The following is a 57,671-nucleotide window of genomic DNA, read 5'->3' as shown; positions in this document are numbered from 1 at the left end:
ATCCCCTGCGATTACATTGTGCTGGCCATGGGTGCCCGCCCCAACGCATGGGATACCGCCGCCCTGGAGGCTGCCGGTGTACAGGTCGAGCGCATCGGTGACTGCGCCGAGAAGGCTGCGGATATCAGCAACGCCATCCGCACCGGTTACGACACCGCCTGCAAAATCTGATTTAACTGCAAAAAAGGATTCGGAGTGAGTTGCTCCGAATCCTTTTTTAATAGTTGTGGCTGTTTGTCGTAAAATGTGGTAAAATCTATGTAAAGTCCGTCATTTTCTTTCCAGAAATCAGGTGTTCCTATGTATCTGCAAAAATATTCCTGCCCCATGGGGCAGCTGCTGTTGGCAGCCGACGACTCTGCCTTGGTTCAGCTCCGTTTTGATGCGGAAAAGCAGCTCGGTTCCCTGCCCAAGGACATTGCTTTTGTTGAAACCCCTGTTTTGCAGGCGACAAAGCGCTGGCTGAACATCTATTTTTCGGGGCAGGAGCCTGACTTTATGCCGCCGCTGCGGCCGACAGGCACAGACTTTCAGCAAAAAGTCTGGCAGCTTTTGCGGCAGATTCCTTACGGGGAGACCACGACCTATGGCGAAATCGCCCGTACCCTGGCGGCGCAGCAAGGTCAAAGCCGCATGTCTGCCCAGGCGGTCGGCGGTGCCGTGGGGCGCAATCCCATTGCCATTTTGATTCCATGCCACCGCGTTATCGGTGCCTCCGGCAAGCTGACGGGGTATGCGGGCGGGCTGGACAAAAAACGCTTCCTTCTCAGCAACGAACACATAGATTTGCACGCCTTTTTCGGCTAACGCACAAACGCCTTTCTGATTGCCGCCATTTCTCACGATTTGGCGGTATTTTTTCGTTCCCCAAAGTACTCGTCGGCCAGCTTTACCACCGTTCCGCTCAGCAAGAACAGTGCGATCAGGTTGGGGATGCTCATTAAACCGTTAAAGGTCTCGGCAATACTCCACAAAACCCCCAGGTCCATCGTTGCGCCCAAGATGGCCACAAAGGAATACACCACAAAAAATGGCTTTACGATTTTGTCGGTCTTAAACAAAAACGATGCAAAGCGGGACCCGTACAGTCCCCAGCCGATTATCGTCGAAAACGCAAAGCAGCACAGCGCCACCGCCGTAAACAGCGAGGCCCAGCCACCGTAGGTGGACGTAAACCCGGATATGGTCAGCTCGGCACCTGCATCCGTGCCGTAGTTTACGGGGACGCCGCTGCACAGGATGACCATGGCGGTCAGTGTGCAGATGACGATGGTATCGGCAAACACCTCAAAGATACCGAACATGCCCTGCTTGACAGGCTTCCGGGTATCGGCGCAGGCATGGGCGATCGAGCCGGTGCCAAGACCCGCCTCATTGGAAAAAATGCCGCGGGACACACCCTTTTTCATGCTCAGGAACAAACTGCCGATCGCACCGCCCGTAAAGGCAGCCGGGTTGAAGGCACCCGCAAAAATTTCCTCAATGACAAAAGGCAGGCGCGGCAAATTCAGCACAACCACACCGATGGCAAGAACAATATAGAACAGCGCCATAAAAGGTACCAGCTTCTCGCTGACGCTGCCGATGCGTTGGATGCCGCCCAACAACACCATGGCTACCAACATGGCACAGAGAATACCGATAACAAGGTTCAAGGTAGGCAGAATATTTTCTGCAACAACATGAAATTGCAGCAGGGCTGTATCAATCGCAGTAGTGATCGTATTTACCTGCGTTGCATTGCCCGTGCCAAACACCGTCAACACACCAAATAACGAATACAGCACTGCCAAAAGCTGCCACTTCTTGCCCAGTCCGTTTTTCATGTAGTACATAGGGCCGCCGACCCACTCGCCCGCATCGCTGCGCTCGCGGTAATACACCGCCAACGTGACCTCGGCAAACTTGGTGCACATGCCCAGCAACGCCGAGCACCACATCCAAAACACCGCCCCGGGGCCGCCGATGGCAATTGCGCCTGCCACCCCGGCTATGTTGCCGGTGCCCACCGTGCCCGCCAACGCAGTGCAAACCGCCTGAAACGGCGTCATGGTACCGTCCGAAGCGTCCTTGCGCTTAAAAATTCGTCCCAGCGTTGTTTTAATGGCGTAAGGAAATTTTCGAATCTGCAAAAAGTTTGTGCGCACACTCAGCAGCAGACCCACGCCCAAGATACAGACCATGGCCGGCAAGCCCCAGATAAAGTCATTCACAACCTGATTGATTTGTGTGATCATTTCAATCATACACTCACATCCCTCAATGGAAATTTTTTACAATACTTTATAAGTATACTGGAATCCGGCAGGCGGGTCAAGTACAGCAACCGGATTTACCGCCGCAAGTTTGTGGCAGAATTTACATCTTTTCTGCAATGCGCAGACAAACTCGCTCGTTTTTATGGACAAAGCGATTCAAAAAGGAGCGAACTATGAAAATCCTGCTTACCTCCGATACATGGACCCCTACTGTGAATGGTGTTGTCACCTCCGCCACCACCTTGAAGCGGGAATTGGAATCCCGCGGGCATGAGGTTCGGGTGCTTACGCTTTCGCAGAACTCCCACACCTATACGGAACGCGATGTTACCTACTTAGGCTCCCTCGATGCAGGGCGCGTTTACCCCGGCGCCCGTCTGCGCAGCCCTGCTCTGCACGGGGCGCTGCACGAGCTTGCGCGGTGGTCACCGGATGTTGTTCATTCCCAATGCGAATTCAGCACCTTCTCCCCTGCCCGGTATCTGGCAAAGGCAGCCGGGGCGCCGCTGATCCACACCTACCACACGGTGTATGAGGATTACACCCATTACTTTTCCCCCAGCCGCTGCATGGGACGCAGGGTGGCGGCGCTTTTTACCCGCAGCATCTGCAACCGTTGCGACGCCGTAATTGCCCCCACGCCCAAAATACGCAGCCTGCTTTTGGGGTACGGCGTGCAATGCCCTGTGCAAATTCTTCCCACCGGGCTGGAGCTGACACGCTTTGCCGTGCCGCGTGATGATGCCCTGCGGCACAGGCTGCACCTGCCCGACGACAAAAAGGTTTTGCTGTATCTGGGCAGACTCGCCAAAGAAAAAGACATATCTACGCTTATATCGGCTATGCCCGATTTGCCGGATGCGGTGCTTTTGGTGGTGGGGGACGGTCCCGAACGCGCAGCACTGGCACAGCTGGCACAGCATTTGCAGCTGGCAGACCGCGTCTTTTTTACGGGGATGGTTTCCCCCGCCGATGTACCCCGCTATTATGCCTTGGCGGATGCTTTTGTCAGTGCCTCCGCCAGTGAAGCGCAGGGGTTGACCTATCTGGAGGCACTGGCCGCAGGGCTTCCGCTGCTCTGCCGCGACGACCCATGCCTGAAAAATCTGGTGCAGCAGGGGCAAAACGGCTATGTCTGGCAGAATCCCGCACAGCTTGTCCGGCTCAGTCATACGCTTTTGTACCGCGACGATCCCGATGTGATGCGAAAAAATGCGGCAGCTTCGGTTCGTCCGTATTCTGCCGCCGCCTTTGCTGCGGCAGCAGAGCAACTTTACCGACATGAGATCCTGCGAAAGGCGCAGCAGTGCCGAATTTTGCAGCGGGAGGTTGTGTTATGGTAAAAAAATGGTATCAAGCGGCATCACTTGCCGGGCTTTTTCTGTGCGCTGTGTTGGCATTGCTTTTTTGGCACGCCGGGGTTTTTGCTTCACGCGAGGCGCTGACCGATTATCTGGCACAGTTCGGCTGGGGCGCACCGCTCGTTTTTGTGGTATTTCAAGCCGTGCAGGTCGTACTGCCCATCTTGCCGGGCGGGCTGGGATGTCTTGCGGGTGTGATTTTCTTTGGCGCGTGGCGGGGATTCTGGTTCAATTATGTCGGGATCTGCCTGGGTTCGCTGGCAGCCTTTGCCATTGCCCGTTCCTGCGGACGTCCGCTCTTGGAGAGCCTGTTTCCCCCAAGGCTGATTGAAAAATACGACAGCAAGCTCGGTTCCGGCAGCCGCTTTGCACGTTGGTTCGCATTTTTTATATTCATTCCGGTGGCACCGGACGATTATCTCTGCTTTTTGGCGGGTACTACCTCCATGCGTTGGCAGCTGTATACCGCCATCATTTTGCTGTGCAAGCCGGCTTCCATCGCCCTATACAGCATGGGGTTGACTGCCGTGGCACAAAACATTTTTGGGCTATGGAGGTAACTATGCGGGTACATATTTATACGGGTTCCCTGCGCCTGGTCAACAAAAGCGGCGTCGGGCAGGCAGCCAACCACCAACACGCCGCCCTGCAAAGCGCCGGGGTAGAGGTGGTTTCCTGCTGGAAGCCCCGTGCCGATGCCGTACATATCAACACCGTTTTGCCCTGCTCCGTCCTGGCAGCCCTGCGCGCCCGGGCAAGGGGCGAAAAAGTCGTTTGGTATGGACACTCGACCGAGCTGGATTTCCGGCATTCCTTTGTCGGCTCTGATGTACTGGCACCGCTGTTTCGCCGCTGGCTTTGCTTTTGCTACAATCTGGCAGATTTGGTTGTAACGCCTACGCCCTACTCTGCCGAAATTTTGCGAAGCTACGGTCTGCATCCGCCGGTAAAGGTTTTGTCGAACGGCGTTGACACACAGTTTTTTGCGCCCAGCCCTGCACGGCGCGCGGCATTTCGGCAGCGCTATGCCATCGCTGACGCCGACAAGGTGGTGATCAGTGTGGGACACTTTATGCAGCGCAAGGGAATCCTGGATTTTCTGGCGCTAGCACGCAAATTCCCGCAGGTGCAATTTTTATGGTTCGGGTATACCGATCCCCTGCTCGTGCCGCGTCATATCCGCAGAGCGATGCAAAAAGCACCTGCCAACGTTCGGTTTCCCGGCTTTCTGACACAAGCGCAGCTGCGCGATGCCTACTGCGGCGCGGATGCTTTTCTGTTTTGCAGCCACGAGGAAACGGAGGGCATAGTCGTTTTGGAAGCGCTTGCCTGCGGCACCCCCACTTTGGTGCGGGACATCCCCGTGTATCGCGGCTGGCTGCAGGACGGTGTGAACGTGCATAAGGCCGCTGACACCGCCGCCCTTGGCTGCAAGCTGGCGGCACTGCTGCAAAATCGTCTGCCCGACACGGTGGAGGCCGGGCGCAAAACCGCACTGCAAAGGGATTTGACCGTCATCGGCAGTGAGTTGGTAAAACTATACGCCCTATAAAAAGCAAACCCCGGCTCGGACATCCGAGCCGGGGTTGCTTTTTATCCTTCGTAGAAACCGCAGTTGTTGCGGCCGCTGTTTTTTACCTTATACAAGGCTTTATCGGCGTCCTTGAAAATACTGTCGCCGGGATTCTCTCGGTCAGAGAAAGCTACGCCGACACTTAAAGAAACCGCCGGCAGCCCGTCTGTAGGGTTAGACAGGCTCTCGTTTACCTGTGCGATTTTTTCCCGCACGACCTCCTTCAAATCACTGCCGACATCCACCATGACGATGGCAAATTCATCACCGCCGATGCGGCAGATATAGTCGATGCTGCGAAATTCCCTTTGCAGATTATCGGCGACCTTGACCAAGATTTTATCGCCGACGCTGTGCCCATAGGTATCATTCACCTGCTTAAATACATCGACGTCCACCATGATCATGGCAAAGGAAGTATCTCCCTGCTCATAAATGCTCAGAATTTTATCAAACGCACCGCGGTTCAGTGCATCTGTCAGGGCATCGTGCTCAGCCTCATGGCGTATCAGCTTTTGCGCCACCAGATTTTCCTGATACACCTTATTATAGGTAGTGGCCAGCTCCTGCAGTTCCCTGGCGCCCACCACGGGGAAGATTTCCCCCTTGACGATGCTTTTTCCATACATTTTCAGCGGTGCTATGACCAATTTCCAAAGAATTATGCAGATCAAAAGCACCAGCACGATTAGCACGGCTACGCCGGTTTCAAATTTAAGATACACATCCCGAAACACTGTCTGTGCGTGGTTCTGGTTGTTGCGGGTCTGCTGGCCCAGCGCCTGCTTGGCACCGACAATATAATTGTCCTCGTTCGTGCGCAGAATTTTGTATGCATGTCCGCTCAAAATTTCCAGGGCACGCTCCTGCTTTTGTTCCTGCTCCAGTGCCGCATCCTCGGCCGTAAGTGCAATACCGCGGATTTCTTCCGGCCAAAGGGCCTCGTCCGCAAAGCTGACCTCTGCCATCAGGCGCATGATGTAAAATTCCTGTTCGCGCAGCTTTTCCTCGTAGGCAACAGCGGACTCTAACGGTTTTATGGCTGTTGTACCGCCAAATTCCTGCTGCAGGTAATCGCAGGCTTTTTCATAGCGCTGCGTTTCACGGATTTCCTTCAAATAGAAATCCATGTGGATATACTGCCCCGTCTGCACATACTGGGACACCTGCTTTTCCAGATAGTCAGAGCCTGCCTGCATCTGCTGTAAGGCGCTTTCGCACTGGATAAACCGTTCCATTTCGTTCTGCAGGTTCTGAAACTGCCGTGTGCACTCCGAGGATATAAGGGCCAGCATACCTCCGATTCCCACGGTTATCAGAAAAATCACTATGCTGACGGTGCGGATGCTGATTTTCTTCAAAACGTCCTCCCGTTATTGCCAAAAGATTTTATTTCTCAGCAAAACTTTTGTTTGTTATGTATAATATTATAGATTCACCCGCAGAAAAAAGCAAGGAAAACTCCTGTTTATTTTCCTTATTTCACAATAGTCTCGATGCTGCGACATTCTTTTTTGTCGCAAAAAAGCAGGGCCTCCGCAAAAACGGAGACCCTGCATAAAATCAGCCCTTTACAGCTCGGCCACAGCCTCAATTTCACACAAAACGCCCTTGGGCAGGTCCTTTACGGCACAGCAGCTGCGCGCCGGTTTGCTGACAAAATATCCGGCGTATACTTGGTTGAACGCTGCAAAGTCAGCGATGTCGGCCAAAAAGCAGGTGGTCTTTACGACCTTATCGATCCCGGTTCCCCCGGCCACCAACACAGCGGCCACATTTTTGCAGCTTTGATGCGCCTGCGCCTCAATGCCCTGCGGGATCGAACCGTCAGCCGGGTTGATCGGAATCTGGCCGGAGCAGTAGACAAAATCTCCGCAAATCATACCCTGAGAATACGGCCCGATAGCCGCCGGAGCGTTGGGTGTAGCAATAACCTTCATGGTAAAACCTCTTTTTTGTTAGTGTGTAGCTTTATCATACCGTATCTGAAAATGAATTTCAATACCAGATCGACTGAATTCTATCCCGCCTATCAAAGCTTTTATTCGGTACGAAATTTCCGTCCTTTGGCCGATAAGCCAAAATCAGATACTTAAGCGAGATGTCACGGCATCGCCGCAATCGTCCAGCAGGTTTTTGCCTGCCACAACGCAAACAGCGTTATCGGCAGCGATTTCATCCAGCACGCCGCACAGTTCCAGCAGATCCTTATGGGTCGTGTGTACCAGTTGGCTGTAATAGCGGCAGACATCTGCGTGGGTTGTGCCCTTAAAATAGCGGGTTTCCGCCACCAGCATCGCCATGCGGGTGTTCAGCAGCGGGTCCAGTGTGGAAACACTTCCCAAAATATAGCCGGTCAAATCGCCGCCCGCCGCGCAGAAGTCACGGATATACTGCGCTGCACCGTTCATAATTTTCAGCGAGCGCCCGGGCTGCGGGTCGCGGTAGGTATAGAAGGCAACATCACCGTCGTTGCGGGCGATCAGGCCGCAGCCGTAGGCTCCGCCCTGCACGCGGATCTCGCCCCACAGGTAAGTAAAGGTCAAAATGTTGACCAGAACCGGGTAACAACCGCTGAACTTCCCGCCGCTTCGCTTGAAATTGGTACCCTTGACGGCAAAGCTGACCGACGCCGGAATGGTCAGCCCCTCCTGCCTTGCACCCCACGGCGCATAGACCGCCCATTTCGGCGCAGGGCAGCCCTGCGGCAGCGCCAGGATATCCAACCACTCATTTTTCACATTGTCCGAGCAGGAAACCGTCATACGGCTTTCCGCAAAAATGCGCGCTGCCAGCATCTGCATCGTTTGCAGCACGGTGTCCAGCGCTGTATCCTCGGCAGCGGCTTGCTCCTTCAGCCAAACGGCCATCTCTCGTCCGCAGAGATACTCTTTTGCCGCACCCCGCGCAGAATTGTACGCTCCTACACGAATCTCGGCGTACTCCTCGCCGTTGTCGGCCAGGCTCATCTGGGCGTTCAGCGCCGCTTGGCTCAAGCGGTCACGCAGCAGCTTGCGGTCAGAAAACTCTGTATCCCGCAAAATTTCTGCCAGCAGTTCATTCGCTTGCTCACCTTGCTCCGGCAGACACGCCATGCGCGCCACCAGCTGCACACGGCAGTGTTCGACATCCTCACCGGACAGGGTGTTGACCTGAAAGTTGATTCTGCCGATTTTTTGCTTGATCAGCATCTGCAGCTCCTCGCTGCCGTGCTGTTTTGTCCCGGCAATACCCAGCAGCATACTCATGGCGGTCAGCACCGACAGTTCCTTTTCGGACAGATCGTTTGCCTCAAAGTAGACATTCTGATACACAAGGCTGTCACCCGTTTTATGGCGCAGCACCGTTACATCACCATGCTTTGTCACGGCAATGGGCAAATCCTGCGGTTCCGGTTTCAGGTCGGAAAGCTGCAGCATCGGTATAGTCCTGACTGCCTCCTCGCTGTCGGGAGTCTGCTGCCAGCGGGCCAGTTCCTCCGCCTGTTTCTGCAGTTCGGCGCGCTTTTCGGGCGTCCATGCGGCGGTTTCTGCTGTCAAACGGTCTGCCTCGGCCTTGGCCTTTTCGGCCCCCACCGTATGCGAGGGCACCAACACAGCGGTCACGCTGTGGCTCTCGTCCAGGAACAGTTCACGGATGAGGTCTGCAAACAGATCCGTATTCAGATCGGCCGCCAGTTTTTCCAGCGGCTTGTCCACCAGCAGCGGCCGGGCGGGGTCGCCGCCGTACAGCCAGCTGTCCAGCATGGTCAGCGCCTCAATTAAGCTGCGCGGCATTCCGCTGCCATCGCGGTCACGCTGAGAAAACGCAAAGTGGTTGTAGCAGGCTTCCAGACGGTTAGCATCCAGCCCTTCGTCGGCAATCTTTTGCAGAGCAGCGCGGATCGTACTGCGAATTTCCGGCAGCTTCTCGGCGTCGGTGTTGCAAACCTCCCACGACACCCACGACTGCTGTATGTCACTGCGCACGTTGACGTTGACATCCTGCCCCAACCCCGCGTCGAGAATCGCGCGTTTCAAGGGGGCCTCGTTGTCCCCGGTCAGGTAGTCCGCCAGCACTGACGCCGCAAAATAGCGGTCGGTGTCGGCATAGCTGCCCAAAAGTGTGGCGCAGCATACCATCGTGCGCCCCTCCAGCGGTTCATCCTCGCCCACCTCATAGGGCACCTCCCGCTGCACTGCCGCAACAGGCTGCTGCATGGGGATGGTAAAATCCGCCGTAATGCGGTCATACTCTTTCAGGAAGCTGTCGATTTTGGAAAGTGCCGCGTCCATATCCACGCTGCCCACCAGCGAGATGCGCGCGTTGGACGGGTGGTAAAACTTTTTGTGATTTGCCAGAAATTGCTCGTAGGTCAAATCGGGGATACACGACGGGTCGCCGCCGGATTCGTACCGATAGCAGGTATTCGGGAACAACAGTTCATTGACGGCGCTTTCCATCACGGTATCGGGCGAGCTGTACGCGCCCTTCATCTCGTTAAATACGACGCCCTGATAAATCGGGGTCTCCCCCAACTCATAGCGCCAGCCCTCCTGCCGGAAAATTTCCGGCTTATGGTAAATGGCAGGGTGCAGTACGGCATCCAGATAGACATCCATCAGGTTCAAGAAATCGCGGTCGTTGCGGCTGGAAACAGGGTAGACCGTCTTGTCGGGGTAGGTCATGGCGTTCAGGAAGGTCTGCACCGAGGATTTCAGCAGATTGACAAACGGCTCCTTGACAGGATATTTATCCGACCCGCACAACACGGAATGTTCCAGGATATGAAATACGCCCGTGGAGTCCTGCGGGATCGTCTTAAACGCAATGGAAAAGGTTTTGTTTTCATCGGCGCGATCCAGCCAGCAGAGCTGCGCACCGCTTTTTTCGTGTTCCAGTTCCCAGAGCTTTGCTGCCAGTTCCGGCAGCTCGCGAACGCGTTTCACGGCAAAGCCGTGCAGGTTTGCACATGGTTGCATAGTGTTCTCCTATCATACTTCCATCATCAGATGGATGATTTCCTTATCGGTCTGCTCCATGCCGATGCGGGCCAGGCGGCCGACGGTGTCAATGGTTTTTTCCACGCCCTTTTTGACGATGCCGTCCCCGCCAAAAAACTCGTTTCCGTTTTCGTACATGGTCAGCCCCAAAATGCCCGCGTCCACGGCAGCGGCAATTTTGGCGGCACAGCTGGCCTTGGCACCGTCGCAGATGATGCCGGAGGTCACAGCCACAGCGTTGACCACCGTGTGGGCGATCTGTTCAAACCCGCCGCCTTTTAAGTAGGCGATGCCTGCCCCCGCACCCACACCGGCACTGACAGCGCCGCAATAGGCGGAAAGCCGCCCGATGCCCGTTTTCAGATGGATGGTCACCAGGTTGGACACACAGAGCGCCCGCAGCAGTTCTTCATGGGAGTTTTCGTTTTCACGCGCATAGACGATGACCGGCACACTGGCGGTAATGCCCTGGTTTCCGCTGCCGGAGTTGATGACCACGGGCAGTTCGCAGCCGTTCATGCGGGCGTCGCTGCCCGCTGCCGCCCAGGCGCGCATCTTGTAGTCGATGCTGTCCTCGTGGTTTTTCAGCAGCGTCTTTCCGATGTTTGCGCCGTAATTGCCGCGCAGCCCCTCGGCTGCTATGGCCATATTACATTCAATCTGCCGTTCCAGCGTCGGTTTTACGGCATCCAGCTCTACATGGTCAGCGAATTCCACAATGCCCTCAACGGACAGGCAGCGGCGGTCGGTCAAGCCGTTCTCCTGCGTTTCGGCGGTTTTTTCCAGCAGGGTCTCCCCGTTGCGATGTATGCTGACAATGTTTGTGTGGTAGTCGGCAATGCGCACATAGGCATTGTTCTCCCCTTGCCACGCCGTGACGGCAATGTCAAAAATATGGCCGTTTTCAGCGCAGTGCACATCGATCGGCGTCTTTTGCAGGTATTGCGCCGTCTCCGCGACTTCTTTCGGGGTCACTTGGGAGATGACCGCCAGCTCGGCGGCAGCATCGCCCGCCACAGCGCCCACGGCGGCAGCCGCGGCGATGCCGCGCAGTCCGCCGGTGTGAGGAATGATTACGCTTTTCACGTTTTTAATAATATTTCCGCTGACCTCCACCAGCATACGGTCGGGCAGACAGCCCAAAACATCCCGTGCCTTAGCGGCCGCGTAGGCAATGGCAATCGGTTCGGTGCAGCCCATCGCAGGGCGCAGCTCCTCCTGCAAAATTTGAATATAGCGCGCAAAACAGTCCTGATTGCTTTCCATTTCCCGTTCCTCCGCCATTATTTGTTGTGTGCCAGATACTCTACCATGCTGTACGCCGCCACGTTGCCCTCGCCCGCCGCCTTGACATACTGGTAGGGCCGCCCCGTGCAGTCCCCTGCTGCGAAACAGCCGGGCAGGTTGGTCGCCATGCGACGATCCGTTTCTATGTGTCCGTTGGCGATAGCCAGCCCCGGCAAAAGTGTCGCGGGGGAGATGCTCTCCCGCAGACAGAACAGCCCGTCCACCGCAAGTTCGTCACCGTTTTTCAGAACGATTCCGCACAGGCGGTCGTTTTCGGCTTTCAGGTTCACAATGCGCTCCTGCAAGACTTCCACGTTGGCAGCGTCAATGCCGGCCCCCTTATATAAAGGTAGGCAGTAGACCTTTTCTGCCAGTTCCGCCAGATAGGCGACCTCATGCTCAAAGCGCTTGGCACCGCACAGGACAGCAATGGTCTTGCCGCGGTACAACGCCCCGTCGCAGGTGGCACAGTAGCTTACGCCCTTGCCCAGCAGATCAGCTTCCCCCGGCAGGGTGCCCACGGCAACCACACCGGTCGCCAGCAGCACAGTCTTTGCCTCGTAAAAATCCGCGCCCGCCATCAGCGCATAGCTGCCGTCCATCGGGATGACGGAGTTGACCATACGGTCAGTGACGGCAATGCCCAGTTCACCGCACTGGCGGCGAAATATCTCGTTCATCTGCGCACCGGTGACCATCGGCAAGCCGGGGTAGTTGGCGATACGCTCGGCTTTTTGTACCTTATCGCTGAGCTGCTCGCTGCCGATCCAGATAAAATTCTTGCCGTTGGCGTGCAGAGTCAGCGCGGCAGACACACCTGCCGGCCCCGTTCCGATAATGGCTGCATCATACATTCTGAGTATCCTCCTGCAAATCGTATCTTATGGTATAATAATGCCACACTTTGGCGGGAAAGTCCACCTTATTTTAGGAAAATCGCCCATCAAAAAGCCGTCTCTTGCAGAAATTCTCGTTTTCCTGTATAATAGAAACCAGCAAAGGAGGTCTTATCATGTCCGAAATCACAAAGCGCGCTTTGGAGGCATCACTCAAAAATCTGCTGCTGCAAAAGCCGCTGAATAAGATCACCATCAACGATATTGCCGAGGACTGCGGCATCAACCGTATGACCTTCTACTACCATTTCAAGGACATCTACGACCTTGTCGAATGGTCGTGTGAGGAGGACGCCGCCCGCGCCCTGGCAGGCAAAAAGACCTACGAAACATGGCAGCAGGGTCTTTTGCAGATTTTTGAAGCCGTGCAAAATAACAAGCCCTTTATCCTGAACGTCTACCGCTGTGTCAGCCGTGAGCAGGTAGAAAATTATCTGTACCGCCTGACCTATGACCTGCTGGAGGGTGTGGTCGAGGAACAGGCACAGGGCATGTCCGTGCGCCCTGAGGACAAGGCCTATATTGCCACGCTGTACAAGTATATGTTTGTGGGGCTGATGCTGGACTGGATCAAATCCGACATGAAGGAATCCCCGCAAAAGATGGTAAATCAGCTCGAGCAGGTCATCCACGGCAGCATCAACGCCGCCTTGCAGCGCCTGCGCACCGATAAGCCGTAAACTGTTTTTATCAAACAGCCCCCAATGATAAAATTTTATACAACTCAACGCCCCGTGATAAGGATTTTATCACGGGGCGTTTTCTGCTGATTGTGACCGGGCATACTATATGGTATCCTTTAGACATCGAAAGAAACACAAGGCCACACCGCACAATTCTAAGTGCCGATACGGCGAGCGAGGTGCGGCAGATGCTAAGCCAAAAGCGCAGGCAATACTTTGTGTATTGGCGAGCATTTTGGCAACGCAGATGCCGTGCCGCAGCCGCCGGAGTGGTGCTTAAGCCGTAAGGCGGGAATTGTAAGGTGTTGCCTAAGGCAACACTTGAAAGGAGAACCATTATGTATTATTCCAGCGGTAACTATGAAGCCTTTGCCCGTCCCAAAAAGCCCGAAGGCGTGGACAATAAATCAGCTTACATCGTCGGCAGTGGTCTGGCTGCCCTGACCGCCGCCTGCTATCTGGTGCGCGACGGCCAGATGAAGGGCGAGCACGTCCACATTCTGGAAAAGGGGTCCCTGCCGGGCGGTGCCTGTGACGGCTACAAGTTTGAAAACCTCGGCTACGTTATGCGCGGCGGTCGTGAGATGGACAACCATTTCGAGGTTATGTGGGATTTGTTCCGCTCCATCCCTTCCATTGAGACCGAGGGCGTAAGCGTTCTGGATGAGTATTACTGGCTCAACAAGGAGGACCCCAACTACTCCCTCTGCCGTGCCACGGTCAACCGCGGCGAGGACGCCCACACCGATGGCAAGTTTGACATTTCCGACAAGGGCGCCATGGAGATCATGAAACTGTTCTTCACCCCCAACGAGGAGCTGCAGGACAAGCGCATCACCGACTTTTTTGACGATGAAGTGCTGAAATCCAACTTCTGGATGTACTGGCGCACGATGTTTGCCTTTGAGAACTGGCACAGCGCCCTGGAAATGAAGCTGTATATCCAGCGCTATATCCACCACATCGGCGGTCTGCCTGACTTCACCGCGCTGCGCTTTACCAAATACAACCAGTACGAGTCGATGATCCTGCCCATGGTCAAGTATCTGGAAAGCCACAACGTCCAGTTCCACTACGGCGTGCAGGTCACGAATGTCGAATTCGACTGCACCGACCCCCAGCACAAGCTGGCGCACCGCATTGACGTCGTCGCCGACGGCAAGAAGGACTGCATCGACCTGACCGAGAACGACCTTGTCTTTATCACCAACGGCGGCTGTGTCGAAAACTCCTCCATGGGCAGCCAGAACACCCCTGCCGCGTACAACACCGAGCTGAAAGAAGGCGGCGGCTGGGATATGTGGCGCAAGATTGCCGCACAGGACCCTTCCTTCGGTCACCCGGACAAGTTCTGCCACGACCCTGAGCAGACCAACTGGATGAGCGCCACCGTCGAAACGCTGGATCAGCGCATCATCCCCTATATCAAGAACATCTGCAAGCGCGACCCGTTCACCGGTCACGTTGTCACCGGCGGCATTGTCACCGTCAAGGATTCCAGCTGGCTGATGAGCTGGACCATCAACCGCCAGCCGCAGTTCCGCGACCAGCCCAAGGATCACTGCCTGGTGTGGGTGTACTCTCTGTTCACCGACAAGCCCGGCGACTTCATCAAGAAGCCCATGCGCGAATGCACCGGCAAGGAAATCTGCATGGAGTGGCTGTACCACATCGGCGTACCCGTTGACCAGATCGAGGATATGGCGGAGCACAGCGCCAACACCGTGCCCGTTATGATGCCGTATATCGACGCCTTCTTTATGCCGCGCGCCTACGGCGACCGCCCCGATGTTGTGCCTGCCGGCAGTGTGAACTTTGCCTTCCTCGGTCAGTTTGCCGAGACCCCGCGCGACACGATCTTCACCACCGAGTATTCCATGCGCACCGGCATGGAGGCCGTCTACACCCTGCTGAACGTTGACCGCGGCGTACCCGAGGTCTGGGGCAGCGTGTTTGATGTGCGCGACCTGCTGAACGCCACCGTTAAGCTGCGCGACGGCAAAAAAGCTACCGATATGGAAATGAATATGGTGGAACGCCTTGCCGTTAAGAAAGCCCTTAGCAAAATCAAGGATACCGATATTGAAAAGCTGCTGAAAGCCTATAAGGTTATCTAAAAGTCGTTTTTCTGCTGTACGGGAGCTGCCCTTTGGGGCGGCTCCCGTTTTTTGTCTTGCAACAAATCGGCAACAATTCGTGTTATAATAAGAAAAAGGAGGGATCTTTTCATGAAAAGCATTTTTCGCAAATTTGTATGTATCGGGGTGTCTCTGCTGCTTTTGGCGGGCTGTACCCCTGCGGCAAGTTCATCGCCGTCCGCATCAGGGGCAGCCCAGGCGCCGCCTGTGACAGAATCTGCCGCACCCGCGCCCACACAATCTCCAACTGTAACGGAAACACCCGTTCCCTCCCCCAGCAGCGACGACTTGACCGCCGACAGCGAACCTGTGGAAGATTTTGCTCTGCGCTTTGCCACGTTTTTTCAGCAGCCCGCAGAGGACAGCACCCATCTGCCCACCGCGTACTATCTGCCCTATTACCTCCTGCTGCAAACCTATCTCTCCCATCCGGAAGGCACTTACGCCGAGAAGGATTACTTTCTCCAAATTCCCGAGGCGGATCTTCGGAAAACCGCACAGGATGTCTTGGGGCTGGAAAATCTTGATCTATCGCAGCTTACCGAATGGCCGTTTGGAGAGCCTTCGGACGGCTGCTACCCCTTTTCGCTGGAAACCGAACTACCTTATCTGGACGCCAAACCGGCAGGTGTAACGTACACTGACGGGGGAACCTGCGTTCAGGTGGATTTTACTATGAACGACAACCGGTACGAGGATTCCTCCCACGAGGTACGCACGATGCATTACTGTTTCCGCGTCATAGACGGCGGAAACAGCTACCAATTTATTTGTTCCTATTAAACAAAACCGCCTCCGAATTTTTCCGGAGGCGGTTTTGTAATATACGATTCTCTTTAGGCAATCAGATTAAAGCCCATAATAACCAGCCCCAGCACGACCAGCACCACGCCCGTTGCGCGGTTCAGCGTGGCAGGCTTTGCCTTGTTGGCAAATACGGCGGCGATGCGTGCCCACAGCAGCGTGAACACGACGCACAGCACAAAAACCGGCCAATCCGGCGCACCGCCTATGGCAAAGTGCGAGGCTGCGCCCGTCAATGCCGTAAAGGTCATAATAAATACGCTGGTACCCACGGCGGTTTTCAGCTCATAGCCCAGAACACCGGTCAGGATCAGCAGCATCATCATACCGCCGCCCGCGCCCACAAAGCCGCAGATAAAGCCGATAAGCATGCCGCAAAAAAACGACTGTACGGCGCGCTTTTTGGCAGAAACATTTTGCATAGCCTCCTTGGTGGTCATGACAGGGCGCACAATAAACTTGACGCCCAGCAGGAAGGTCATAAACACCGAAAAGCTGCCCATGGTTGCCGACGGCAGCAGGCTGGCAATGTAGCTGCCCACTACGGTAAAGGTCAGCACACTGGCCATCATGATCAAGCCGTTTCTGATGTCCAGGTTTTTATTTTTATGGTAGGTGTAGGCAGAAACTGCGCTGGCCAGCACGTCGGAGGAAAGCGCAATGCCCACCGCCATATACGGGTCCATATGCAAAAAGGTGATAAGCATCGGGCTGATGACCGCCGCCGCACTCATGCCCGCAAAGCCTGTGCCGAGGCCGGCCCCCATACCGGCAAAAAAGGTGACCAACAGGGTAATGATAAACTGCATTTAACCGTTCTCCTTCATGATTTCGTCAAGATTTCTTTCGATGCTGCGCAGTGTTTCAGAAAATGCCTCACGGCTTTGCGCATCGATGCCGCCAAACAATGCAGCCTGAAAATCCGCCTGCCTTTGCCGCCCGCGAGCGATAACAGCTTGCGCCTTTTCGGTACAGGCAAGCTCTGTCTTACGGCGGTCGCCCTGCACAGGCAGACGAACAAGATATCCTTCATCGACCAGACGGTTCACATTGACCGACACAAGGTTTGCCTTGATATGCCGCACCTCCACCACATCGCGGGCTGTCTTATAGCGGGGGTTGTTGGCCAGAAACAGCAGGATATCCAGCGCTGTCTGCGGCAAACCCAATTCGCTGCACAACGGCTTGCAAAAGGCGTTGTAGGCAAGAGATGTTTTCTGCAGGACTTCTATACCGGCGTACATCTGCATTCTTCCTTTCATTTTTAGACAGTTCAATTTTGAAGTATATAGTAACACGTTTTCCCGCTCCTGTCAAGCGCGGGACAAAAAAAAGGTGCTCTGTGCCGAAATCGGCAGGAGCACCCTTTTCATCACATTATTTTTTGAATACGCCTTCCACCCTGCTGCGCAGTGCCACGACCCGCGCCCGCGGCAAAAAGTAGTTTACCGCAAACGCCGCGATCACACCGATACCCGTATCAAAAATACGGTTCAGCGCATAACTGACATAGGTGTCAATGGGGGTGCTGAACAGCACAATACACAGCACCACGCCGCCCGGCTGCACCCCGCCCGGCCAAAAATACTGGCACAGCAAAATCAGCACCACAATGGCCCCGCCCAGCAGCATGGCCAGGTACACCGTATGTCCGCCCTGTGGGAACCATTGCAGATACAACCAAAATACCGCAATGGACAGCAGTCCGCCGATCATCGTACCCCACAGGCGGTTGCCGCCGTTTTGGATGGACTCCTGCTTATCAGCCCCCATACCAAAGATAACGCCGATGCAGGCAAAGGCCGGATTACGATCCAGCAGGCAGTACACCATGGCCACCAGCATGGCGGTAACGGCGGTTTTTATCGTGCGCCACCCCACATGAAGTCGAAAATTCGGATGCTGTAACGGATGCATGGTACCGTTCCCCTCTCTTACAAGATGCTTTTAGTATAGCAAAGGGTGGCGGCCCTGCACAAGGGCTTTTGCGTAAGTAGATAAATTAACGAGACGATTCTGCGTCACTTCTTTTTCCTGTAAAAATATACACAGGCCGCAGCTACGGCGGCAAGCGGCAGCAAAAGCCATGGTTCCCATTTTGTTGTGACAAAAATTGCCGTCGGGCCGTCAGCCCCGCCGATAACTCCCACCGTGTTAGCCTGTGTGAAGCAAAACGCCATGACCGCGGCAATCGCAATGGCGGCAAGTAAAACGACGGTAAACAGTTTTGTCTTTTTCATAGCCGTATTCTCCGTTTGTTTTGTACCACTATACCGCATTTGCAGGCGGCTGTCAATTTCACTGCCAGCCGCGCGCCTTGGGGTCCAGCATTTCGGCGGCAGAGTAAAGCAGCGCATTGCATATCGCCGCCGCCACATTGCTGCCGCCCTTGCGCCCCATGGCTGCAATGGCAGGCACACCGTATCGGGTACAGGCGGCAAACAGACGCTGCTTACTTTCCACCACATTTACAAATCCCACCGGCACCGCAATAACCAAGGCCGGGCGCAGTCCGGCCTCAATTTCCTCGGCAATGGTCAAAAGCGCTGTGGGCGCATTGCCCACCGCCAGCACCGCGCCGGGGTATTCCCGCGCTGCCTTGTGCATGGCAGCTACCGCTCGTGTGGTGCCTGCGGCTGCGGCCGCCTCAGCCACGGCGGGGTCTGCCATAAAGCAGAGTGCCCGCCCGCCCAGCTTGGCAAGCCCCGCCTTGCTGATGCCCGCCAGCGCCATGTTGGTATCCGTGATAATGGTCCCGCCGCGCACAGCCTTCCCGCCGATCGTCACGGCATCGGGCGTAAATCGCAAGTTTTCGGCGTAGTCGAAATCTGCCGTCGTGTGGATAACACGCTTGACTACCGCCGCATTTTCTGGTGCGATAGCCAGCCCGCGCGCAGCCAACTCGGCTGTGATAATGGCCATGCTGGTTCGCTCAATATCGGCGGGCAGATGATGCTGCGGTGTCATACATGTTCCTCCCGTTCTATTCCCATAGCGGCATAAACAGCGCGCATATCCAGCGCCGCCCGTACACTGTCAGCCAGCAAATCAAACTGCTGCCGGCGGTATTTTTCCATGGATATCGGTTCAGCGGTTTCGGGGGCAAGGCCCTTTCTTTCACAGAGGAATCCTGCCAGTTTTTCGGTCAGCTCGCCGCTGTCAAACAAACCGTGCAGGTAGGTGCCAAAAACGTTTCCCTGCACACAACCCTCCGGCGTACCGTCCGCCAGCGTGCAGAACGGTGCCCCCCGCACATTCGTGCGGCCCGTGTGTATTTCATATCCCGTCAGTGCCGCCCCCGCCAAGGGGTCGCACGTCACGGCCGTAACCTGTGCACGGCGCTTTTCAGCGGTAAAGACCGTGTCCGTCGGCAGCAGTCCCAGCCCACGCAGCGTCTGCGGATGTCCGCCCTCACGGCCCCGCGTATCGTCGAGCGTACATCCCAGCATCTGATACCCGCCGCAGACACCTAAAATCGGCGTGCCGCGCTTTGCCAGCTTTTGCACCGCCGTTTCCAGCCCACTCTGCCGCAGCCACAGAAGGTCATCGACGGTATTTTTGGTTCCGGGCAGAACTACAAGATCCGGCGTTCCCTGTTCCCGCACGTTCTGCACATAGCGCACCCCTAAAAGCGGATGCTGCTCCAACGGCATAAAATCTGTAAAATTGGAGATATGCGGCAGACGCACAACGGCAATATCCAGCGGCTTGACTGCCTTGCTGCTCTGCAGCCGTTCGGATAACGAGTCCTCGTCCTCGATATCCGCGCGGGTGTACGGCACGACACCCAGCACAGGCAGGTTTGTCTTTTGCTCCAGCATGGCAAGAGCCGGCCGCAAAATTTCCACATCCCCGCGAAATTTATTGATGACCAGCCCGCAGATACGCGCCCGTTCGTCCTCATCCAGCAGAGCTACCGTACCGTACAACTGGGCAAACACTCCGCCGCGGTCAATATCCCCGACCAGCAGTACGGGCGCATCGACCAGCTTTGCCAGCCCCATATTAACGATGTCATCAGCCTTCAGGTTGATTTCTGCCGGGCTGCCTGCCCCCTCAATAACCAGAATGTCATTTTCCTGCGCAAGGCTTTCGTAGGCACGCAAAATATCGGGAATCAGCTCTTTCTTATGGCGGAAATATTCCCGCGCGGGCATGTCACCGCGCACCTCACCGTTGACAATGACCTGGCTGCCCACATCACTGCTGGGTTTCAGCAAAATGGGGTTCATCCGCACATCCGGCTCAACACCGGCAGCCTGGGCCTGTACCACCTGGGCACGTCCCATTTCCAGCCCATCACGCGTCACAAAGCTGTTCAGCGCCATGTTCTGGCTCTTGAAAGGGGCGACCCTGTAGCCGTCCTGCGCAAAAATACGGCAAAGCGCCGTACACAACAGGCTTTTGCCCGCACCGCTCATCGTGCCCTGCACCATGATACATTTTGCCTTGCTCATGCCAGTACCTCTTTCATCAGGCGCAGCAGCTGCCGATTTTCCCTCTCGGTGCGCACCGCCGTGCGATACCAGGTATCGTCAAGCCCCGCGTAATTGCCGCAGCTGCGCACAACTGCCCCCTTTTTCCGCAGCTTTTGCCCGAAATCGGCAGGTGCACGGAACAGCAAAAAATTGGCACTGCCCTCTATGACGCGCAGCCCCAAGGCGCGCAGCCCGGCAGCCAGCATCGGCCGCTGCTCGGCAACCAGGGCGCGAACCGCATCAGCGTAAGCTGTCTCGTTCAGGGCGGCCACGCCCGCCGCCTGGGCCAGGCTCGACACAGCCCACGGCTGCCCCGCCGCACGCATTTTGTCAAGAAGTTCCGTGTCGGAACACAGCGCATATCCCAGCCGCACCCCTGCCATGGCATACAGCTTGGTGAATGCTTTCAGGATGATAAGATTCGGGTATTCCCGCAAAAATGCCTTAGCTGTCAGCGCCGCACGCCCTGCCGAAAAGTCCAAAAAACATTCGTCCACCACCAGCACGGCACCGTTTTCCGCACAGCGTTGCAGCAGCCTTTTCACGACCAAGGGCGGGGTGATGCGCCCCGTGGGGTTATTGGGCTGACAGAGAAAAACCACATCCGTGTCCCGCGTCACAGCGTCTATAAAGGCATCCGTCAGGGCAAAATCGTCTGCTTCGTACAATATATAGTACGTTATATCGCAGTTTACCGTATGCAAAGCAGCCGCATACTCGGCAAAGGTCGGTGTCGGAATCAGGGCACGGCGGGGTCGAAGTGCCGCTGCCAGCCGAAAAATCAGATCTGCCGCGCCGTTGCCGCACAAAATATGCTCCCCTGCAACGCCCTCGGCCTCGGCCAGCCTGGCACACAGTGCGCGGCACAGCGGGTCGGGGTAGCGATCCGCCGTGGAAAGCGCCGCCGTGATGGCCGCCGCCACCCCGGCAGGAAGTCCCAGCGGACTGACGTTGGCAGAAAAATCCAGTGCGTCCCGCCCGAATTCCGCGCGGTAGCCCGCCCAATCCCCACCGTGTACTAACTCCATTTTACCTTCCTCACAAAACAAGAATCGCCCGCACAGCAAGACCCAGCGCCAGTGCCAACAGGCTATCGGCATACATCATGCGGTTTGCCCGCAGGATATCCTCAGGTTCCACGGCCCGCTGCGCATCGCCGATGGTCGGCTTGTCGTAATACTCTCCAAAATAGTAGGCCGGCCCCGCCAGCTGCACACCCAGTGCGCCCGCACAGGCGCTTTCGGTCTGGGCACTGTTGGGGCTTGCATGGTTGCGGCGGTCACGCCGCCAAATGCGCCACGCACCCTTGGCATCGCCGCCCGTAAGCGCCGCAGCCGCCACCCACAAAAGTGCAGCCACACGGCTGGGCAGCCAGTTGGCGACGTCGTCCAATTTAGCGGCACAACGTCCAAAATACAAATATTTGCTGTTTTTATACCCCAGCATACTGTCCATGGTATTGATGGCCTTGTAGGTCAGCGCCAGCGGTGCCCCGCCAACCAGCATGTACAAGAGCGGTGCGATCACGCCGTCGCTTGCATTCTCGGCAACCGTTTCGATGGCAGCCTTGGTCACGCCCTCGGCCGTTAAGTTTTCCGTATCACGCCCCACAATGCGCGCCACAGCCTGCCGCGCGGCAGGCAGATCCTTTTTGATCAGCTCACGGTAGACTCTGCCGCTTTCCTGCGCAAGCCCCCTGGCAGCCAGCGCCTGGGCACACCAGAACACCTGCAGACCCAGCCCCAGCATCGGGTGCAGCCGTGCGGCCGCCGCGCAGGCCAATGATGTCAGCATAAAGGTGCCCAGCGGCAGAACCGCTGCCACAATGCATCCTCCTGCCCATTCGCCGCGCGGTGTTTTGGGCAGAACGGCGCGCAGGGCTTTTTCCAGACGAGAGATGCAGCGCCCCATAAATACCACCGGGTGGGGCAGCCATGTCGGGTCTCCAAACAGGGTATCCAGCAAAAAGGCGGCGGGCACCGCCATAAGAATCAACATTCTGCCCCCTTGGTGTACTGCACCGTTTTGACCAGGTGCAAAACACGCTTTTCTGCCCAGTCCCGTGCGTCCAACACAAAACCCCCGGCATTGGGGCCGCACCAGTCGTAGTAATCCCGATGCGGCAGGGCAAAGCGCTCCATCGCTGCCATTTGTGTACCGCCATGCGCCAAAATGACCAGCATCGGTTCACCGTCGGCCAAGGCCTTGTCCACCAGTGCGGCAAACGTCGCGCAGATGCGCTGCGAAAATTCATCCTTGCGCTCCCCGTCGGGGCATTGGCTTTCACAGTTGGCGGCCACCCAGGCCAGATAATCAGGGTCATGTTCCATCTCTATGTAGTTGCGACCCTCAAAGCTGCCGAAGTTCATCTCCTTCAGCCCGTCCACCGCCACGAGCTTTGCACAGGGAAACAGCACGCGTGCGGTTTGCTGTGTGCGCTGCAATGTGGAAACATAAACAACCTGGGGTTCAATATCGGCGCGGCGCAGTTGGGCGCGCCCTTGCGCCGACAGCGGGATATCCCGCTGCCCCTGGTAGCGTTTTTCGGCGTTATATTCGGTCAGGCCGTGGCGCAAAAGATACACTAGCATGTAGGCAAATCTCCTTTCAAAACAGTGGGCAGGCCACAAAACATCTGTACAACGCAGTCGGCACGTTCTGCCAGCAGGCAGGCAAGCCGCCCTGCCTTTTCCCGTGCAGCGCGCTGTGCGGCCTCCACAGGCACAACACCGCCGCCCACCTCGGCAGCGGTCACAACATCATAGGCGGCCAGTTCCTCGGCCAGGGCTTGCAAATCCACCGCATCAGCCGCCAATTCCTGCACCTCGAACCGCTTTGTACCGTTAAATTTTTGCGCAAAGGTGCGCTTTCCGCTGTACAGCGGCCCCGTGATAAACAGCATTTACAGCACCCCCAGCCACAGACAGGCGGCCAGCGCCGCCAGCATCCAGATCTCGCATTTTTGCAAAAACCACCCTGCCAAATCCCCTGTGATGCCGCCGAACTGCCGCTTTGCCACAAAGGAATACCGCGCAAACACACATCCGGCCGCCAACACCAGCGCCCCGCCGTGCATGGCAAAAAGTGCCGCCGATACAGCTACGCACAGCACCGTCAGAATTTTTCGCACGCGGGCACGATCCGCCGCCGTGGCAAAGGTGTGCGCAAGGCCGGTGTTCTTTGCCATCGGGAACGCCGCAATCGCCAACGCCGACAATGCCCGTTCCCCCACCAGAGCCAATGTCCACACCGCACCGACCCGCAGGGTAAACGGCACACAGGCGCACAGCGCCGCATAGGCCACAAAATAACTGCACAGCCGTATAACAGCAAACGCCCCGCAGTGGGGGTCCTTCAGGATCTCCAGCTTTTTGGCGGGTTCTCCGTAACTGGCGAGTGCATCGCAGGTGTCGGCATAGCCGTCCAGGTGGATGCCGCCGGTTACCCACACAGGCAAAAGACACAGCCCCGCCGCCTTGACCGCCGCAGGCAGCGGCAGCGATCCGCAAAGACAGCAAAGCGCCCCGCAAACCACCCCCACCAGCGGGAAAGCACACAGCGCATAGCGCATGTTTTTTTCGTTCCAATCAAATTGCGGCATCGGCAATGCCGAAAACATGGCAAACGCCACCGCGACAGTCTGTAAAACAATCAAAATGATTCCCTCTTACCTTTATAATAGCAGGGTATACCGCACACTACGCGTATCACCCTGTCCGCGCGGGCGGCTGCCGCATTGTTGATTGCAGCCAGCACCCGCAGGTAATGCAAGGTGTCCCCCGCGTAATCTGCCCCGCCGCTGAACACCTCATTTGTAACCAAAATCAAGTCGTCGCACTGTGCGTACACAGTGTCAATTCCCTGCAAAATGGCAGCTGCCGCCAGTTCCCCCGCGCCGTTTGGGTCGTACAGTTCATTGGCAGTCAGGTTTCCCAAATCCTCCAACAGCACCGTACCGCGCACAGGAAGATGCAGTTTTTCGAGATGCAGCGGACATTCCACGGTCTCAAATCCCTTTTCCGCGCGCATGGCACGGTGCTTTGCCACGCGGGCCGCGCACTCGGCATCCCAAATTTGCATTGTGGCCAGGTAGGTGCGGGGGGCGTCGGTTTTCAGGCAGAGGGATTCCGCATAGGCACTTTTTCCGCTGGCCGCCCCGCCGATCACCAGTGTCAGCATTGCGGGGTGTACGGCGCGATGCCGCCCTCCGCAAAGGAATAGCAGCCGTCATAAACGGCCAGGGCCATATCCCAAAGGGGCAGCGAGGCCACGGCTCCCGTGCCCTCCCCCAGATGAAATCCCGCGTTGAGCAGCGGTTTTTTGTGCAATTCTTCCAGCACAAGGCGGGCGGCAGGCTCGCCGGAAACATGGCTGGCAAAGACCGCCTTTTCCGCCTTGGGGCACATCCGCACAGCGCAAAGTGCCGCCACACTGCTGATAAACCCATCCATAAGTATCGGCAAATTCTCCAGCGCACCGCCCAAAAACACACCGCACAATCCGGCAATATCCAACCCGCCCAGCTTGGCCAGCACATCCAACGGATCGGCGGCATCCGGTGTGTTGACCGCAATGCCTGTTTCTATGGCGCGTATTTTCCGCTGCAGCCCGGCGTCGGAAAGCCCTGCTCCGCGTCCGGTCATCTCTGCCACGGGGCGGCCCAGCAGTACGCTTGCCACGGCGCTGGATGTCGTCGTGTTGCCGATGCCCATCTCCCCCGTTGCCAAAATTTGCATACCATCGCGTTTTTGTTCGCGTACCAGCGCTATACCTGCCGCTATGGCCTGCACAGCCTGTGCGCGGGTCATGGCAGGACCGCAGGTAAAGTCCCGCGTACCGTCGGCAATGCGGCGGTCAACGGCACCCGCCACAGGTTTTCCGGCAATGCCCATGTCCACCGCAACGACCTTGCAATGGGCCTTCTCGGCCATGCGGCAGACGCTGGTGCGACAGGCCACCAGGTTTTTCAGCACAGCGCGCGTAACACAGGCATCGGTCTGGCTGACCCCCTGCGCAACCACGCCGTTGTCGGCACACAACACCAACACGGCGCGGCGCTCAAAATGCAGTTCTGCCGTTCCCGTCAGGGCGGCGGCATCCTCCAACATGGTTTCCAACTGTCCCAGCCCTCCCAGGGGCTTTGCCAACGCCGCCCAATGGGCATGGGCAGCGGCACGGGCGGTTTCCCTCGGCGGGGTGATCGTGTTCAGCAGAATTTTCAATTCGGTTTCGGTCATAGCTTTTCCTTTTTATAGCGGCTGGCAGCCGCTGTAAATCGCTGCGACAGCGGCGTACCCGCCCAGTACAAATGCGGAAATCCCGCATACAAATGCGCGTTGGCAAAACCGCACGTCCACTGCCTGCCGTTTGCCTTGGCGGCCGTAAAGGCCGTACCGTTTTGTGTGGAATCCCAGTGGTGGAACTCATGCATCGGCCATGTCTCGCCCGCCGCGAACAGCATACTGTCCGTATGCGCGGTCAGGTTTGCATACCCGAAGCGCACGAGCTTGCCCACCTTGAATCCCTGCCCCGACAAAACACCGGCCATGGGGTACACTTTGCCGTCGGCGGCCTCCAATGTTTGGCCCAGATACAAAAATCCGCCGCACTCGGCCACCGTGGGAAGGCCCGCCGTCACCGCATCCCGCACCGCCCTGCGCACGGCGGTATTGGCCGCAAGGGCTTGCGCATACAACTCCGGGTAGCCGCCCGGCAGGTACAGCCCGCCGATATCCTGCGGCAACTTGTCATCGGCCAGCGGGCTGAAAAAGCACAGCTCTGCGCCATTTTGCCGCAAAGCGTCCAGCGTTTCGGCGTAGGTAAAGCAGAACGCTGCGTCCCGCGCCACCGCAATGCGCACCTGAGCGGGCGGTTCCTGCGGCATGTCTGCCGCCTGTATCGGGCGGTCAAACAGTGTTTGCACAAGCGGCCAGTCTATGGTTTTTTGTGCCGTATCGGACAGGAGACGGATTTTTTCCTGCAGACCGTCAATCTCGGCAGCGGTTTTCAGCCCAAGATGACGGCTCTCCAAGCGGGCCTGCGGTATAGGCGGCAGGTATCCCACCACAGGCAGGCCGGTCTCTTGCTGCAACATCGGTTTCAGCAGGCTATACAAAGATTCACCGCAATCATTGAGCAATATGCCCGTTATATGGTGGGGCGTGCGAAAATCCATCAGTCCGCGCAGCTCTGCCGCCAGGGTCAGGCTTGCCCCTTTGGGCCGCACAACAAGCAGCACAGGCAGGTCAAGCGTGTCCGCCAGATGCCATGCGCTCGCCGTATCGCTTGTGCCGCCCAGGCCGTCGTAGTAACCCATCGCGCCCTCGCAGACAGCGGCACCGTGCCCCGCAGCATACTGCGCATACAGGCAGCGAACCGTTTCGGGCGAGGAGAAAAACAGATCCAGATTGTGGCTTTGCACCCCCAAAACCGAACGGTGGAACATGGGGTCAATGTAGTCAGGCCCTGCCTTAAAGGCGCATGGCGTCAGCCCACGCGCCTTCATGGCCGCAAGTAAGGCACATGTCACCGTTGTTTTTCCGCTGCCGGAGTGCGGCGCAGCCAAAAGCATTTGCAGCATTTTATTCCCTCGTAATCAAAAATACCGGGTTGTTCGCCATCAGCAGATGCAGTTCACCTGCTGTTTTTGTACGGCTGACAGAAATCTGTGTGACCTGCGCTGTCAACCCGCGCACGGTCAGGGCCGCAACCGCCTGCTGCAGGGTTTCCAGCGCAATGGCACTGATGCAAAGCCGCACAGCCGGGTTGGCGGCCAACGCTGCCTCCACGATAGTGTCCAAATTTCCCTTGCTGCCGCCGATGAATACCGCATCGGGGGCGGGCCAGCCTGCCAAGGCTGCAGGGGCAGTGCCTTTTGTCAGGTGCAGATTTTGCACTGCAAATTTTGCGCGGTTTTGGGCTATCAATTCGCAGGCATCGGGGTCACACTCGGCGGCATATACCTGCCCCTCCGATGCAGCCAACGCCATCTCCACGCTGACACTGCCCGTCCCTGCCCCCACGTCCCACAAAATATCATCGGGCTGTATCGCCAGCTTGGCCAGCACGGCAGCGCGCACTTCCTGCTTGGTCATAGGTGTTTTGGCACGGATAAACGCATCATCCGGCAAACCGTGTGTGCGTCGCGGCAGATTGCAGCGTTCCACCAGCAATACGCTGAGAGCCGCAAAGCTTTGCTGTGCTAATTGTTGCACAGTGCCCCGCACAAGACGCTGTGACGCAAGGCCCAGATTTTCCCCTACAACACCCTGCACAGCCCCGCATCCGGCAGCCGCCAGCGCAGCACAAAGTGTGGCAGGGGTCTCGCGGCCGCCGGTCAGGAAAAAGGTCGGCTTTCCTTTTCGGCAGGCCGCCACCGGGTCACAGGCACACCCGTGGGCCGAGACAAGCTCCCAATCCTGCCAGGGTCTGCCAAGCGCTGCCGCCAGCAGCTGCACACTGGAAACACCGGGCAGCACCGTATAGGGCAGCCCCTGCTGTTCCAGCGCCCGCCCCAGCGTCGCCGCGCCGGAGTAAAATCCGCAGTCCCCGCTAAGAACAACCGCTACACGCTTGTTTTTGTGTGCTTGTATCTCTGCAAGAATTTCGTCCGTCTTGTACAGCGCCGAGCGCTGCTGCCCGCAGACCTCAGGCAGGGCCTGCAAAAGGCGCCGTGCGCCGAGGACATGCTCTGCCTCCTCCAACGCTTTTGCGCCTGTCAGCGTCAGCCCGGCATAGTCACCGCAGCCCATACCGACCAGTGTTATTTTCATAGTAGCTCCCTGCATCGCTGCAAAATCATCTCGGCGGTCTCGCCCTGTTCCGCAGGGCGGCGCAGCACCACAAGCTGTACGCCGCACTGCGCGGCAGCCAGGACTTTTTCGGCAAAGCCGCCCGCCGAACCACCGTCCTTTGTGACCATGTATCGAATGTTGTATTGTTGCATCAGCGCCGTGTTCATTGCCGCCGTGAACGGCCCCTGCATCGCTATAATATTGCGGTGCGGAATCCCCGCCGCCTCACATGCGGCAATGCCCGCAAGGGTAGGCAGCACACGCGGATACAACCGCGTCGGGGCAAGGGCGGCAAACGCAGGCAGTTCTTTGGCCCCCGTAGCAAGCAGTACATTGCCGTGTTTTTCGGCCAGATACTGCGCCGCCTGTGCTGCGTTTTGCAGCACGACACTGCCTGTGGGCAAGGTGCTGGCCGGGCGCAGAAGGCGGTGATACTCCACCCCTGCCGCCGCTGCCGCCGCACGGATATTGCACGTTGCCTCAGTCGCATAAGGGTGGGTCGCATCAATACAAAGCGCGGTGTCCTGCAGCAAGGCCGTCATTTCGGCGGCATCAAGCCGCCCCGTGTGCACGGCCACACCCGCTGCCACGCCCTGTTCCTCTGCTCCCAGCTCGGTCGCCACGCAGACCGTCACCTCAGCCCCCAGCGCCACCAGCTTGCGGGAAAGTTCTCGTCCCTCTGTCGTTCCGCTGAAAACCACGATCCTCATACGCCGTGATACCCCCTTGGCGTCACCATGCAGCCGCGCACTCTGCGGGTAGCGCTATTGCCGACAAACACCGTTGTAAACATGTCCGCCTGTGTTTTTTTCAGCTCCGCGAGCGTCATCAGGTGCTTTTCCTGGCCTGTGCGGCCGATATTGCGCACCGTGCCGCACAAGGTTTCGGGGCTTTTACCGTTCGCCAGCAAAATTTCGGCCGCCCTTTGCAGATAGTCCGCTCGCCCCTTGGAGGATGGATTATACAGTGCGACGCAGAAATCGCCCATTGCCGCACAGATCAGCCGCTTTTCAATGACTGCCCAAGGTGTCAAACGGTCTGACAGTGAAATCACGCAAAAATCGTGCCCCAACGGCGCCCCCAGCACGGCCGCACCGCTTACCGCCGCCGTCAGCCCCGGCACAATTTCTATCGTCACATCGTCATATTCACTGCTCAATTCAAGCAGCGGTGCCGCCATGCCATATACACCCGCATCGCCGGAGCACACCAGTGCCACCGTCTTGCCGGTCTGCGCGGTTTGCAGCGCCCAGCGGCAGCGGTCTATCTCCTGTGTCATGCCGGTGGTGTAGATCGGCTTTTCGGGGTACAGCGGGCGTATCAGATCGATATACACCGTGTAGCCGCAGAGCACATCGGCCTTCTGCAAGGCGCTGCACGCCTGCGCCGTCATAAAGCGGGCATCTCCGGGGCCAAGCCCCACCACATAGACAAGCTTATCCATCGGTTTTCCATCTCCAATCAGGGGCAAAGGGGCGCAGCGCCACCGAAAAAGTCACCCCGTTATACACCCACTTGGGTATAAACAGTTTCCCGCCCGCCGCTTTGGCTGCGGCACGTTCGCAGACATTGTCCACCCCTGTAACGTCTTTTACAAATTGCGATGCCGTAAAATGTCCCCGCACGGCGCGCAGCGTATCCGCTGTATAAAACTCCGTCGTCCAGCCGTGGTTTTTTGCAAAGTCCAGCAAGCCCCGCTCGTCCTTTTTCAGGTCTATGCTTGCCGCTGCCGCAACGCTTTGCGGGGCCAGGGTATTGGCCGCACAAAACGCGGAAAACGCCTCCTGCAGACGGCACTCACTTGTGCCGCGCTTGCAGCCGATACCCAGCACGGCAATACGCGGCACGATGTGCAGAGCCTCGCCCGCAGGGGTCAGTGTCAGTACAAAATCCGCCTGTTCGGCGGTCGCGGCGGGTTCCACCCCTGCTGGCGGTTCGCCTTCTATCTGCCAGTCGCTGAAATAGCGCACCCGCCTGCCAGCCAACAGGGCACCGCTGATATATTTGATGCGCTCCGGCTCGGCCACGGCACAGTTCTGGCGCACCGCCCACTCGTCCACGGCAAAGGCACCCCGCCCATCGGTGGCAGTCGTAATAACGGGCACCGCGTGGCAAGCCGCCGCAAGCTGCCGTGTCAAATCGTTTGCCCCGCCCAGATGGCCCGACAAGAGCGAAATCGCAAACCGCCCCTGCTCGTCCAGCACAACCACCGCAGGGTCAACGGCCTTGCCCCTGCAATGGGGTGCAATCGCCCGCACGGCAATACCCACAGCCCCCACAAACACAAGGGCATCGGCATCGGCAAACTGCTTTGCAGTCCAGGCAGCCAAGCTGACACCGTCGGCCCCGCACCGCGTCACTGTACCGGGGCAGGTCTGGGCCAGATGTTGTGCCAACACAAGTCCCTTGGCGGTAAAGGCAAGGTAGGCACATTTCATGGTGTGGCTCCTTTGCGGTACTCGGTGGTAAAGGCGGGGTCATACAGTTTGCTGCGCTCATACTTGGCGGCAAGAAAATCCCCCACCACGATCAACGCGGTCTTGGCAATGCCCGCCGCGCGGGTGCTTTCCGCCAGAGTGCCCACGGTACAGTGCACAATTTTCTGCTGCGGCCAACTGGCCTTGTACACAACGGCAGCAGGGGTATCGGGCTTATAAGCCCCCTGCAGAAGTGCTGCCTGCACCCTGTCGACCATGCCGACGGAAAGGAAAATCACCATCGTCGCCCCATGTGCGGCCAGGGCAGCCAATTTTTCGCGCTCCGGTACGGGGGTGCGACCCTCCATACGGGTGATAATGACCGTCTGGCTGATGCCGGGCAGTGTGTACTCGGCGTTCAGTGCCGCTGCCGCACCGCAAAAGCTGGACACGCCGGGGGTATCATCATAGGCAATGCCCCATGCGTCCAAGGCATCCATCTGTTCGCGGACAGCACCGTACAGGCAGGGATCGCCTGTGTGCAGGCGCACCGTCGTTTTGTTCGCTGCTTCGTTTGTTTTTATCGTTTCCAGCACCTGCTCCAGCGTCATTTCCGCACTGTTGTAAATGGCACAGTCTCCCCTGGCCAGCCCCAGCAGCGCCGGGTTGACAAGGCTGCCCGCGTAGATGATGCAGTCGGCCTTTTGCAGCAGCGCCGCACCGCGCTGTGTAATAAGGTCGGGTGCGCCGGGGCCTGCCCCCACAAAATGTACCATATCAGCTTTCCCTCCAGGTTTTCAACAATACATCGGCAGATTTTGTTGTGCCCAGGCTGCCGTTTCGGTTGGAAAACACCACGGCCCCCACCGCAAAGGCCCCCGCAGCGCGGCGCTGCAAACGCAGCTGCACAGCGTCGAGCAGGCTCTCCAAAACTGGTGCGCGCAGGTTGGCAGCCTGCAGAATTTCGAGGCAGGCGTCCGTTGTGGCGGCATTCATCAGGGCACGGCAGGTAGCCGTGTCGGCCCCGCACAATGCCGCATGGGCGCAAAACAGCTCGGCACGGCAATCTGCCTGCTGTGAGTGGGTATTCATGATGCCGCCCGCCAGCTTGATCAGCTTGCCGACATGCCCCACAAGCAGCACCTCGGTAAAATGCTCGGCAGCCGCCATATCCAGCGCATCCCCGATGAAATTCGAGATCTTAACAGTGGGAATCTGCCGCAGTTCCGCAAGATTTTCGGCCAGATAATCCAACCCGTAGTTGCCCGGTGTCAGAATCAGACGGCTGCCTTTCAGGGCGGCCTGATGAATTTCCAGTTCCAGCGTATCCAGCAGCGCCTGACGGCTCATCGGCTCCACAATGCCGCTTGTGCCAAGCACCGACAACCCGCCCTCGACCCCGATATGCGGGTTAAAGGTACGTTTGGCAGCTTCCTCGCCGCCGTCAATGGAAATGACCACCGCAAAACCGCCGCTGTAGTCTGACGCATCGGCCTCCCTGAGCAGGGCATCGGTAATCATTTGGCGCGGCACACGGTTGATGGCCGCCGCCCCCACAGGCTGATCCAGCCCCGCCTTGGTCACCCGCCCCACACCGGCACCGCCGTCTATCGTCACGGTGCGCGGTGCATCAGGCAGCAGGGTCACCGCAGCCACAACAGACAGACCCGTGGTGGCATCCACATCATCACCGCCATCCTTTACGATAGCACACTCGGCCCCCGTCTCGGTTGCGCGGCAAAACAAAGGGGCAACCTCCACCACAACACCCTTGGGTGTGCGCAGCCCCACGGTTTCGGGGGCGTGCTCGGTCAGCAGCAGACGCGCCGCCCCCGCTGCAGCCAAAGCGGCGCAGGTGCCCGTGGTATAACCGCAGCGCAGCATTTTTTGTCCGCTGCGAATGTAGTGTTCAAACCTCGGTGCCGCGTCGGATTTTCCGAACAGTGTTTCGTATTGTGCATCGTCCAAATCGAACAGGCGGCATACGTTTTCCTTGGCAAAGGCCTCCTTCGGCGTCAAAACGCGGGACACCTTGTGCGGAAACACACAGACCACCGCGTCGGCCAGCTTTTGGGCCAACTCCAACTCATGCAGTGTCACAATGACCGCCACATTTTTTTCAGCCGCCAAACGGCGCAGCACCGCTGTAAGCTCCGCCTTGCCCTTTACGTCCAAAAAAGACGTCGGTTCGTCCAATAGTAAAACTTCCGGCTGCTGGCATACCGCGCGCGCCAGCAATACGCGCTGCCGCTGCCCGTCACTGATTTTTGCAAAATCACGGTCTGCCAAAGCATCGGCCTGTACCAGCCGCAGCGCATCCAGCACCTGCTGCTTATCCTCCTGCGACAAAATCCCCAGTCGTCCCGTGTAGGGGTAGCGCCCTGCCGCCGCCACGTCAAAACAGGTGGTCAGCTCGGTGCGGGCGGCGTGCGGCAGCATCAGCGCCAGCTTGCGGGCGCGCGCGTTGGGGGAGTATTCCGTAAGACTTTGCCCGTCCAGCAAAACGGTGCCTCCCTGCGGAGTCAACTGCCCCGCCAGCGTTTTTAGCAGGGTAGACTTGCCTGCACCGTTGGGGCCGATCAGCGCCAGAATTTTTCCGCGCTCGGCATGCAGCGCAATATCTCGCAAAAGCGGGGCTGTGTAGCCGATTGCCAAATTTTTCGTTTCGCAGTAGCTCATGCCGCGCCCTCCCCGCTGTGGCGGTGCATCAGCAGCCAGATGACCACAGGCGCACCGAAAACCGCCGTGACCGAGCTGATGGACAGTTCGGTCGGCGCAAACAGGCTGCGGGCCAGCAAATCGCACAAAAGGCAGAACGCCGCCCCGCCCAGGGCACACCCCGGCAGAACGTACAGAGGCTTGGCGCTGCCCAGTGCCTGCTTGACAAGATGCGGCACCGCAATACCCACAAAGGAGATCGGCCCCGCAAACGCTGTGACACAGGCTGCCAACAGGCTGGACAACAGTACCAGCACCGCCGAAAACGCCCGCACGGGGACACCGACACTGGCCGCATAGCTTTCGCCCATTTGGTAGGCCGTAATCGGCTTGGAAAGTAAAAATGCCGCCGCCAGACACGGCACGACCAGCACGGCGGCCGCCGCCACATTGCCCCAGGTCATGCCGGAAAAGCTGCCCATGGACCAGTTGTGCAGGTTGACAATGTTGGAGTCCTGGGCAAACGCCACCACAATATCGGTAACGGCCGAGCAGATATAGCCGATCATCACACCACAGATGACCAAAATGCTCATCCGCCGCACACGCCGTGCCACAGCCAGCACAAACAGCATAGCCGCCATGGCACCCGCAAAGGCCGCTAAAATCAGCGTAAGCGAATTTGTCAGCAGGCCGCTGTTCAAAAAGACGACCATTGTCAAGGCTACCGCCAGCTTGGCACCGCCTGAGATGCCCATAACAAAGGGCCCGGCAATGGGGTTGGCAAAAAACGTCTGCAGCAGATACCCCGCCACAGACAGCGCCGCCCCCAAAAGCATGGCCATGACAGCGCGCGGCAGACGAAATTGCAGCAAGATGGTTCGGGCCAGGGGGTCTGCCGCGCGGCCCAGCAAAGCCTCTGCCACCGCGGCGGGCGAAAGTGCTACACTGCCCCAAAACAGGTTGAGTGCCAGCAGCGCCAGCAGCGCACCTGCCATAGCCAGATATGCGATTGTAAGGCGCTTTGTTGTGTGCATAGCCACTCCTTTTATTGCAGCTGCGTTAAAAATGTGAAATCCCCGCCGCCTGAGGCAAAGACCTTGTGCATATCCAGAATCAGTTCAGGCAGCTCCATACTTTGCTGAAAAAGACTTTGCGCCGTGCAGTACACCTGCCCGTTTTGCACGGCCTTGCAATCTGCCAGCGCCGGGCATTTGGCCACAAGCTCGCCCAGCGTGTGCAGTTCCCCCTCGATGGTGCTGTTGTAAAACAGCACGTCGGCATCCTTGGCAGCGGCGTAAAATTCTTCCAGCGAGATATTGACGGTCGCCAGATTGTTGCCGTCATCGGTCAAATCAGAAAAGACGTACTGCCCGCCCGCCAGTTCTATCATTTTGGCAACGTAATCGTTGCCCTTGCGCACGGTGGCGAGGTTGTTGGAGGTGATGGAAAAAAACGCCGCTGTTTTTCCCGTGGATTCCTGCCCGGCCAAGGGTTCGATCTGCTGTACAGCGGCATCAAACAGCTGTTCTGCCTGCTGCTGTCTGTCTAAAAGAATACCGTACAGCTTGACCCACTCCATCCGGGCCAAGGGGTCGCTCTCATAGCTGGAACGCTCAACCAGCACGGGGATACCGCAGCTTTCCAGCTGCTCTTTTACCTTGGGGGTGTGGTAGATCATTGTGTTTTCCAGGGCCAGGTCACAGCCCGCAGACAAAATTGTCTCATAATCGGGTGTGCTGTACCGCCCGGCATAGGCGATCTCACCGTTGTGCATGGCTGCGCGGGCTTCGGGCAGATACCATCCCTCTGCCTGTGTGCCGGACAACGCCACGGCATCCAGCCCGCCGATGCGAATGATGGGATCCATCGCGGAGGTGGAAACCAGATAGATGTTCTGCAGCGGCAGCTGCAAAACCGTTATGTCGGCGTCAAGTCCTTCCGGCACGGCGGCGCCTGCGGGCACCGTCAGATAACGGCTGCCGTCTATGGTAAGTAAATTGTATCCGCCCGCGCACTCGTCCACCGTAAACTCCCGTGCATAGGAAAGCGAGTAGCTGCCCGTCACGGTCAGGACGTTTTGTGCCGCATCCGGGGCTGCGGCGCAGCCCGCCAGCAGGGCGGCAAACAGCAGGGTCAGATATTTTTTCATTGTGCGGCCAGCGTAGCGCTGTCAAAGGTCAGGGTATAGTCAATTTCATGCGGGGTGCTCATGGCGACAGTGTCGGCCGTAACGGCCAGCGCCGTGTCCAGCGCAGCAACGGGAATTTCAAACACCGAGTTGCCCTCGGTGTTCACAGGCAGATATTTTTCGCCATCCACCAGCATGTAGTCGTAGTTGGGGCCGCTCCACACAAGGGTCGCGGTCATGGCACCGTCGTGCACCGTCAGCACGGCAGGGCTTTCCACCGTGGCGCGGCCGCTGCCGCCCTCCAGCGTGACGGCGCAGGTGTAGCTGCCGTCGGCGGGGGCATCGGCTGCGGCAGGTACGGCGTTGGCCACCTGCACGGTATGGTCGTACCAGGTGCCCTTGGTACCGATCAGTGCCAGGGCAAAATCGGTGTCCAACTCCTGCACGGGGATATCGTAGCCATACACCTCCTCGGTAGTTCCGTCGGCGTAGGCCACCGTGTCCACCGTGGGCTGCAGCCAGTCTGCTGCATGGTCGGGAGCATCGGCCGCCGTACCGAGATAGAGGTTGACGATTTTCTGGGATGCCAAACTGACGTGAAACACCATCTTGCCGTTCGCAACCGTCAATGTACCTTTGCCGTTACAGCTCTCGTTGGCGTGCAGCATACTGCTGTCGGTGTTGAAATCGGCGGTGTACACACCGTCCGGCAGGACGTTCTGCATAGTCGGCTCGGCCGTCGATACCGCCGTGCTTGCGCTGTCTGCCTTGCTCTGCGGTGCGGTTGTTCCGCAGCCGACAAGCAGCAGCGCTGCCAGGGTCAGAGCCAAAAACTGATTCTTCATATACATTTCCCTCTCAAACTCAAAAATTGCCCGAAGGTTCTCTCCTCCGGGCGAATCGGTAAAATCAGCCGTTCAGCTGTTCCATGGCAGCCGCGGTGTGGGCGGCATACAGGGCCTGCACCTCCGCAATTCCGCCAAGGCCGGCAATCTGGGTATCCACACTTTCAAAGCAGCCGGCCGCCTTAAATTGGCTCAACCAGGAATCATCATCCTCGCCGGCCATGTCGTTGTTGGCATGGTCACCGGCCACAACCATCAGGGGGCGCAGAATGACCTTGGTATAACCGGCGTCCCGCACCTTTTGAATGACTTCCTCACAGGCGGTATCCTCCGGTTCGCCTTCGACCGTGCCGATAAACACATTGTCGTAGCCCAGTGTCTGCATGGTGGTCTGCATCTGCTGGTAGCTGACCTTGGCCGTGTGGGAGGTTCCGTGGCCCATGAACACAAAAGCAACGCCATCGGCGGCGGCCGCAGCGGTGTCAGCATAGCCGGCCGTCCTGACAGCCTCGGCGGTGATGGCCTCAGCTACCGCCATTTTATCTTCGTTGATGACGGTGGCATCGCTGCCCACCTCGCCCAGCAGCGGTTCAGCGATGGCAACATGCTCAAACTTATCCTTGTAGTTCTCGATGGTCTCGCACATTTCGTCGTACTCGGCACCATGCATCAGATGGGTGGGCTGCACGACCAGATTTTTGACACCGTTGGCAACCGCACGCTCCAGAGCCTGCTCCATATTGTCGATCTTCTCGCCGTCTCGCGCCTGCACATGGTTGATGATGATCTGCGCGGTAAAGGCGCGGCGGACGCTCCAATCGGGGTTGGCAGCCTGCAGGGCATCTTCAATGCCCTTGATATCCTCGGCGCGGCTGTCGTTGAAGGAAGTTCCGAAGCTGACGACCAGCAGCTCATTTTCGCCGATATCATCGGCATTGCGGGGGTCGTCGTTGGCGGCATCGCCGGTGTCGCGGCCAAAGTAATCGGGGTCGGCGTTTTCGCCCTCCACCAGTTCCTTCTGGGCGTCGGTCAGGGCGTCCCATGCTGCCTTGGCGGCCTCACATTGGGCATCGGTGTCGGCCGTGCGGGTCTGCACATAGATGGCGTCGATCAAATCGGCGCAGTTTTGGGCGGCAGCTTCATCGGCGGAGATTTCCTCCACCGGCGCAGCACTGCTCTCGGCAGGGGCACTGCTGACTTGGCTTTCACTTACGGCGGTGCTGCCGCAGCCGGCCAGCAGGGCGGCGCAGAGCGTCAGGGCAACGGCGGATTTTTTCATGCTGTTCTTTCTCATGATTTTTTCCTTTCTTAACGTTAAATCGCACGGGAGAGAACAGCAGCCGACACCTGCCCACCAAAAAAACGAGGTCTTTTTGCGTGCAGAATGGCAACACAAAAAGACCCCGTATTCAGCAGGTTCTTTGCGGTACAACCAATTCCTCGTGATTTGGAGCTGTGCGCCCCCGTACCCGGCAGCGGGCAGGTTTCCTGACTGAAAGATCGTTGCCTGCCGCCGCCTTCCCGAGCAAAGCTCAGTGACTGATGCCGCAGCATCCTGGCGGCAGACTCCCTTATCACAGTGACGAGATCGTGCGGGATTTACACCCGCTTCCCTTTTACCCTTTTCTGTGCGCAAAATGCGGCACAAAAAGGCACCTGCTGTCGTATTCAGTTTTACAGGTTTGAGTATAGCACACCCGTATGGGAAAACGCAAGGGCTGCTCCCTGCTTTTCTGCAAAAATTTGCATGTTTTTACAGCGCCTCATGCAGCTTGACCGCAGCATTGTCTGCGATGCACTGTTTGAGTGCGGCAACCATCTTTTCTTCGTCCAGCGGTTTTGCCAGGTGGACATTGATGCCCGCCAGCCTGCTGTTGATGATATCCTCGGCAAAGGCGTTGGCCGACATGGCAATGATGGGGATATCCCCCGCATCCCGACGATCCATGGCACGGATAGCCCTTGCCGCGTCCAGGCCGTTCATCCTCGGCATCATAATGTCCATGTAGATAACCCCGAAGTAGCCGGGAGCCGACTTGGCAAACAGCTCCACCGCCTCCTGCCCGTCCTCGGCACAGGTCACCTCCATGCCGCTGTTTTCCAGGATGCAGCAGGCAATTTCACGGTTCAGCTCATTGTCCTCTGCAATCAGCGCACGAACGCCCTGAACCGAAATACCTTCATAGCCGTCGGCCTTGTGCCCGATTTCTTCCTGCCCGATCTTAAACGGCAGCCTGACCGTGACAGTCGTGCCGACGCCGAGTTCGCTTTGCAGTTCAATGGTGCCGCCCATACGGTCGACCAGCTGCTTTACAATGGAAAGTCCCAGGCCGGTGCCCTGATAGCGGGTGCGGCTGTCCTCTTTCTCCTGTGCAAACATATCAAAGGCATGCTTGGCAAAATCCTCGCTCATGCCGATTCCCTGATCCTTGCAGCGGAAGGTGACCAGCACATGCTCCTTGTCCGGCATTTCCTCTGTTCCCGAAACCGTGATGGTGCTGCCTGCGGGGCTGAACTTGATGGCATTGTCCATAATATTGGAGAGAATGCGCCCCAGATAGACAGGGTTTCCGATAAGGCTTGCATATCGGATATTGGCGTTGTCCCAGTTTACCTTGTAAGTAATGCCCTTTTCGGCTGCCCTTTGTGTGTAAAGTCGATTCAAGTCACGAAGGACATCTGCCAGATTGAAGGCCAGTTCCTGATTTTTCAGCTCGCCGCTTTGGATCTTGTTCATATCCAATACATCGTTGACCAGCGACACCAGATAGTTCAGCGATTCCAGCGCTTTCTCGCGCGTCTTGTGCTGCATTTCAGGGTTATCCGCATACTGCTCGGCCAAGGTGATCATGCCGATAATGCCGTTCAGCGGTGTGCGGATATCGTGGCTCATTGTCGCTAAAAAGCGAGATTTCATGTCGGCCTCCCGCTTGGCGGCCTCGGCCTGATACACCAGGTTCAGCTCCCGCTGCTTGGCATCACTGGTGCTGCGCAGCGTGCACAGCACATGGGTCACATTGCCTGCCTCATCCCGCTTTTTGACGATAAAGCGCAGTCTGTGCCAGTTTCCGTCATTCATACGGTATTCGGTGGTAATAAACTCCTCGTTTTTCAGGCGTTCGGTCAGCGTAGTCACGTCCAAAAACGGCAGCACCAGCGCACGGTATTCCGGTGCCACGTTCTTATTGCACGCCTCTTTAAATTTTACCGATGCGCAGCCTTGGTTGCCGGTCAGGCGATGGAGTTCATCACCGCTGGAAATTTCCTCATAAAAGTCCTTTTGCAGGTCGATGCGGTAGATGGCCTGGTAGCTCTTGCCGATGGCGGAGATGATCTCGTTTTTCAGCTCCGCCTCATCCAATGCCCGCTGCAGCTTTTCCTGCTCAGCCTTTTCTTTTTCTATAATATCATCAATATAGCGGAAGCCCAGCAGCGCGTAAAAGCCGCCATGCTCGGTGTCCACTCGGATGGCCTGCCCGTCAAAGAATTTATGCCCGTCGCTGTTCGGTACGCTGGTGTAGTGGAAATTCGTTCGCTCTTTCTCCTGCAGGCGGGCTTTCATACGGGCGCAGGTGAACTTTTGGACAAATTCTTCCCGTTTGTCCTCAGGCAGGTAGGCCTGACCATATATTCTTGTAAACTCGTCAAATGTCTTGCTTTTTTCCTGCTGTTTGCTCAACAAGCCCTTCGCGTTGGATTTTTCGGCAACCTTCAAGACCTCATACTCGCCGGTATCCAGGTTGATATAATACACCGCCGTATAATCGCCGCACAGCTTGTCAAGGATCTGCTTATCGCGGCGGATCTTGTCCAGGTTGCCGTTCAGCTGGCGGTTCTGCGCGCGGATAACAAAGGTCAGCACGGCAAACAGCACCAAAAGCAAGAGCACCACCACAAGCATGACCAAAGCGACTATCGGATGCAGCTGCACCAGCATTTTCAGCGTCATGTCGGACACCTTGTAGCTGGTATAGTCGGAGGCAATGTTTTCAACCGTGCGGTCGGGCAGTGCGTAGATGGCCTTCGTCAGGATGCCCGCCAGGGCATGGTTCATGTGCGGCGCTGTCAGGATGCGATATTCAAACGACGGCTGATCCAGCAGGCTGTACACAAGGCTGCCGCTGGGGTCGTTGTTGACAAACTCCTGTGCCATATAGTAATAGACAAAGGCCGCGTCCGCTTTTCCGCTTTTGACTGCCTGCATAGCCTCCTGCCGGCTGGCGCACAGCAGCTTTTCGGCATGGGGTACATAGGCATCTTCTATGTTGCCGGACGCCCGCTGATCCACGGTGGCCACCGTCTTGATCTCACCGTCAAAATCGCGGCGCACGACCTTGGCCGACTTGACGGTGATATACGGTGCCGTGACGCCGAAACTCTTGCTTTCGACGATGGCATCGCTGTTCAGGCGCGCGTCCAAAACCAAATCAAAATTTTCCGCGTCAATTTGGGACCCTGCCGCGACGTACTCCTCTCTTGTACTGCAATGGACAAACTGGTACGGCAGGCCGGTGATTTCAGCCAGTTTCCGAAAATAATCCGGCAGGATGCCCTTCATTTCGCCATTTTCCAGATAGGAGTAAGGCTTGCGGGTCGGGTCACACAGGACGCGCAGCGGTTGGTTCGTAGCACGGTACTGCGCAAGAAGTGCCTTTTCCTCCTCGGTAAACTCGAGATTTTTCTTTCCCAGAGAGGTGTAATAGCGATTGAACAGTTCGGTTTTCCAGTCCCCTTCTGCAGCGTTCATCTGATCGATGGCATAGTTGATTTTATCAAGAAGTTCCCGATTCCCCTTTTTTACAATGACATAGATCTCCTCATTATTAAATCTTTCCACCACGCGCTCGTTTTTCGTTGCACGCATGGAACTGGACACAATGGCATCCACCTGCCCGGTCTGCAGGGCATTCTCCATATCAGAGACAAGGTTGAAATACACGGGAACATAGTTAAAGTGTTTTTCTGCCGCAAATTCCTCAAAATCGGTATTGCGGGTGTTACCGTTCAGCATGGCAACCCGCAGCCCGTTGTAGGTGGCATAGTTCTGCACAACAACCTCTTCGTTGTCGCCGCGCACGGTCATCATGCACTCGTTGTTGCCTATGGGGCGCGAAAAATCGAACTTTTCCTCCCGTTCCGGCGTTTTGCGGGCGGAGGTACCCATATCGATTTCGCCGTCCTCGAGCATTTTCTGGGTTTCGCTCCAGCCCTTGTCGTAGCCCACATACTCATAATCAACATCCCAGTATCGGGCCATCAGGCGCAGAACATCGTAGCCGTAGCCGCTTTTGTTGCCGGCTTCATCCATCATATGATAGCCGTCCATGGCAAAAAAGCCCACGCGCACCTTGTCGCGCCCGTCGGCATCATATTCCGCAAAGGCAGCAAACGGCAGCACAAGCACTGCCATGCAAAGCACAAGCAAAAGAGCCAGCCCCCTGCACAGGGCAAACCGATGATGCGGTTTTTTATTGCCGAACGCATAATATCCTCTGCCCGAGTTTCCCATTTTGCACCTCTCAAAATGCTATACCGTGTAACACGCACAGACAGGGCGGTGCTGCTCATCCCTCGCCGCCCTCTATTTTCGGTATGATCTTCTAGAATAATAATAGCATTCTTTTCGGCAGTTTTCAAGCATTTTTGACAGTTTTTGCAGCAAGTATTTTGCATGAAATGGTTAAATTGTATAAATTTGCAGCAAAAAAGACAACGCCGTCCGAAATCGAACGGCGTTGTTTCTTTTTATTCGCGATTTTCCGTGATATTTTCCAGGCAGGCCATGGCAATCTGCTCCGGTGTGATGGGCAGTTCGTAGAAGCGGCGGCCCGTGGCGTTGGCCACCGCATCCGCAATGGCGGGCAGCGGGGTGTTGATAACGACCTCGCCGATGGATTTTGCACCGAACGGACCGGTTGCCTCGTAGCTGCTCTCAAACTCGACGCGGATATGGCCTATGTCGGCGCGGGTGGGGATCTTGTACTGCATCAGCGAGCTTTCGATCGGCTCGCCCTTGGCATTGTAGGTAACGTTTTCGGTCAATGCCATACCGATGCCCTGCAAAATGCCGCCCTCGGCCTGCACGCGGGCCAGATTTGGGTTGACGGGGGTGCCGCAGTCGACGGCAGACACAAAGTCCACGACCTGTGCCTCGCCGGTTTCGGGGTCGATTTCCAACTCGGCAGCACCGACCATGAACGGCGGGGGCGAAAGCTCCGAGCTGTGGGTCACAGCCGCCTCCAGTGCCGTGTTGGCACCGCACTGGCCGGCAACAGCGATATCGACCAGCGATACCGACTTCTGCCCGTCGGCGGTTTCTACCCTGTCCCCCGCAAACTGCAGGGTGTCGGCGGGAACCTCCAGCATCTGCGCTGCCTGCTCGCAGAGCTTTTCGATCAGCTGCTTGGCACACAGTTCCACGGCCTTGCCGGTGACATAGGTCGTGCTGGACGCATAGGAGCCGGAATCGTAGGGCGAGGAATCGGTATCCGCCGCCAGCACGGTAATATTTTCCAGCGGACATTCCAGCACCTCGGCGGCGATCTGCGCCAGAATGGTGTCGCAGCCGGTGCCCATATCGGCCGCACCGATGCGCAGCGTGTAGAAGCCGTCATCGTTGATTTTCAGCGCGGCACTGCCCACATCCACCGACGTAATGCCGGAACCCTGCATCGCCATGCCCATACCCACCGAACGGATCTTGCCGTTGGGCAGCACACGCATGGGATATTTGTTGTCCCAATCAATACGGCGCTTGACGTTTTCAATGCAGCGATCCAGCGCGCAGCTGGTGTTCAGCTGGTTGTAGTAGGCGGGCATGACCTCGCCCTCTTTTACGATGTTGCGCAGACGCAGTTCGATGGGGTCGATGTGCAGCTTGGCAGCCAGCTCGTTGACGGCGGATTCCACCGCAAACAGGCCCTGCGTGGCACCATAGCCGCGGTAAGCACCCGCCGACATGTGGTTGGTATACACCACGTCATAGGTAAAGCGGAAGGCCTCCGCCTTGCCGTACAGCGGGATGGACTTATGGCCGGACAGCCCCACCGTCGTAGGACCATGCTCACCGTAGGCTCCCGTGTTGGACAGGGTGTACAGGTCGATGGCCTTGACGATGCCGTTTTTGTCCGCGCCCAGACGGACATGCATTTCCATCTCATGGCGCGGGGTCGAGGCGGTCATACTTTCGCGGCGGGTAAAAATCAGCTTGCTGGGCTTTTTGGTCATCCAGGTGACAAATGCAGGGTAGACCTCGCACACCGAGGTCTGTTTGGCGCCAAAGCCGCCGCCGATGCGGGGTTTGCTGACGCGGATCATACTCTTGGGGATGTGCAGGGCGTTTGCCAGAATGCGGCGGCAGTGGAAAACGATCTGCGTCGAACTGAGTACGTTCAGCCGCCCGTAGGCATCGATGCTGCAATAGGTGCGGAAGGTTTCCATCATCGCCTGCTGGCACGCCTTGGTGTGATACACATGGTCAATTACGACGTCGCAGCCCTGCAGCACAGCGTCCACATCGCCGCTGCCGGTTTCCTCATGCGCGCAGAGATTCCGCTTGTTGTCGGCACCTACGGGGCACAGGCTCTCCCAGTTATCTTCGGGGTGAACAAGCACGGGGTTATCCTTCGCCGTGTGGAAATCCAGCACCGGCTCCAGTACCTCGTACTCGACCTTGATGAGTTTCATCGCCTTTTCGACGGTTTTTTCGTCCTTGCCCGCCAGAATGGCGACAACGTCGCCCACAAAACGCACATGGCGGTCCAGCACCAGACGGTCATAGGGGCTGGGTTCGGGGTAGGTCTGGCCGGCCTGGGTGTAGCGGCGTCCGTTCTGGTCAACGTCCTGCCAGGTAAACACCGCCTCCATACCCGGCACCAGCATGGCGCGGGAGGTGTCGATGCTCTTGATGTAAGCGTTCGCATGGGGTGAGCGCAGCAGCTTGACGGTCAGGCAGTCCTTGGGGGCAATATCGTCCAGATACACCGGCTGCCCGGTCACCAGCTGCATGGCGTCCTTTTTGCGGACGGATTGGTTTACGGTTTTCATTGGGCGGCCTCCTTCTGCTTTTTCCACGCAAGGAAGTTCTGTATGCCGCGCAGCTGCCCCTCATAGCCGGAGCAGCGGCAGAGGTTGCCGGCCAGATATTCCTTGATTTCGTCCTCGCCGGGGTCGGGGTTCTGGCGGAAAAGCGCCAGCGCGTTCATAATAAAGCCGGGGTTGCAGAAACCGCACTGCTCGGCGCCCTGGTCGGCAATAAAGGCGCCGAACTCGGCAGCCTCCTGCTGCAAGCCCTCCAAGGTCGTTACGCTGCGTCCGTCCACGCGTGCTGCCAGAACAGAGCAGGACAGTACCGGCACATCGTCCAGAAACACCGTGCACAGCCCGCAGTTGGAGGTTTCGCACCCGCACTTGACGCTGGCACAGCCAAGGCTGCGCACCAGATCATACAAAACGGTGTCGGGGCTGATCTCGGCGGAAACTTTTTTATGGTTCAGGGTAAATTGGATCGTCATCTGTCTTTCTCCTTACTGCTCCAGCTGTTCGATGCAGCGCTTGACCAACACGCCGGTCAGATGGCGGCGGTACGCGGCACTGCCGCGGATGTTGCTGCCGGTGGTCACCGCCTGCTGCACTGCGGCGGGCATATCCTGCACGGGGCAGGTCGGACACACCAGCATGGCGGGCAGAGGTCTGGCACCCACGGCAAAGCGGTACTGCCCGCCCTCGGTGCGCGCCGCACAGCAGGTCAGTGTCGGGAAGTCCGTCTTAGTCGGGCGCACCGAGCGATAGCAGAAGGCTGCTTTTTCCTTATGTACAATGATGCGCACCAGAATATCACGGTCGTAGGGCATCTTTACAAACTCTGCCAGCGGCACGATGCCGCCCTTGTACAGCTCGACATCGGTCTGCATCGCCAGCAGCAGCGTCAGCACGTCAGAAAAGCCGAACCGCCCGTACACGCTGCCGCCCACGGTGGCCAGGTTGCGGAACTGCACGCCCACGATATGGCGCACTGCCTCACGCGCCGCACCGTTTGTGTAGGCATCAAAGCCGGGATGCTGCTCCAGCATACGCAGGGTGGCCATCGCGCCGATGCAAAATGTCTGCTCGGTCTCCTCGATGGTGTCCAGCCCCAGACCCGACAGGTCAATGGCGGTACCCACATTGATTTTTTCCATTTTCAGCCACAGCATACCGCCGATGATGCGGTTTGCTTTTTTCTGGTTGAGCTGATAGGCTTCCTCCAGACTTTCGGCTTTTTTGTATTCTCGTATCGTCATCATAAAAAGTTGCTCCCTTTTCGGTGTAAAAAATGGACAGTTTTCCCATTTTTACGGTCTACTCTTTTATTTTACCACAAAATCTGCTATAATTCCGTTGTTGTTTTAAAAATACAACGTATTTTTTTGAAGATTCTGAAAATCGAGAGGAAATTCGCATGAAACTGACCAAGATCACTTCCCTGCTGCTGGCCGCCGCCCTCAGCCTGTCCCTGGCTGCCTGCGGTGCCGCCCCCGCTTCTTCCGAGAGCGCCGCCGAAAGCGTCTCTGTTTCTGAGAGCGTTGCCGAAAGCGATACATCTTCTACTGCGGAGACTGCCGCCGACGCTGCCGTCACCTATCCCCTGACCGTAACCGACCAGCTGGGTCGCGAGGTCACCATCGAGTCCGAGCCTAAGACCCTGGCCAGCGGCTACTACATCTCCACCAGCCTGCTGATCGCCCTCGGTGTCAAGGATGAGCTGGTCGGCGTCGAGGCCAAGGCCGACAAGCGCAGCCTGTACACCCTGTCCGCGCCCGAAATTCAGGAGCTGCCCAGCATCGGCACCGCCAAGGAATTTGATCTGGAGGGCTGCGCCGCCCTGCAGCCGGACCTTGTCATCGTTCCCGCCAAGCTGAAGGACTCTATCCCCGCCATGGAGGAACTGGGTCTGACCGTTCTGGCCGTCAAGCCTGAGGATCAGGCCAAGCTGTTTGACGCCGTTGACCTGCTGGCCAAAGCCACCAACACCGTCGCCGCCGGTGAGACCCTGAAGAACCACATCACCGACTCTCTGGCCGCGCTGTCCGAGGCTGTTTCCGGCACTGAGGCACCCTCCGTCTATCTTGCCGGCAACAGCAGCGTGCTGGAAACCGCCGGTCCCGCCATGTACCAGAACACCCTGATCGAAAACGCCAACGGCACCAACGTGGCCGCCGATGTCACCGACACCTACTGGAGCGAGGTTTCCTACGAGCAGATGCTGGCCTGGAACCCCGACTACATCGTGCTGGCATCCGATGCCTCCTACACGGTGGAGGACGTCCTGCAGGATGCCGCCCTGGCCGACTGCAAGGCTGTACAGGACGGTCACGTCTATCAGCTGCCCCACGCCGTTGAGGCTGTGGACTCCCCCGTTCCCGGCAGCTTTTTGGGCAGCTGGTATCTCGCCGCCGTTTTGCACCCCGAAACCGTCACCGAGCAGGACTATGTAACTGCCGCCGATACCTTCTATTCCGACTTCTACGGTTTCACACCCGCCGATCATGACTAAGCACAATGACCGCCGCCGCCTCGCCCTTACCCTTTTGGCCGTGGCGGCGGCCTTTTTGGTTTCCCTGTCGCTTGGGCGCTATCCCATAACGCTTTCCGCGCTGCTTGCCGGAGAGGAGATGACCGTTCGCACCTTTACCCTGCTGCGTCTGCCGCGCGCCGTTATGGCGCTGCTGGGCGGCTTTGGGCTGGGTATTGCCGGGTTTGTCTACCAGACGGTATTCCGCAACCCTTTGGCAAGCCCCGATATCATCGGCGTGTCCTCGGGTGCCAGTGTGGGCGCGGCGTTTGCCATTTTGTTTATCTCCTCCGGTGCTGCCGCCACCACCGCCTGCGCCTTTGCGGGCGGGCTTATGGCGGTCTTTCTGGCGCTGGGGCTGGCGGCCGCCGTGCCGGGGCAAAGCAAGGTCTCGCTGGTATTGGCTGGCATTGCCGTACACTCTCTGGCACAAACGCTGCTGATGCTGCTGAAACTGACCGCCGACCCTGAAAAAGAGCTGGCAAGCATCGAATATTGGATCATGGGCAGTCTGGCCGGCATCACCGCCGGACGCATCGGGTTTTCCTGCGCCGTCATCGCATTGGGCTGCTGTGCGCTGCCGGTCTTGCACCGACAACTGCTGCTGCTTTCCCTGCAGGAGGACGAAGCGCGCCTTCTGGGAGTTTCCGTCGCTGTCATGCGCTTTTTTGTACTTACGATTGCCACCTTGGTCGTAGCGTCCGTTGTCAGCGTGACAGGACTTATCAGCTTTGTCGGCCTTTTGGCGCCCCATATTGCCCGTCTTTGGCTGCGGCACAACCGCCGTACCGCCTGCCTGATGAGTGGCCTTTTGGGCAGCCTGCTGCTGCTTTGCGCCGACACGCTGGCCAAGACGGCTGCCGCCACCGAACTGCCCGTCAGCATTTTTACGTCGCTTGTCGGCGTACCGTTTTTGCTGTATATCCTGCTTGCACAAAGGGGGTGCGCCGAATGAGCGACCTGCTTACCGTCACCGACCTTTCGGTCACCTTGGGACGCAAACCCGTTCTGCAAAAGGTTTCCTTTTCTGTAAAAAATTCGTCGCCCCTTGTGGGGGTACTGGGTGCCAATGGCAGCGGCAAAACCACGCTGCTGCGATGCATTGTAGGGCTTATCCCCCATAGCGGGCACTGTATGCTGCGCGGCACACCGTTGCAGACTTTGTCTGCCAAGGGCCTTGCCCGTCGTGTCAGCTATATTCCGCAGCAAAGCGGCATCGGCATCTCGCTCTCTGCGCGGGAGGTCGTTCTTATGGGCTTTAACCCCCGTCTGAGTGTGCTGCAAGCCCCTACCCCCGCTATGCAAGCCGCCGCCGAGCAGGCGCTGGCGCAGGTCGGGCTTTCGGACTTTGCGGACCGTGATTATCTGACCCTCAGCGGCGGCGAACAGCAGCTTTGCATTTTGGCGCGGACACTGGTGCAGGACACCGAGCTTCTTTTGCTGGACGAGCCGGACAGTGCACTGGATCTGCACAACCGCGTAAAAATGCTGCAAACCGTGTCGGCACTGGTGCACGGCGGCGGCAAGGCGGCTCTGGTCTGTTTGCATGACCCTGCCTTGGCGCTGGAATTTTGCGATACACTGCTGCTTTTGCACGGCGGGCGTCTGATTGCGCAGCTGCATCCCAAGACTGATCCCCTGCCCGAAACCGAGCAGCAGCTGGCAAAGGTGTTCGGCCCTGTACAGCTTATCCGCCTGACCGATGCAGCCGGGCAGCCCCGCATGGTTTTGCTGCCCCAAATGAACTGAGGTGTTTTTATGAAACCCGCCCTGCATGCTTATCTGTGTGACGATGACGGTCATCGTTTTTTCGGCAACGGCCCGATGCGTCTTTTGCAGCTGATCGGTGAGACCGGCTCCCTGCGCTGTGCTGCGCAGCAAATGGGGCTTTCCTACTCCAAGGCGCTGGCCATCGTCAAGCGCGCCGAGGCCGAGCTGGGTTTTGCCCTGACCGAGAAAACCATCGGCGGCAAGGGCGGCGGCGGCAGCCGTCTGACCCCCGAGGCCGAAACATTTTTGCACAAATATGAGGTGTACCGTGATGCCTGCAACCAAGCCAACCGCGAGATCTATCATTCGGTCTTTGGAGGCCAGCCGTAAAAAGCACCTGTTTATCACCGGCAGCCGCGGCGTAGGCAAAAGCAGGCTGGTACAGCAGCTGCTGCCCCTGTTGGCAAACGGCCCTGTGCCCGGCATTGCGACCCATGTTACGCCGCTGGTCTGTGTCACCCTGCAGGATCTTTCCACAGGCCGCAGCGGGATCATCGGCCAAGCCACCCAAAGCCCTCTGCCCGGTCTGGGTATGCAGTGCGCGCAGGACGGATTCTTGTCCGTCGGCATTCCCGCCCTGCAAGCCGCCGCAGAGGCCCCCTGCGCGTGGGCAGTGCTGGACGAGCTGGGATATCTCGAAGGCGGCTGCGCGCCGTTCTGCGCGTCCGCAGAGGCGCTTTTGGAGGCAAAGCGAGTGCTGGCGGTTCTTCGCAAACAAGACACCCCTTTTTTGAACCGCCTGCGCAGCCGCGATGACGTTTTCTTGCTGGATCTGGACGTCCCCTGCTCTGCCGTCGGCTGTGTGGTCATGGCATCGGGGCTGGGGCGGCGTTTCGGCGGCAACAAACTGCTGGCGGATTTCGGCGGGCAGCCCCTGATACACCGCGCCCTCACCTTGGCGGGTTCAGGTCTTTTTGCAGCGGACATTACGGTGACCCGTCACGCCGCTGTACAGGCGCTCTGCAACGCCCTCGACCGTCCTGTGCTGCTGCACAGGGAACCAAACCGCAGCGACACCGTGCGCCTGGGATTGACCGCGCTGTTGCAGCAATTCCCGCAGCTGCAGGCTTGCCTGTTTTTGCCGGGTGACCAACCGCTTTTCAGCGCCGAAAGTCTTTCTTCTCTGCTGCTTTTGGCCGACCCACATGCCATCTGGCGGGCAAGCGGAAACCACGGAGCCGGAAGCCCTGTGCTGTTCGGGCGGGATTCTTTTGATGAGCTTCTGCATCTCACCAAGGGCGGCGGCAGCGAGGTGCTGCAGCGCCATCCTGACGCGGTGCATCTTCTCCCCTGCCCCGACGTTGAGCTGCTCGATGCAGATACCCCTGCCGCACTGGCGGAGCTGGAAAAATCTTTGAGCCTTTTCTGACATAAAACCGTATGAATCGGCGGACAAGCAGTTGTCCGCCGATTCTTGTTGCATTTTCCCCGCAATTTGCTATAATTATGACAAAAGGGGGAATTGTTTATGCAGATGCTGTTTCGTCAACGGATGTTTTCCTGGTTTGACTCTTACGATATCTACGCCGAGGACGGCTCCGTTCTGTACACCGTCAAGGGACAGCTTTCCTGGGGGCATTGCCTGAAAATTTTCGATGCCGACGGCTGCGAGGTCGGCACAGTAAAAGAACGTGTGTTCACCTTTTTGCCAAAATTTGAGCTGTTTCTGGGTGAGGATTACATCGGCTGCATCTCCAAGGAATTTACCCTGTTCCGTCCTGTTTTTACCGTGGACTGCAACGGCTGGCAGGTACAAGGCGATTTCTGGGAGTGGGATTACCAAATTCTGACCGCGCAAGGTCTTGTTGCGGCGACAGTCAGTAAACAACTTCTCCGCTGGACTGACACCTATTGCATTGATGTAACTGACCCCCGCGATGCCTTGCCAGCCTTGATGGTGGTGCTGGCGATCGACGCCGAAAAATGCAGCCGCAACAACTAACGCAAACTAAGACAGCCCCTTCCATGGGACGCGCTGCGTCCCATGGAAGGGGCTGTCTTTATTTTGTTTTCAAGTTATGGGGTTTGTCAGTTCAGCAAAAATCGGATCATGCAGCAGCATACCGGGTATCACATACCTGTATGTCGTGCGGCGCTTTCCATTCACGATTCGGATGCCGTTGCTTCCGGGGCGCTGTGTGAGCTGCTGCAATGTCTCCATATCCTCATCTGACAAAAATATGGAGATTTGATTCCCCGCCGTTTTTTCTATCGTGCTGTTGGATGGCACATAGATATCCCGTAAGGGATGCATCTCATAGTTGCTGATTCCCTGTTTTTTTGCTTTTTCTGCCTCTTTGTGCAGGATTTCTGCTGTCAGAGTGCCTACCTTCGTTCCGCGCCACACAGCTTCTCTCTCCAGAATTTCCTGCATATCCAGATGCAGACGCATGACAATTCGTTGTCTCAAGCACTCCCCTCCCCTGCTGTATTATACGGATTCGATCAGATCCACCAACATCTGTGATGCCTCGATCAGTTCCTTCAACTGTACAACCATGGCGGCGCGATCCTCCGGCGTGTACGTTTGAATTTTTTGGCGCATATTTTTGGCCTTGGTAATGCGCACCAGCTTCTTGGTCGTCATAGGCACTTTGCCGGCGATGAAATTGTGATCCTTGTCCGTGCTGGTAATTTTCCCGCCCGTCGGCTTTGCCGCAGCCACCGCATCCTCTGCCTCCTGCAGAGCCTTGGCAAAAGCACGGTCGCGTTCCTGAATGTCCGCTATCGTTACCAGTTCGGTCAATGCCTGCGTCATATTTTTTTTGATTTTTTTTCGTTCCGGCAGCAGCGGGTTCATCTTTTTGATTTTCTCAAAGACATCCGCCGCCTCTTTTTGTTCGTTTCCATCAAGGCGCAGATAATACTCGCACTCGGCACGGCTCAAAAAGCCGACATCCAGAAATTCCCGCAGTCCTTCGTCCAGATATTTTTGGATATCCAACGCTTTATCGATGGTTTTTGCATTCATGGGGCTGATTTCTTTCAGCTGTTTCTTGGCCTCGCTCTCGGTCAGGTCAAATGGCGCTTTCTGCAAATTTTCCACAAAGCGCTGCGATGCCTTGCGGAACACCTTCTCGTTGTTAAAGCCCCCGCGCACCTGCAGGTTGGCGGAATCCAGATACACAACTTTTTCGGTATCCGACAAATTGCGCAGCACCTTGCACTGCACCTTTTGCCAACTGCTCATCACTCTGGGCAGGTTCTTTTTTTCCTGCTCACGGTGTTCCTGCTCTACCAGATACAATAGCGCACGCAAACGGCGTTCACCGCTTAAAAGCACATAGCGGTTCGCTGTACCTGCCTTGGGGCAAACAACCAGGTTGTGCAAAAGACCGCTGCGCTTGATATCATTGGCCAGCAGCACAATTTCTTCTTCCGTATCTGCCTCGCGGTAAATATCATTATCAGGGTTTGTTTCAATATCATCAATATTCAATTCCATGTACTCGCCGCCCGGCTCCCGGTCGCCTCGCACAATGCTTTCCAATGGATTTTCTGTGTTTTTGAACCCCTTGTTCTTCAGGCGATCCAACTTGCTGGCCATTTTCTTACGCCTCCTTTTCCCTGATACGGCTTTCCAGTTCTTCGTACGCTTTTACATAATCCTTGGCAGGATTGCTGCTGCGGGCACACAACACGACCGGTGCTCCCAGACGCGTACTGTCCTTGACAGCTTGTCCCTTGCGGATTTCCGACTTAAACAGTTTTTCACCGAATTGGCCGGAGCGCAGTTCCTCGCGGATAACCTCCGTAAGCGCCGTTTTTTCCACCATGGTCAAAAGAATCCCCAAAACATCAATGGGAACGCCTTCGTCCTTTTCCAGATCACGGCACATACCGATGGTTCGATACACACTATCGCGGCTGTAATCATCGCACACACAGGGAATCAGCACAAAATCACTGGCCACCAATGCGTTTGTCACCATTAAATCACGGGAGGGCGGTGTGTCGATCAGCACATAGTCGTAATTTTCTGCAACCTGGGCAAGGCTCAGCGCCAAAAAAGAATTGATGCTCTCATTTTCCGACTGTGCTAAAATCTGCAGCTGTCGGGCCGCCATCGGTGTATTGGCATTGGCTGGGATAATGTCTATGCCCTCAAATTCTGTGTGGGATACATAATTTTTCACGTCGGAAATACCGTAGGCACGCAGCATATCATAAATACCGCAACGGGCAAAACGGCTGTCGGTAACGCGTGCACCTGTCAAGGTATAGGTGCAGTTTCCCTGTGCGTCCATATCTACAACAAGCACCTTCTTGCCGTTTTGGGCCATCAGCGCTGCCATGTTGGTCACAGTGACGGTTTTTCCGACACCGCCTTTTTCAATACACACCGAAATACAGTATCCCATTTGCGGCCTCCGATTCTGTCTGGGTTTTATCTCTTCGTTGCTGCTTGACTTCTTTGCTACTATTATATCAGCATTATCGCCCCTACGCAAGTGTTTTAGGAAATATCTCTCCGTCGCTGTAAAACAATTTTACCATAAGGCGGTTTCTTTTTGTGTCAAAATCCGTCTTATGGTAAAATTCAATACTCTACATGTTTTATCTCTTAGTTGCTGTTATTCTTCAAAAGCATCCGCCCAGCCGCCTCCGGCCCAGCTTTCACCCTTTGTGGAACTCTCTGTTTGCTCGGACTGTTGTTCTCGAATTACCATTTCCGGAAACAGCAGTCCCTTTTCGACAATCGCCTGAAACAACCCCTGCGCATTTTTTATACGATTACTCTTGGCGCATTCTTTCCAGAACACATCGTAATCCAGCTTTTTTGCCAAGGTGACAAACAAAAGCTCTAAACTACCATATTTATCAAGTACGCCATTCAGAGCATTGACAAACTGCATGTTGGCCTTTCCACTCATCATGCCATCGTCCTTGCCCTTTTGGTTGCGTCGACAAAAATAGGCTGCCAACTTAATGATATCCTGGTAGGCATCCTGCTGACCACTGCTTAAAACCGATAGCAGCTTTTCCTCGTTGGCCGCTGTCCGCAGCGCCTGTTCCATCTGTTTTTTTGTCTGCGCATCTGCAGCTTTCAAATGTCCCGCAGTAAAATCCGACTCAGGCTCCGTTTCAACAAATTCAGCTTCATAGATTTGCGGCACTTCCTGCTTCACAACAGCCTGCGCTGCGCCGGCAGCCTTGAAAATATAAATACGGTAATTGTCCATATCCTCCAAAAGAATTTTTGTCAAATAGGGGACAGGAGCCTTTTTTCCTTGTGCTGCCGGGATAATTTCCCTTGCATAACGGGGTGCAACTCCGCGCAGCCACTGCGTAAGGCCGCCGCAATCCAAAATGATTGCATTCATACGGCCAAATACCTCTACATTACCTCCATCCTCGGCCTGATCTCCGGGACGAATCGTACAGCAGGCTGTTGCCAGAATGTCTAATATCAGCATAACTGCGTTATATTCTTCCGGGCTCAATTCTTTTTGAAGTTGTTCCAATCGTGCCTTCACTTCGATTTCCTTTTTTAGCTTGGCTCGATCCTTGCCGAAGGAATAGGGGATAGATGTCTCCGGTGCGCTGACATAATCAAAGGTGATCAGGGTTTGGTCGTCGGTATCCACGTCATCAAGAATCGCCGTCTTTCTCTTCTTCGTTTTTCGTCCGGCTCTCTTGTTAATTTTCTCCAGATTTTCCCGTGCAACCTTTTCATTTTCCGGTTCAATGGTCACTGCCAGAGAAAGCACCTTTTGCCCTTTTTTCTCGAATACATCGTAATCAAATACAATATCCGTGTGGCCGTTGATTTCGCTTTTGGCCTTGTCCAACGCAAAACGACGGAAACCGGACCAACTGTTTGCTGTGTAGGAAAGCTGCTCGTACAGCATATTCAGATCCCAAACCAACGAATCACCGTCAGATTTCTTTCTGAGATAGAGATTCTGATAACTCTTGCACAACTCATAAATGCGGATGCTGTAGGTGCTGCGCATATTCATGGTGTAGGTGATATCCATCGTAGTGTACAGAGTTTTCAGTTGCACCAGATGGGGTTTTAATACGGGATCCAGCGTGATGGTCATTCGCGCTTTTTTTTCATCAATACGCACTTTATTGATCCATCGAAAGGTTTCTACCGTAGTTGTACCGCTGTTCTTTATCCATTGCACGGGTGCATTGGCCAACTCCTCAATATTGCGGCGAACCTGTTTGTACAACGCGCCACTATGGGGGTTCATGCCGCTGAGTTTGATAAAATCATACACCGATAATTCGTAGGAGGGCAGTTCGGTATCTTCCGGCTTAATCATCGAGAAGATATGCAGCATCAACCTCTGCTGGGAAAGCGTCAGGTTGTTGCGTGTCAGCTGTACTAAATCGTTGGATTTACGAACGATTGTCTGATTGCCGCGTTCCTCAAACGTGACAATCAGATTATCCTTTTTTTCTGTTTGCAAATCATTTTCCATTGCCACATCAGAAACTTTTTTATTCGTCATACTGACCCCCTCCGTAAAAGTATTCTTATTGTAGCACATCCTGTGGTATTATGCAAGAATTGCAACTTTACGCAGGTTAGTGTCTGTTTGTCTGTATTTTGCCTGCACAGTTTGCCATATTTTCTGAGAAACTTCGAGAATACACAATATATTGTGGTTATAGGTAATAGCTCCTACTATCCTGCGCAGAATTACAACATGAAAAGAAAAGGATTTTTCCAACATGAGCAGCATAAGTTTGTGATTTATAGATTTAATATTTAGATTATTTAGATATATAGTAGGCCCTGCGTGAAATGACAACACTGTCCTGCGCGAATAGCAACCAATTCCTGCGAAGTTTTACAATGAAATTCTGCGTGCGATAGCAACCTGCGAAAAATGACAACAGCGGGGGAGAGGAAGATACTTTCGCGCAATCCTGCGTAAAGTTGCAACGATATGAGGGTCAATTTGATCTTTATACAAATAATTTGTAGGGATTCAACGGAAAGTAATCCGAAAAGGCGTCGAGTAACCTGCGTAAAATGCAACAGGAAAAATAAATTGAAGTAATATCGATGCATCGATATATATGGACGGTCAAGAGGAAAAGAATCCTGTGTGGAATTGCAACAAAAAATCGAGACATGGACAACATGGTGATAGGTCGGACAGTAAAACTTTGCGTAAGGAGAGTATCCTGCGTAAAATAACAACCTGCTGTGAGTTGCAATAATACGCAGGATGAAAAGAAAGAGGAAAAAATGCGAACGTCACAAAAACAGGCAACCTGCGTAAAATGCAACCCGAAAAGTGAGTATCCTACGTAAAGTTGCAATGTGCGGGGAAGGGTATAGGTTATCACCCTGCACAGAAAGCAGGCAAACCCTCGAAGACACACATACAAAATGTTATATATTCGAGTGAATAAACACTTTGTATTATTTTAACAACGAGTTGCGTCATATTTTAGGCAGTATATCATTTTAATTCCAAAACCTGCGCAATGTGCAACCAAAGATATTTCAGCCTGACTTGGAAAGGTTGGAAAAAGGAATAAACCAGAATCTGTAACATTTAAGAAGAAAATAGGAGAGAAAATAGTCGAAAAGGGGAAGATAGGTATACATTCTGCAATAATAGGAATAGATAATACAATTAGGATAAGGAAATACCCAGGCAATAGAGTGTTATAGCTGCTCGAACGCATTAGTCAAACCTGTGCAGAATTGCAACAAGAAAAACGGGGGATAGCAAACCATAAGTGTACGGTTGCAAGTCTGCGCAGGTTAAAGTTGTAAACTTGCGCAGACTAAAGCTGCATCCTGCGTAAAGTTGCAACTTTATCGCGAAGATGGCAAGGAAGAATAACCACTTAAAGCTAAAAACAGCAACGATGAGATACTTCCGTTTTTACAAGAAACGTCGGTTACCGATCAAGAAAAGGGAGAAGAGACAGAGGCAATGGCAAGCCTGTGCGAAAGGCAACATCACGAATACTGTACTACACTAACGCTTCCGGTTGATTGGTCAATTACTATATTAAATTTATAGCGGGACGGTTCTCGGCTGGGTCGCAAGATACTATAGGAGATGTCCTACCCGGCATGTTGAGCAGTGCGATGGGCGGGGTTGTCATCGTGATGAGATTTGTTGTCTGAGCGTGGGGTCGCAGAACGGTCTGAAGCGTATCGGCGCGAAGCAGGTTTTCGGAAGTTTATGGATTGGCGACATCGCTTGACAGGGGAGACAGCGAGTGTCTGTAGGATGGATCCTTGGTTGCCATTCGCGCAGGATTTATTATTTTTCAGGCATGCTTTTCCGCAGCGTTGACAATATTTGCAAAACCGGTTGTAACTTTGTGTGAGCGAGCAGGCCTGAATCGCCAACGTGTCTATCTTGTGGAAACTGTGCCAATTACATTGCGGGAACTTCTCTGTGCAATCGGGTACTATGTTGAAATACATTGCCATCTCTGGATTCGGGGAATACGGTAATCGATTTTGAAAATTTTCTTGTCAGCAATTTGTTATTGAATATGGGAAGTCACATGTATTTGCTGTTTTGTGTTAGTCGTTGATGAATGGGGATACGATAAATACCTCGCAGAATGCAACACTGGAAAATGACTGAACATACCGCATAGGTTGAAACTATGCGGTCGATATGCTTTGCTGCTGTTCATTACAGTGATTTTGATACGCGGCTTCCCATGAAAACTAGTTGAGGATTCGACGGAATATCTTAGGTATAAGTAACGGATTACAAATTCAAAAAGATGCTGGCAAGAGAATCCACCACAAGTATACCAATGCAGAAATCCATATAAGTTGTAATAGTTAACCTTAGTGTTTGGTACCTTATATAAATATAGGTACGCGCAGGGGCGGGGCATGCCCCGCCCGCGGGCTTTCGTAACCCGCAACCTTACGACTTATATCTTGCCATTCCCACAACCTTCCCCACAAATTGTGCTCATCCGTCAACAAAACCACAATATACACACTGCCCAAAAAATTCGCCCGAAATTTGTCAAAAAATTCAAAAAACCTGTTGACAAAGTACGACTACCTGTGGTAATATAATCAAGCTGTCCCGC

Annotated in this window: 52 protein-coding genes and 1 riboswitch (1 of these 53 running past the window's edge); of the genes, 14 read left to right on the top strand and 38 right to left on the bottom strand. The window is 56.2% G+C overall.

What is annotated here, in order from left to right; all coding sequences use genetic code 11:
* Positions 1 to 171 carry the 3' end of a bilirubin reductase, long form gene (gene bilR / locus Q0I19_RS04510; protein ID WP_294759954.1) on the top strand. 1,755 nt of this gene lie to the left of the window's left edge, so 171 of the gene's 1,926 nt are visible here — the last part of the coding sequence; the start codon falls outside the window, past its left edge; the stop codon is at positions 169 to 171.
* 129 nt (positions 172 to 300) lie between these two features.
* Positions 301 to 807 (top strand): methylated-DNA--[protein]-cysteine S-methyltransferase, encoded by a 507-nt coding sequence (locus Q0I19_RS04505; protein WP_294759953.1) that lies wholly within the window; start codon positions 301 to 303, stop codon positions 805 to 807.
* Between the two features lie 32 nt (positions 808 to 839).
* On the opposite strand, the gene Q0I19_RS04500 is transcribed toward Q0I19_RS04505, so the two are convergent.
* Positions 840 to 2,246 carry a sodium:alanine symporter family protein gene (locus tag Q0I19_RS04500; RefSeq protein ID WP_294759952.1) on the bottom strand — a complete coding sequence of 469 codons (1,407 nt, stop codon included), beginning with the start codon at positions 2,244 to 2,246 and terminating at the stop codon, positions 840 to 842.
* A gap of 185 nt (positions 2,247 to 2,431) precedes the next feature.
* Between Q0I19_RS04500 and Q0I19_RS04495 the strand changes: the two genes are divergently transcribed.
* Genes Q0I19_RS04495 through Q0I19_RS04485 form a run of 3 tightly spaced genes read left to right on the top strand, consistent with a single transcriptional unit; the run spans position 2,432 to position 5,171 of the window.
* Entirely contained in the window at positions 2,432 to 3,601 is a 1,170-nt protein-coding gene (locus Q0I19_RS04495) for a glycosyltransferase family 4 protein (RefSeq protein WP_294759951.1), read from the top strand.
* A complete protein-coding gene (locus Q0I19_RS04490) occupies positions 3,595 to 4,179 on the top strand; it encodes a VTT domain-containing protein (RefSeq protein WP_294759949.1) in 585 nt (194 codons plus the stop codon). Before Q0I19_RS04495 ends, Q0I19_RS04490 begins: the two co-directional genes overlap by 7 nt.
* 2 nt (positions 4,180 to 4,181) lie before the next feature.
* Positions 4,182 to 5,171 carry a glycosyltransferase family 4 protein gene (locus Q0I19_RS04485; RefSeq protein ID WP_294759948.1) on the top strand — a complete coding sequence of 330 codons (990 nt, stop codon included), beginning with the start codon at positions 4,182 to 4,184 and terminating at the stop codon, positions 5,169 to 5,171.
* 41 nt (positions 5,172 to 5,212) lie between these two features.
* On the opposite strand, the gene Q0I19_RS04480 is transcribed toward Q0I19_RS04485, so the two are convergent.
* The 5 genes from Q0I19_RS04480 to Q0I19_RS04460 form a co-directional block, all read right to left on the bottom strand.
* A complete protein-coding gene (locus Q0I19_RS04480; RefSeq protein WP_294759946.1) occupies positions 5,213 to 6,553 on the bottom strand; it encodes a GGDEF domain-containing protein in 1,341 nt (446 codons plus the stop codon).
* Between the two features lie 210 nt (positions 6,554 to 6,763).
* The gene (locus tag Q0I19_RS04475; protein WP_294759944.1) at positions 6,764 to 7,132 is read right to left on the bottom strand and encodes a RidA family protein; all 369 of its coding nucleotides are present in this window, start codon (positions 7,130 to 7,132) and stop codon (positions 6,764 to 6,766) included.
* A gap of 144 nt (positions 7,133 to 7,276) precedes the next feature.
* Complete coding sequence (locus Q0I19_RS04470) at positions 7,277 to 10,153, bottom strand: insulinase family protein (protein ID WP_294759943.1); 2,877 nt, start codon at positions 10,151 to 10,153, stop codon at positions 7,277 to 7,279.
* A 12-nt stretch (positions 10,154 to 10,165) separates the two neighbouring features.
* Positions 10,166 to 11,440 carry an L-serine ammonia-lyase, iron-sulfur-dependent, subunit alpha gene (locus tag Q0I19_RS04465; RefSeq protein ID WP_294759942.1) on the bottom strand — a complete coding sequence of 425 codons (1,275 nt, stop codon included), beginning with the start codon at positions 11,438 to 11,440 and terminating at the stop codon, positions 10,166 to 10,168.
* A 17-nt stretch (positions 11,441 to 11,457) separates the two neighbouring features.
* The gene (locus Q0I19_RS04460; protein ID WP_294759940.1) at positions 11,458 to 12,315 is read right to left on the bottom strand and encodes an NAD(P)/FAD-dependent oxidoreductase; all 858 of its coding nucleotides are present in this window, start codon (positions 12,313 to 12,315) and stop codon (positions 11,458 to 11,460) included.
* Positions 12,316 to 12,473: 158 nt separating this feature from the next.
* Between Q0I19_RS04460 and Q0I19_RS04455 the strand changes: the two genes are divergently transcribed.
* The 3 genes from Q0I19_RS04455 to Q0I19_RS04445 all read left to right on the top strand — a co-directional run bounded on the left by Q0I19_RS04455 (position 12,474) and on the right by Q0I19_RS04445 (position 15,961).
* Positions 12,474 to 13,037 (top strand): TetR/AcrR family transcriptional regulator, encoded by a 564-nt coding sequence (locus Q0I19_RS04455; protein WP_294759939.1) that lies wholly within the window; start codon positions 12,474 to 12,476, stop codon positions 13,035 to 13,037.
* A 341-nt stretch (positions 13,038 to 13,378) separates the two neighbouring features.
* Positions 13,379 to 15,157: an oleate hydratase gene (locus tag Q0I19_RS04450; protein ID WP_294759938.1), complete on the top strand. Its 1,779-nt coding sequence runs from the start codon at positions 13,379 to 13,381 to the stop codon at positions 15,155 to 15,157.
* 228 nt (positions 15,158 to 15,385) lie between these two features.
* A complete protein-coding gene (locus Q0I19_RS04445; protein ID WP_294759936.1) occupies positions 15,386 to 15,961 on the top strand; it encodes a hypothetical protein in 576 nt (191 codons plus the stop codon).
* A gap of 53 nt (positions 15,962 to 16,014) precedes the next feature.
* Here Q0I19_RS04445 and Q0I19_RS04440 read toward each other — a convergent pair whose 3' ends face one another.
* The 28 genes from Q0I19_RS04440 to Q0I19_RS04305 form a co-directional block, all read right to left on the bottom strand.
* Positions 16,015 to 16,791 (bottom strand): sulfite exporter TauE/SafE family protein, encoded by a 777-nt coding sequence (locus tag Q0I19_RS04440; RefSeq protein WP_294759934.1) that lies wholly within the window; start codon positions 16,789 to 16,791, stop codon positions 16,015 to 16,017.
* The gene (locus Q0I19_RS04435; RefSeq protein ID WP_294759932.1) at positions 16,792 to 17,226 is read right to left on the bottom strand and encodes a MarR family winged helix-turn-helix transcriptional regulator; all 435 of its coding nucleotides are present in this window, start codon (positions 17,224 to 17,226) and stop codon (positions 16,792 to 16,794) included. It abuts the gene before it with no gap.
* 133 nt (positions 17,227 to 17,359) lie between these two features.
* Entirely contained in the window at positions 17,360 to 17,899 is a 540-nt protein-coding gene (locus Q0I19_RS04430; protein ID WP_294759930.1) for an aromatic acid exporter family protein, read from the bottom strand.
* 104 nt (positions 17,900 to 18,003) lie between these two features.
* Positions 18,004 to 18,222, bottom strand: coding sequence for a sodium ion-translocating decarboxylase subunit beta (locus tag Q0I19_RS04425; protein WP_294759928.1), 219 nt, complete (start codon positions 18,220 to 18,222; stop codon positions 18,004 to 18,006).
* 58 nt (positions 18,223 to 18,280) lie between these two features.
* Entirely contained in the window at positions 18,281 to 18,949 is a 669-nt protein-coding gene (locus Q0I19_RS04420; protein WP_294759927.1) for a precorrin-8X methylmutase, read from the bottom strand.
* Complete coding sequence (locus Q0I19_RS04415) at positions 18,946 to 20,439, bottom strand: cobyric acid synthase (protein WP_294759924.1); 1,494 nt, start codon at positions 20,437 to 20,439, stop codon at positions 18,946 to 18,948. The genes Q0I19_RS04420 and Q0I19_RS04415 overlap by 4 nt, the downstream gene beginning before the upstream one ends.
* The gene (gene cobD / locus Q0I19_RS04410) at positions 20,436 to 21,488 is read right to left on the bottom strand and encodes a threonine-phosphate decarboxylase CobD (protein ID WP_294759922.1); all 1,053 of its coding nucleotides are present in this window, start codon (positions 21,486 to 21,488) and stop codon (positions 20,436 to 20,438) included. The genes Q0I19_RS04415 and cobD overlap by 4 nt, the downstream gene beginning before the upstream one ends.
* Before the next feature lie 10 nt (positions 21,489 to 21,498).
* Positions 21,499 to 22,458: an adenosylcobinamide-phosphate synthase CbiB gene (gene cbiB / locus Q0I19_RS04405; RefSeq protein WP_294759919.1), complete on the bottom strand. Its 960-nt coding sequence runs from the start codon at positions 22,456 to 22,458 to the stop codon at positions 21,499 to 21,501.
* On the bottom strand, positions 22,452 to 23,051 hold the full coding sequence (locus tag Q0I19_RS04400) for a histidine phosphatase family protein (protein ID WP_294759918.1): 600 nt from the start codon (positions 23,049 to 23,051) through the stop codon (positions 22,452 to 22,454). The genes cbiB and Q0I19_RS04400 overlap by 7 nt, the downstream gene beginning before the upstream one ends.
* On the bottom strand, positions 23,045 to 23,362 hold the full coding sequence (locus Q0I19_RS04395) for a bifunctional adenosylcobinamide kinase/adenosylcobinamide-phosphate guanylyltransferase (protein ID WP_294759917.1): 318 nt from the start codon (positions 23,360 to 23,362) through the stop codon (positions 23,045 to 23,047). The genes Q0I19_RS04400 and Q0I19_RS04395 overlap by 7 nt, the downstream gene beginning before the upstream one ends.
* Positions 23,363 to 24,115, bottom strand: a complete 753-nt coding sequence (locus Q0I19_RS04390) for an adenosylcobinamide-GDP ribazoletransferase (RefSeq protein WP_294759915.1) — start codon at positions 24,113 to 24,115, stop codon at positions 23,363 to 23,365.
* The gene (locus tag Q0I19_RS04385; protein ID WP_294759913.1) at positions 24,112 to 24,639 is read right to left on the bottom strand and encodes a bifunctional adenosylcobinamide kinase/adenosylcobinamide-phosphate guanylyltransferase; all 528 of its coding nucleotides are present in this window, start codon (positions 24,637 to 24,639) and stop codon (positions 24,112 to 24,114) included. Before Q0I19_RS04385 ends, Q0I19_RS04390 begins: the two co-directional genes overlap by 4 nt.
* Positions 24,633 to 25,697: a nicotinate-nucleotide--dimethylbenzimidazole phosphoribosyltransferase gene (gene cobT / locus Q0I19_RS04380; RefSeq protein ID WP_294759912.1), complete on the bottom strand. Its 1,065-nt coding sequence runs from the start codon at positions 25,695 to 25,697 to the stop codon at positions 24,633 to 24,635. Before cobT ends, Q0I19_RS04385 begins: the two co-directional genes overlap by 7 nt.
* On the bottom strand, positions 25,694 to 27,040 hold the full coding sequence (locus Q0I19_RS04375; protein WP_294759910.1) for a cobyrinate a,c-diamide synthase: 1,347 nt from the start codon (positions 27,038 to 27,040) through the stop codon (positions 25,694 to 25,696). Before Q0I19_RS04375 ends, cobT begins: the two co-directional genes overlap by 4 nt.
* Before the next feature lies 1 nt (position 27,041).
* Complete coding sequence (cbiE, locus tag Q0I19_RS04370; RefSeq protein ID WP_294759909.1) at positions 27,042 to 28,232, bottom strand: precorrin-6y C5,15-methyltransferase (decarboxylating) subunit CbiE; 1,191 nt, start codon at positions 28,230 to 28,232, stop codon at positions 27,042 to 27,044.
* Entirely contained in the window at positions 28,229 to 28,963 is a 735-nt protein-coding gene (gene cobK, locus Q0I19_RS04365) for a precorrin-6A reductase (protein ID WP_294759907.1), read from the bottom strand. The genes cbiE and cobK overlap by 4 nt, the downstream gene beginning before the upstream one ends.
* Positions 28,960 to 29,697, bottom strand: a complete 738-nt coding sequence (gene cobJ / locus Q0I19_RS04360; RefSeq protein ID WP_294759905.1) for a precorrin-3B C(17)-methyltransferase — start codon at positions 29,695 to 29,697, stop codon at positions 28,960 to 28,962. Before cobJ ends, cobK begins: the two co-directional genes overlap by 4 nt.
* A complete protein-coding gene (locus Q0I19_RS04355) occupies positions 29,690 to 30,691 on the bottom strand; it encodes a cobalamin biosynthesis protein (RefSeq protein WP_294759904.1) in 1,002 nt (333 codons plus the stop codon). Before Q0I19_RS04355 ends, cobJ begins: the two co-directional genes overlap by 8 nt.
* A complete protein-coding gene (cobM, locus tag Q0I19_RS04350; protein WP_294759902.1) occupies positions 30,688 to 31,446 on the bottom strand; it encodes a precorrin-4 C(11)-methyltransferase in 759 nt (252 codons plus the stop codon). The genes Q0I19_RS04355 and cobM overlap by 4 nt, the downstream gene beginning before the upstream one ends.
* A gap of 1 nt (position 31,447) precedes the next feature.
* Positions 31,448 to 33,349: a cobalt-precorrin-5B (C(1))-methyltransferase CbiD gene (cbiD, locus tag Q0I19_RS04345; protein WP_294759900.1), complete on the bottom strand. Its 1,902-nt coding sequence runs from the start codon at positions 33,347 to 33,349 to the stop codon at positions 31,448 to 31,450.
* On the bottom strand, positions 33,346 to 34,365 hold the full coding sequence (locus Q0I19_RS04340; protein WP_294759899.1) for an iron ABC transporter permease: 1,020 nt from the start codon (positions 34,363 to 34,365) through the stop codon (positions 33,346 to 33,348). Before Q0I19_RS04340 ends, cbiD begins: the two co-directional genes overlap by 4 nt.
* An 11-nt stretch (positions 34,366 to 34,376) precedes the next feature.
* Positions 34,377 to 35,480 carry an ABC transporter substrate-binding protein gene (locus Q0I19_RS04335; RefSeq protein WP_294759897.1) on the bottom strand — a complete coding sequence of 368 codons (1,104 nt, stop codon included), beginning with the start codon at positions 35,478 to 35,480 and terminating at the stop codon, positions 34,377 to 34,379.
* Positions 35,477 to 36,304, bottom strand: coding sequence for an iron transporter (locus tag Q0I19_RS04330; protein WP_294759896.1), 828 nt, complete (start codon positions 36,302 to 36,304; stop codon positions 35,477 to 35,479). The genes Q0I19_RS04335 and Q0I19_RS04330 overlap by 4 nt, the downstream gene beginning before the upstream one ends.
* Before the next feature lie 64 nt (positions 36,305 to 36,368).
* Positions 36,369 to 37,598 (bottom strand): sirohydrochlorin cobaltochelatase, encoded by a 1,230-nt coding sequence (locus tag Q0I19_RS04325; protein ID WP_294759894.1) that lies wholly within the window; start codon positions 37,596 to 37,598, stop codon positions 36,369 to 36,371.
* A gap of 166 nt (positions 37,599 to 37,764) precedes the next feature.
* A riboswitch (cobalamin riboswitch) is annotated at positions 37,765 to 37,979 on the bottom strand.
* Between the two features lie 78 nt (positions 37,980 to 38,057).
* A complete protein-coding gene (locus Q0I19_RS04320) occupies positions 38,058 to 41,723 on the bottom strand; it encodes a transporter substrate-binding domain-containing protein (RefSeq protein ID WP_294760114.1) in 3,666 nt (1,221 codons plus the stop codon).
* Between the two features lie 326 nt (positions 41,724 to 42,049).
* Complete coding sequence (locus Q0I19_RS04315; RefSeq protein ID WP_294759893.1) at positions 42,050 to 44,350, bottom strand: molybdopterin cofactor-binding domain-containing protein; 2,301 nt, start codon at positions 44,348 to 44,350, stop codon at positions 42,050 to 42,052.
* Positions 44,347 to 44,817: a 2Fe-2S iron-sulfur cluster-binding protein gene (locus Q0I19_RS04310; RefSeq protein WP_294759892.1), complete on the bottom strand. Its 471-nt coding sequence runs from the start codon at positions 44,815 to 44,817 to the stop codon at positions 44,347 to 44,349. The genes Q0I19_RS04315 and Q0I19_RS04310 overlap by 4 nt, the downstream gene beginning before the upstream one ends.
* Positions 44,818 to 44,829: 12 nt before the next feature.
* Positions 44,830 to 45,588, bottom strand: a complete 759-nt coding sequence (locus Q0I19_RS04305; protein ID WP_294759890.1) for an FAD binding domain-containing protein — start codon at positions 45,586 to 45,588, stop codon at positions 44,830 to 44,832.
* Positions 45,589 to 45,743: 155 nt separating this feature from the next.
* Here Q0I19_RS04305 and Q0I19_RS04300 point away from each other — a divergent pair, with 155 nt between their 5' ends.
* The 6 genes from Q0I19_RS04300 to Q0I19_RS04275 all read left to right on the top strand — a co-directional run bounded on the left by Q0I19_RS04300 (position 45,744) and on the right by Q0I19_RS04275 (position 50,568).
* Positions 45,744 to 46,838, top strand: coding sequence for an ABC transporter substrate-binding protein (locus Q0I19_RS04300; RefSeq protein ID WP_294759888.1), 1,095 nt, complete (start codon positions 45,744 to 45,746; stop codon positions 46,836 to 46,838).
* Positions 46,831 to 47,811: an iron ABC transporter permease gene (locus tag Q0I19_RS04295; protein ID WP_294759885.1), complete on the top strand. Its 981-nt coding sequence runs from the start codon at positions 46,831 to 46,833 to the stop codon at positions 47,809 to 47,811. Before Q0I19_RS04300 ends, Q0I19_RS04295 begins: the two co-directional genes overlap by 8 nt.
* Positions 47,808 to 48,605, top strand: coding sequence for an ABC transporter ATP-binding protein (locus tag Q0I19_RS04290; protein ID WP_294759883.1), 798 nt, complete (start codon positions 47,808 to 47,810; stop codon positions 48,603 to 48,605). The genes Q0I19_RS04295 and Q0I19_RS04290 overlap by 4 nt, the downstream gene beginning before the upstream one ends.
* 9 nt (positions 48,606 to 48,614) lie before the next feature.
* A complete protein-coding gene (locus Q0I19_RS04285) occupies positions 48,615 to 48,956 on the top strand; it encodes a LysR family transcriptional regulator (RefSeq protein WP_294759882.1) in 342 nt (113 codons plus the stop codon).
* Positions 48,898 to 49,995, top strand: coding sequence for an NTP transferase domain-containing protein (locus Q0I19_RS04280; protein WP_294759881.1), 1,098 nt, complete (start codon positions 48,898 to 48,900; stop codon positions 49,993 to 49,995). The genes Q0I19_RS04285 and Q0I19_RS04280 overlap by 59 nt, the downstream gene beginning before the upstream one ends.
* A 99-nt stretch (positions 49,996 to 50,094) precedes the next feature.
* Positions 50,095 to 50,568 (top strand): LURP-one-related family protein, encoded by a 474-nt coding sequence (locus Q0I19_RS04275; protein ID WP_294759879.1) that lies wholly within the window; start codon positions 50,095 to 50,097, stop codon positions 50,566 to 50,568.
* A gap of 69 nt (positions 50,569 to 50,637) precedes the next feature.
* On the opposite strand, the gene Q0I19_RS04270 is transcribed toward Q0I19_RS04275, so the two are convergent.
* The 4 genes from Q0I19_RS04270 to Q0I19_RS04255 form a co-directional block, all read right to left on the bottom strand.
* Positions 50,638 to 51,036 (bottom strand): hypothetical protein, encoded by a 399-nt coding sequence (locus tag Q0I19_RS04270; RefSeq protein ID WP_294759877.1) that lies wholly within the window; start codon positions 51,034 to 51,036, stop codon positions 50,638 to 50,640.
* Positions 51,037 to 51,057: 21 nt separating this feature from the next.
* Entirely contained in the window at positions 51,058 to 52,173 is a 1,116-nt protein-coding gene (locus Q0I19_RS04265) for a ParB N-terminal domain-containing protein (protein WP_294759876.1), read from the bottom strand.
* A gap of 4 nt (positions 52,174 to 52,177) precedes the next feature.
* A complete protein-coding gene (locus tag Q0I19_RS04260; protein ID WP_294759875.1) occupies positions 52,178 to 52,987 on the bottom strand; it encodes a ParA family protein in 810 nt (269 codons plus the stop codon).
* Between the two features lie 213 nt (positions 52,988 to 53,200).
* Positions 53,201 to 55,090, bottom strand: a complete 1,890-nt coding sequence (locus Q0I19_RS04255) for a replication initiation protein (RefSeq protein WP_294759874.1) — start codon at positions 55,088 to 55,090, stop codon at positions 53,201 to 53,203.
* Between the last annotated feature and the right edge of the window lie 2,581 nt (positions 55,091 to 57,671).

Origin of the sequence: uncultured Gemmiger sp., assembly GCF_934561205.1 — a bacterium.
GTDB lineage: Bacteria > Bacillota > Clostridia > Oscillospirales > Ruminococcaceae > Gemmiger.
This window is presented reverse-complemented; position numbering and strand designations above follow the sequence as displayed.

Coding starts and splice junctions, on each gene's coding strand:
- Q0I19_RS04295 (WP_294759885.1), top strand. CDS start 46,831: ATGACTAAGCACAATGACCGCCGCCGCCTCGCCCTTACCCTTTTGGCC.
- Q0I19_RS04325 (WP_294759894.1), bottom strand. CDS start 37,598: ATGAGAAAGAACAGCATGAAAAAATCCGCCGTTGCCCTGACGCTCTGC.
- Q0I19_RS04355 (WP_294759904.1), bottom strand. CDS start 30,691: ATGAAATGTGCCTACCTTGCCTTTACCGCCAAGGGACTTGTGTTGGCA.
- Q0I19_RS04335 (WP_294759897.1), bottom strand. CDS start 35,480: ATGAAAAAATATCTGACCCTGCTGTTTGCCGCCCTGCTGGCGGGCTGC.
- Q0I19_RS04490 (WP_294759949.1), top strand. CDS start 3,595: ATGGTAAAAAAATGGTATCAAGCGGCATCACTTGCCGGGCTTTTTCTG.
- Q0I19_RS04375 (WP_294759910.1), bottom strand. CDS start 27,040: ATGCTGCAAATGCTTTTGGCTGCGCCGCACTCCGGCAGCGGAAAAACA.
- Q0I19_RS04435 (WP_294759932.1), bottom strand. CDS start 17,226: ATGTACGCCGGTATAGAAGTCCTGCAGAAAACATCTCTTGCCTACAAC.
- Q0I19_RS04275 (WP_294759879.1), top strand. CDS start 50,095: ATGCAGATGCTGTTTCGTCAACGGATGTTTTCCTGGTTTGACTCTTAC.
- Q0I19_RS04450 (WP_294759938.1), top strand. CDS start 13,379: ATGTATTATTCCAGCGGTAACTATGAAGCCTTTGCCCGTCCCAAAAAG.
- Q0I19_RS04475 (WP_294759944.1), bottom strand. CDS start 7,132: ATGAAGGTTATTGCTACACCCAACGCTCCGGCGGCTATCGGGCCGTAT.
- Q0I19_RS04420 (WP_294759927.1), bottom strand. CDS start 18,949: ATGACACCGCAGCATCATCTGCCCGCCGATATTGAGCGAACCAGCATG.
- Q0I19_RS04505 (WP_294759953.1), top strand. CDS start 301: ATGTATCTGCAAAAATATTCCTGCCCCATGGGGCAGCTGCTGTTGGCA.
- Q0I19_RS04265 (WP_294759876.1), bottom strand. CDS start 52,173: ATGGCCAGCAAGTTGGATCGCCTGAAGAACAAGGGGTTCAAAAACACA.
- Q0I19_RS04485 (WP_294759948.1), top strand. CDS start 4,182: ATGCGGGTACATATTTATACGGGTTCCCTGCGCCTGGTCAACAAAAGC.
- Q0I19_RS04395 (WP_294759917.1), bottom strand. CDS start 23,362: ATGCTGTTTATCACGGGGCCGCTGTACAGCGGAAAGCGCACCTTTGCG.
- Q0I19_RS04260 (WP_294759875.1), bottom strand. CDS start 52,987: ATGGGATACTGTATTTCGGTGTGTATTGAAAAAGGCGGTGTCGGAAAA.
- cobD (WP_294759922.1), bottom strand. CDS start 21,488: ATGGAGTTAGTACACGGTGGGGATTGGGCGGGCTACCGCGCGGAATTC.
- Q0I19_RS04440 (WP_294759934.1), bottom strand. CDS start 16,791: ATGCAGTTTATCATTACCCTGTTGGTCACCTTTTTTGCCGGTATGGGG.
- cobJ (WP_294759905.1), bottom strand. CDS start 29,697: ATGGATAAGCTTGTCTATGTGGTGGGGCTTGGCCCCGGAGATGCCCGC.
- Q0I19_RS04460 (WP_294759940.1), bottom strand. CDS start 12,315: ATGTATGATGCAGCCATTATCGGAACGGGGCCGGCAGGTGTGTCTGCC.
- Q0I19_RS04495 (WP_294759951.1), top strand. CDS start 2,432: ATGAAAATCCTGCTTACCTCCGATACATGGACCCCTACTGTGAATGGT.
- Q0I19_RS04455 (WP_294759939.1), top strand. CDS start 12,474: ATGTCCGAAATCACAAAGCGCGCTTTGGAGGCATCACTCAAAAATCTG.
- Q0I19_RS04330 (WP_294759896.1), bottom strand. CDS start 36,304: ATGAAGAATCAGTTTTTGGCTCTGACCCTGGCAGCGCTGCTGCTTGTC.
- Q0I19_RS04315 (WP_294759893.1), bottom strand. CDS start 44,350: ATGAAAACCGTAAACCAATCCGTCCGCAAAAAGGACGCCATGCAGCTG.
- Q0I19_RS04415 (WP_294759924.1), bottom strand. CDS start 20,439: ATGAGCAAGGCAAAATGTATCATGGTGCAGGGCACGATGAGCGGTGCG.
- Q0I19_RS04470 (WP_294759943.1), bottom strand. CDS start 10,153: ATGCAACCATGTGCAAACCTGCACGGCTTTGCCGTGAAACGCGTTCGC.
- Q0I19_RS04280 (WP_294759881.1), top strand. CDS start 48,898: ATGCCTGCAACCAAGCCAACCGCGAGATCTATCATTCGGTCTTTGGAG.
- cobK (WP_294759907.1), bottom strand. CDS start 28,963: ATGAGGATCGTGGTTTTCAGCGGAACGACAGAGGGACGAGAACTTTCC.
- Q0I19_RS04465 (WP_294759942.1), bottom strand. CDS start 11,440: ATGGAAAGCAATCAGGACTGTTTTGCGCGCTATATTCAAATTTTGCAG.
- cbiD (WP_294759900.1), bottom strand. CDS start 33,349: ATGAGCTACTGCGAAACGAAAAATTTGGCAATCGGCTACACAGCCCCG.
- Q0I19_RS04290 (WP_294759883.1), top strand. CDS start 47,808: ATGAGCGACCTGCTTACCGTCACCGACCTTTCGGTCACCTTGGGACGC.
- cobT (WP_294759912.1), bottom strand. CDS start 25,697: ATGACCGAAACCGAATTGAAAATTCTGCTGAACACGATCACCCCGCCG.
- Q0I19_RS04310 (WP_294759892.1), bottom strand. CDS start 44,817: ATGACGATCCAATTTACCCTGAACCATAAAAAAGTTTCCGCCGAGATC.
- Q0I19_RS04340 (WP_294759899.1), bottom strand. CDS start 34,365: ATGCACACAACAAAGCGCCTTACAATCGCATATCTGGCTATGGCAGGT.
- Q0I19_RS04300 (WP_294759888.1), top strand. CDS start 45,744: ATGAAACTGACCAAGATCACTTCCCTGCTGCTGGCCGCCGCCCTCAGC.
- Q0I19_RS04430 (WP_294759930.1), bottom strand. CDS start 17,899: ATGCATCCGTTACAGCATCCGAATTTTCGACTTCATGTGGGGTGGCGC.
- Q0I19_RS04400 (WP_294759918.1), bottom strand. CDS start 23,051: ATGCTAGTGTATCTTTTGCGCCACGGCCTGACCGAATATAACGCCGAA.
- Q0I19_RS04255 (WP_294759874.1), bottom strand. CDS start 55,090: ATGACGAATAAAAAAGTTTCTGATGTGGCAATGGAAAATGATTTGCAA.
- Q0I19_RS04425 (WP_294759928.1), bottom strand. CDS start 18,222: ATGAAAAAGACAAAACTGTTTACCGTCGTTTTACTTGCCGCCATTGCG.
- cobM (WP_294759902.1), bottom strand. CDS start 31,446: ATGGTACATTTTGTGGGGGCAGGCCCCGGCGCACCCGACCTTATTACA.
- cbiE (WP_294759909.1), bottom strand. CDS start 28,232: ATGAAAATAACACTGGTCGGTATGGGCTGCGGTGACTATGCCGGGCTG.
- Q0I19_RS04285 (WP_294759882.1), top strand. CDS start 48,615: ATGAAACCCGCCCTGCATGCTTATCTGTGTGACGATGACGGTCATCGT.
- Q0I19_RS04385 (WP_294759913.1), bottom strand. CDS start 24,639: ATGCTGACACTGGTGATCGGCGGGGCGGCCAGCGGAAAAAGTGCCTAT.
- cbiB (WP_294759919.1), bottom strand. CDS start 22,458: ATGTTGATTCTTATGGCGGTGCCCGCCGCCTTTTTGCTGGATACCCTG.
- Q0I19_RS04305 (WP_294759890.1), bottom strand. CDS start 45,588: ATGATGACGATACGAGAATACAAAAAAGCCGAAAGTCTGGAGGAAGCC.
- Q0I19_RS04500 (WP_294759952.1), bottom strand. CDS start 2,246: ATGATTGAAATGATCACACAAATCAATCAGGTTGTGAATGACTTTATC.